At 45.0% G+C, this 57,671-nt stretch carries 54 protein-coding genes and 4 pseudogenes (1 of these 58 running past the window's edge); 36 read left to right on the top strand and 22 right to left on the bottom strand.

Annotated features, from left to right (window positions below; all coding sequences use genetic code 11):
* From TY10_RS21595 to TY10_RS21570, 6 genes are all read left to right on the top strand, one after another.
* A protein-coding gene (locus TY10_RS21595; RefSeq protein ID WP_052350697.1) for a PaaI family thioesterase crosses the window boundary here: on the top strand, nucleotides 1–5 show its 3' portion. 445 nt of this gene lie to the left of the window's left edge; only the last 5 of its 450 coding nucleotides appear in the window; its start codon lies beyond the left edge, outside the window; its stop codon occupies nucleotides 3–5.
* Between the two features lie 151 nt (nucleotides 6–156).
* Nucleotides 157–357 carry a hypothetical protein gene (locus TY10_RS21590; RefSeq protein WP_042168111.1) on the top strand — a complete coding sequence of 67 codons (201 nt, stop codon included), beginning with the start codon at nucleotides 157–159 and terminating at the stop codon, nucleotides 355–357.
* 204 nt (nucleotides 358–561) lie between these two features.
* Nucleotides 562–750, top strand: coding sequence for a hypothetical protein (locus TY10_RS21585; RefSeq protein ID WP_042168109.1), 189 nt, complete (start codon nucleotides 562–564; stop codon nucleotides 748–750).
* A gap of 142 nt (nucleotides 751–892) precedes the next feature.
* Nucleotides 893–1,645, top strand: coding sequence for a type I methionyl aminopeptidase (gene map / locus TY10_RS21580; RefSeq protein ID WP_202903213.1), 753 nt, complete (start codon nucleotides 893–895; stop codon nucleotides 1,643–1,645).
* 233 nt (nucleotides 1,646–1,878) lie between these two features.
* Complete coding sequence (locus tag TY10_RS21575) at nucleotides 1,879–3,147, top strand: molybdopterin-dependent oxidoreductase (RefSeq protein WP_042168108.1); 1,269 nt, start codon at nucleotides 1,879–1,881, stop codon at nucleotides 3,145–3,147.
* A 37-nt stretch (nucleotides 3,148–3,184) separates the two neighbouring features.
* Nucleotides 3,185–4,036, top strand: coding sequence for a sulfurtransferase (locus tag TY10_RS21570; RefSeq protein WP_042168106.1), 852 nt, complete (start codon nucleotides 3,185–3,187; stop codon nucleotides 4,034–4,036).
* A 325-nt stretch (nucleotides 4,037–4,361) separates the two neighbouring features.
* On the opposite strand, the gene TY10_RS21565 is transcribed toward TY10_RS21570, so the two are convergent.
* Entirely contained in the window at nucleotides 4,362–6,143 is a 1,782-nt protein-coding gene (locus tag TY10_RS21565) for a hypothetical protein (protein ID WP_042168103.1), read from the bottom strand.
* 478 nt (nucleotides 6,144–6,621) lie between these two features.
* Between TY10_RS21565 and TY10_RS21560 the strand changes: the two genes are divergently transcribed.
* Both TY10_RS21560 and TY10_RS21555 read left to right on the top strand, forming a co-directional pair.
* Complete coding sequence (locus TY10_RS21560; protein ID WP_042168101.1) at nucleotides 6,622–8,352, top strand: ATP-dependent nuclease; 1,731 nt, start codon at nucleotides 6,622–6,624, stop codon at nucleotides 8,350–8,352.
* Between the two features lie 62 nt (nucleotides 8,353–8,414).
* Entirely contained in the window at nucleotides 8,415–8,750 is a 336-nt protein-coding gene (locus TY10_RS21555) for a hypothetical protein (protein WP_042168099.1), read from the top strand.
* Between the two features lie 182 nt (nucleotides 8,751–8,932).
* Here the strand turns inward: TY10_RS21555 and TY10_RS21550 are convergent, their stop codons facing one another.
* Nucleotides 8,933–9,628 (bottom strand): MerR family DNA-binding transcriptional regulator, encoded by a 696-nt coding sequence (locus tag TY10_RS21550; RefSeq protein WP_042168140.1) that lies wholly within the window; start codon nucleotides 9,626–9,628, stop codon nucleotides 8,933–8,935.
* 162 nt (nucleotides 9,629–9,790) lie between these two features.
* Between TY10_RS21550 and TY10_RS21545 the strand changes: the two genes are divergently transcribed.
* A complete protein-coding gene (locus TY10_RS21545) occupies nucleotides 9,791–10,285 on the top strand; it encodes a DUF6022 family protein (protein ID WP_042168097.1) in 495 nt (164 codons plus the stop codon).
* A gap of 247 nt (nucleotides 10,286–10,532) precedes the next feature.
* Complete coding sequence (locus TY10_RS21540; RefSeq protein ID WP_042168095.1) at nucleotides 10,533–11,207, top strand: stalk domain-containing protein; 675 nt, start codon at nucleotides 10,533–10,535, stop codon at nucleotides 11,205–11,207.
* A 56-nt stretch (nucleotides 11,208–11,263) separates the two neighbouring features.
* On the opposite strand, the gene TY10_RS21535 is transcribed toward TY10_RS21540, so the two are convergent.
* The 4 genes from TY10_RS21535 to TY10_RS21520 all read right to left on the bottom strand — a co-directional run bounded on the left by TY10_RS21535 (nucleotide 11,264) and on the right by TY10_RS21520 (nucleotide 17,190).
* Nucleotides 11,264–13,573 (bottom strand): AraC family transcriptional regulator, encoded by a 2,310-nt coding sequence (locus TY10_RS21535; protein ID WP_042168091.1) that lies wholly within the window; start codon nucleotides 13,571–13,573, stop codon nucleotides 11,264–11,266.
* 144 nt (nucleotides 13,574–13,717) lie between these two features.
* Nucleotides 13,718–15,289, bottom strand: coding sequence for a DUF3502 domain-containing protein (locus tag TY10_RS21530; RefSeq protein ID WP_042168088.1), 1,572 nt, complete (start codon nucleotides 15,287–15,289; stop codon nucleotides 13,718–13,720).
* Between the two features lie 127 nt (nucleotides 15,290–15,416).
* The gene (locus TY10_RS21525) at nucleotides 15,417–16,301 is read right to left on the bottom strand and encodes a carbohydrate ABC transporter permease (protein WP_042168085.1); all 885 of its coding nucleotides are present in this window, start codon (nucleotides 16,299–16,301) and stop codon (nucleotides 15,417–15,419) included.
* Between the two features lie 31 nt (nucleotides 16,302–16,332).
* Complete coding sequence (locus TY10_RS21520; RefSeq protein ID WP_238327868.1) at nucleotides 16,333–17,190, bottom strand: ABC transporter permease; 858 nt, start codon at nucleotides 17,188–17,190, stop codon at nucleotides 16,333–16,335.
* Nucleotides 17,191–17,601: 411 nt separating this feature from the next.
* On the opposite strand from TY10_RS21520, the gene TY10_RS21515 reads away from it, so the two are divergent.
* The 10 genes and pseudogenes from TY10_RS21515 (at nucleotide 17,602) to TY10_RS21475 (ending at nucleotide 25,406) form a co-directional block, all read left to right on the top strand.
* Nucleotides 17,602–18,021 (top strand): MarR family winged helix-turn-helix transcriptional regulator, encoded by a 420-nt coding sequence (locus tag TY10_RS21515; RefSeq protein ID WP_238327865.1) that lies wholly within the window; start codon nucleotides 17,602–17,604, stop codon nucleotides 18,019–18,021.
* Nucleotides 18,022–18,041: 20 nt separating this feature from the next.
* Entirely contained in the window at nucleotides 18,042–18,410 is a 369-nt protein-coding gene (locus tag TY10_RS21510) for a VOC family protein (RefSeq protein ID WP_042168080.1), read from the top strand.
* 151 nt (nucleotides 18,411–18,561) lie between these two features.
* Nucleotides 18,562–19,137, top strand: a complete 576-nt coding sequence (locus TY10_RS21505) for a VanZ family protein (protein ID WP_052350696.1) — start codon at nucleotides 18,562–18,564, stop codon at nucleotides 19,135–19,137.
* 56 nt (nucleotides 19,138–19,193) lie between these two features.
* Nucleotides 19,194–19,899 (top strand): annotated as a pseudogene (locus TY10_RS21500) (response regulator transcription factor).
* Nucleotides 19,892–20,985 (top strand): annotated as a pseudogene (locus TY10_RS21495) (sensor histidine kinase). Before TY10_RS21500 ends, TY10_RS21495 begins: the two co-directional pseudogenes overlap by 8 nt.
* Nucleotides 20,986–21,083: 98 nt before the next feature.
* Complete coding sequence (locus TY10_RS21490) at nucleotides 21,084–21,986, top strand: carbohydrate ABC transporter permease (RefSeq protein WP_042168078.1); 903 nt, start codon at nucleotides 21,084–21,086, stop codon at nucleotides 21,984–21,986.
* A gap of 57 nt (nucleotides 21,987–22,043) precedes the next feature.
* Nucleotides 22,044–22,874 carry a carbohydrate ABC transporter permease gene (locus TY10_RS21485; protein WP_042168133.1) on the top strand — a complete coding sequence of 277 codons (831 nt, stop codon included), beginning with the start codon at nucleotides 22,044–22,046 and terminating at the stop codon, nucleotides 22,872–22,874.
* Between the two features lie 17 nt (nucleotides 22,875–22,891).
* Nucleotides 22,892–24,049: an efflux RND transporter periplasmic adaptor subunit gene (locus tag TY10_RS21480; RefSeq protein WP_042168075.1), complete on the top strand. Its 1,158-nt coding sequence runs from the start codon at nucleotides 22,892–22,894 to the stop codon at nucleotides 24,047–24,049.
* A 30-nt stretch (nucleotides 24,050–24,079) separates the two neighbouring features.
* On the top strand, nucleotides 24,080–24,283 hold the full coding sequence (locus TY10_RS31765; RefSeq protein WP_052350695.1) for a hypothetical protein: 204 nt from the start codon (nucleotides 24,080–24,082) through the stop codon (nucleotides 24,281–24,283).
* Complete coding sequence (locus TY10_RS21475; RefSeq protein WP_052350694.1) at nucleotides 24,243–25,406, top strand: ABC transporter substrate-binding protein; 1,164 nt, start codon at nucleotides 24,243–24,245, stop codon at nucleotides 25,404–25,406. The genes TY10_RS31765 and TY10_RS21475 overlap by 41 nt, the downstream gene beginning before the upstream one ends.
* Before the next feature lie 137 nt (nucleotides 25,407–25,543).
* On the opposite strand, the gene TY10_RS21470 is transcribed toward TY10_RS21475, so the two are convergent.
* The 3 genes from TY10_RS21470 to TY10_RS21460 form a co-directional block, all read right to left on the bottom strand.
* Nucleotides 25,544–27,532, bottom strand: a complete 1,989-nt coding sequence (locus TY10_RS21470) for an alpha/beta hydrolase fold domain-containing protein (RefSeq protein ID WP_081735411.1) — start codon at nucleotides 27,530–27,532, stop codon at nucleotides 25,544–25,546.
* Between the two features lie 252 nt (nucleotides 27,533–27,784).
* A complete protein-coding gene (locus TY10_RS21465; RefSeq protein WP_337588378.1) occupies nucleotides 27,785–28,672 on the bottom strand; it encodes an AraC family transcriptional regulator in 888 nt (295 codons plus the stop codon).
* A 261-nt stretch (nucleotides 28,673–28,933) separates the two neighbouring features.
* Nucleotides 28,934–29,989, bottom strand: a complete 1,056-nt coding sequence (locus TY10_RS21460) for an aldo/keto reductase (protein WP_042168067.1) — start codon at nucleotides 29,987–29,989, stop codon at nucleotides 28,934–28,936.
* Nucleotides 29,990–30,302: 313 nt separating this feature from the next.
* Between TY10_RS21460 and TY10_RS21455 the strand changes: the two genes are divergently transcribed.
* Nucleotides 30,303–31,211: an AraC family transcriptional regulator gene (locus tag TY10_RS21455; protein ID WP_042168063.1), complete on the top strand. Its 909-nt coding sequence runs from the start codon at nucleotides 30,303–30,305 to the stop codon at nucleotides 31,209–31,211.
* Nucleotides 31,212–31,329: 118 nt separating this feature from the next.
* Here the strand turns inward: TY10_RS21455 and TY10_RS31085 are convergent, their stop codons facing one another.
* Both TY10_RS31085 and TY10_RS21445 read right to left on the bottom strand, forming a co-directional pair.
* Nucleotides 31,330–31,872 carry a winged helix-turn-helix transcriptional regulator gene (locus tag TY10_RS31085; protein ID WP_052350693.1) on the bottom strand — a complete coding sequence of 181 codons (543 nt, stop codon included), beginning with the start codon at nucleotides 31,870–31,872 and terminating at the stop codon, nucleotides 31,330–31,332.
* A gap of 17 nt (nucleotides 31,873–31,889) precedes the next feature.
* The gene (locus TY10_RS21445; protein WP_042168061.1) at nucleotides 31,890–32,252 is read right to left on the bottom strand and encodes a VOC family protein; all 363 of its coding nucleotides are present in this window, start codon (nucleotides 32,250–32,252) and stop codon (nucleotides 31,890–31,892) included.
* Between the two features lie 193 nt (nucleotides 32,253–32,445).
* On the opposite strand from TY10_RS21445, the gene TY10_RS21440 reads away from it, so the two are divergent.
* The 3 genes from TY10_RS21440 (at nucleotide 32,446) to TY10_RS21430 (ending at nucleotide 34,502) form a co-directional block, all read left to right on the top strand.
* A complete protein-coding gene (locus TY10_RS21440) occupies nucleotides 32,446–32,955 on the top strand; it encodes a DinB family protein (RefSeq protein ID WP_042168059.1) in 510 nt (169 codons plus the stop codon).
* 22 nt (nucleotides 32,956–32,977) lie between these two features.
* Nucleotides 32,978–33,916 (top strand): helix-turn-helix transcriptional regulator, encoded by a 939-nt coding sequence (locus tag TY10_RS21435; RefSeq protein ID WP_042168055.1) that lies wholly within the window; start codon nucleotides 32,978–32,980, stop codon nucleotides 33,914–33,916.
* Between the two features lie 73 nt (nucleotides 33,917–33,989).
* Nucleotides 33,990–34,502: a GyrI-like domain-containing protein gene (locus TY10_RS21430; RefSeq protein WP_042168053.1), complete on the top strand. Its 513-nt coding sequence runs from the start codon at nucleotides 33,990–33,992 to the stop codon at nucleotides 34,500–34,502.
* A 13-nt stretch (nucleotides 34,503–34,515) separates the two neighbouring features.
* Here the strand turns inward: TY10_RS21430 and TY10_RS21425 are convergent, their stop codons facing one another.
* The 6 genes from TY10_RS21425 to TY10_RS21400 all read right to left on the bottom strand — a co-directional run bounded on the left by TY10_RS21425 (nucleotide 34,516) and on the right by TY10_RS21400 (nucleotide 42,266).
* Nucleotides 34,516–35,031: a GNAT family N-acetyltransferase gene (locus tag TY10_RS21425; RefSeq protein WP_042168127.1), complete on the bottom strand. Its 516-nt coding sequence runs from the start codon at nucleotides 35,029–35,031 to the stop codon at nucleotides 34,516–34,518.
* Between the two features lie 817 nt (nucleotides 35,032–35,848).
* Nucleotides 35,849–36,910: a hypothetical protein gene (locus TY10_RS21420; protein WP_042168049.1), complete on the bottom strand. Its 1,062-nt coding sequence runs from the start codon at nucleotides 36,908–36,910 to the stop codon at nucleotides 35,849–35,851.
* Nucleotides 36,911–37,469: 559 nt separating this feature from the next.
* Complete coding sequence (locus TY10_RS21415; RefSeq protein ID WP_042168047.1) at nucleotides 37,470–39,083, bottom strand: glycoside hydrolase family 13 protein; 1,614 nt, start codon at nucleotides 39,081–39,083, stop codon at nucleotides 37,470–37,472.
* 103 nt (nucleotides 39,084–39,186) lie between these two features.
* Nucleotides 39,187–40,023, bottom strand: coding sequence for a carbohydrate ABC transporter permease (locus tag TY10_RS21410; RefSeq protein WP_042168045.1), 837 nt, complete (start codon nucleotides 40,021–40,023; stop codon nucleotides 39,187–39,189).
* A complete protein-coding gene (locus TY10_RS21405) occupies nucleotides 40,023–40,898 on the bottom strand; it encodes a carbohydrate ABC transporter permease (protein WP_042168042.1) in 876 nt (291 codons plus the stop codon). The genes TY10_RS21410 and TY10_RS21405 overlap by 1 nt, the downstream gene beginning before the upstream one ends.
* Nucleotides 40,899–41,006: 108 nt before the next feature.
* The gene (locus TY10_RS21400) at nucleotides 41,007–42,266 is read right to left on the bottom strand and encodes an ABC transporter substrate-binding protein (RefSeq protein ID WP_042168038.1); all 1,260 of its coding nucleotides are present in this window, start codon (nucleotides 42,264–42,266) and stop codon (nucleotides 41,007–41,009) included.
* A gap of 307 nt (nucleotides 42,267–42,573) precedes the next feature.
* Here TY10_RS21400 and TY10_RS31760 point away from each other — a divergent pair, with 307 nt between their 5' ends.
* The 3 genes from TY10_RS31760 (at nucleotide 42,574) to TY10_RS29115 (ending at nucleotide 44,741) form a co-directional block, all read left to right on the top strand.
* Nucleotides 42,574–42,747: a LacI family DNA-binding transcriptional regulator gene (locus TY10_RS31760; protein WP_238327864.1), complete on the top strand. Its 174-nt coding sequence runs from the start codon at nucleotides 42,574–42,576 to the stop codon at nucleotides 42,745–42,747.
* Nucleotides 42,713–43,546 (top strand): LacI family DNA-binding transcriptional regulator, encoded by an 834-nt coding sequence (locus tag TY10_RS21395; RefSeq protein ID WP_238327863.1) that lies wholly within the window; start codon nucleotides 42,713–42,715, stop codon nucleotides 43,544–43,546. Before TY10_RS31760 ends, TY10_RS21395 begins: the two co-directional genes overlap by 35 nt.
* A 247-nt stretch (nucleotides 43,547–43,793) precedes the next feature.
* Nucleotides 43,794–44,741, top strand: a complete 948-nt coding sequence (locus TY10_RS29115; RefSeq protein WP_052350692.1) for an S-layer homology domain-containing protein — start codon at nucleotides 43,794–43,796, stop codon at nucleotides 44,739–44,741.
* A gap of 148 nt (nucleotides 44,742–44,889) precedes the next feature.
* On the opposite strand, the gene TY10_RS21385 is transcribed toward TY10_RS29115, so the two are convergent.
* On the bottom strand, nucleotides 44,890–45,522 hold the full coding sequence (locus TY10_RS21385; protein ID WP_042168035.1) for a cysteine hydrolase family protein: 633 nt from the start codon (nucleotides 45,520–45,522) through the stop codon (nucleotides 44,890–44,892).
* A 222-nt stretch (nucleotides 45,523–45,744) separates the two neighbouring features.
* Between TY10_RS21385 and TY10_RS21380 the strand changes: the two genes are divergently transcribed.
* Genes TY10_RS21380 through TY10_RS21370 form a run of 3 tightly spaced genes read left to right on the top strand, consistent with a single transcriptional unit; the run spans nucleotide 45,745 to nucleotide 48,090 of the window.
* Nucleotides 45,745–46,002 (top strand): glutaredoxin family protein, encoded by a 258-nt coding sequence (locus tag TY10_RS21380; protein ID WP_162160660.1) that lies wholly within the window; start codon nucleotides 45,745–45,747, stop codon nucleotides 46,000–46,002.
* Entirely contained in the window at nucleotides 45,999–46,700 is a 702-nt protein-coding gene (locus TY10_RS21375) for a Crp/Fnr family transcriptional regulator (RefSeq protein WP_042168030.1), read from the top strand. Before TY10_RS21380 ends, TY10_RS21375 begins: the two co-directional genes overlap by 4 nt.
* A gap of 22 nt (nucleotides 46,701–46,722) precedes the next feature.
* Nucleotides 46,723–48,090, top strand: coding sequence for an FAD-dependent oxidoreductase (locus TY10_RS21370; RefSeq protein ID WP_042168026.1), 1,368 nt, complete (start codon nucleotides 46,723–46,725; stop codon nucleotides 48,088–48,090).
* Nucleotides 48,091–48,240: 150 nt separating this feature from the next.
* Here TY10_RS21370 and TY10_RS21365 read toward each other — a convergent pair whose 3' ends face one another.
* From TY10_RS21365 to TY10_RS21350, 4 genes and pseudogenes are all read right to left on the bottom strand, one after another.
* Nucleotides 48,241–49,734 (bottom strand): DUF3502 domain-containing protein, encoded by a 1,494-nt coding sequence (locus TY10_RS21365; protein ID WP_042168023.1) that lies wholly within the window; start codon nucleotides 49,732–49,734, stop codon nucleotides 48,241–48,243.
* 160 nt (nucleotides 49,735–49,894) lie between these two features.
* Nucleotides 49,895–50,293, bottom strand: coding sequence for a hypothetical protein (locus TY10_RS21360; protein WP_042168020.1), 399 nt, complete (start codon nucleotides 50,291–50,293; stop codon nucleotides 49,895–49,897).
* Between the two features lie 257 nt (nucleotides 50,294–50,550).
* The gene (locus TY10_RS21355) at nucleotides 50,551–50,949 is read right to left on the bottom strand and encodes a hypothetical protein (protein ID WP_042168018.1); all 399 of its coding nucleotides are present in this window, start codon (nucleotides 50,947–50,949) and stop codon (nucleotides 50,551–50,553) included.
* 203 nt (nucleotides 50,950–51,152) lie between these two features.
* Nucleotides 51,153–51,896 (bottom strand): annotated as a pseudogene (locus TY10_RS21350) (AraC family transcriptional regulator); the annotation flags it as partial.
* A 154-nt stretch (nucleotides 51,897–52,050) separates the two neighbouring features.
* Between TY10_RS21350 and TY10_RS21345 the strand changes: the two are divergent.
* From TY10_RS21345 to TY10_RS21325, 6 genes and pseudogenes are all read left to right on the top strand, one after another.
* Entirely contained in the window at nucleotides 52,051–53,298 is a 1,248-nt protein-coding gene (locus TY10_RS21345; protein WP_042168013.1) for an MFS transporter, read from the top strand.
* Nucleotides 53,299–53,491: 193 nt separating this feature from the next.
* Nucleotides 53,492–54,637, top strand: coding sequence for a serine hydrolase domain-containing protein (locus TY10_RS21340; protein ID WP_042168010.1), 1,146 nt, complete (start codon nucleotides 53,492–53,494; stop codon nucleotides 54,635–54,637).
* A 132-nt stretch (nucleotides 54,638–54,769) separates the two neighbouring features.
* Nucleotides 54,770–54,892, top strand: a complete 123-nt coding sequence (locus tag TY10_RS32150) for a hypothetical protein (protein WP_272945318.1) — start codon at nucleotides 54,770–54,772, stop codon at nucleotides 54,890–54,892.
* Between the two features lie 359 nt (nucleotides 54,893–55,251).
* Nucleotides 55,252–55,620 carry an IS3 family transposase gene (locus TY10_RS30600; protein WP_155986005.1) on the top strand — a complete coding sequence of 123 codons (369 nt, stop codon included), beginning with the start codon at nucleotides 55,252–55,254 and terminating at the stop codon, nucleotides 55,618–55,620.
* A 112-nt stretch (nucleotides 55,621–55,732) separates the two neighbouring features.
* A pseudogene (locus TY10_RS32615) lies at nucleotides 55,733–55,948 on the top strand (IS3 family transposase); the annotation flags it as partial.
* A gap of 338 nt (nucleotides 55,949–56,286) precedes the next feature.
* The coding region (locus TY10_RS21325; RefSeq protein WP_042168008.1) for a hypothetical protein at nucleotides 56,287–57,671 on the top strand (1,385 nt) is incomplete at its 3' end.

The raw sequence follows: 57,671 nt of genomic DNA, 5'->3' as shown, positions 1-57,671 counted from the left end.
AATAATTTGTCCAATAAATGATACGAACGTACGGTTGCCCATTTATATCCAATTAGGATATAATCTAACCTATATATGGAAGCGTGACAATTTTTCGAACGACTGAAATCTAATGCAGTAAAAGCCGATAAACATGGTAGGAAAGGAGGCGGAGATATGGTTAACAGCTGGGTAACGATCATTATGCTAGCATTTGGAATTCTGGTTGCTGTTATTGGTGTTTTTGCATATTTGCGGATGTTCTACAAGGAGAAGAGCTTGTCCTCATCCCCTACTGCGATTGATATCCCGCCTCCGATAACCGCACGCGTTGCACCGCAGGAGGACAAGGTTTCTGGCGACGAGCTAAAGCAATGATCTTGCTGCTCTGGACAGGACTTACAATTGAATGCTTTCGCATTCGGTTCTGAAATGTTATAATAGTAAGAAAAATGCAAACATTGTGACTCATTCACCATGGAGTTGCCTGCACCGATCGGGGGTTTTGCGGTGTGAGAGCCGCATCCGTTCTCGGATTTTGTTATTTAGGACGACCATCCAACGTATAGGGGAGGAGATTTCATGGCGAAGCATAGCCAGAATGAGGTCAAGGAAAGCCTGAAGGAACTCACGAGAATCTTTCAACCGAAGGATCCGCGTAAATTTGTACGCGATTATATTCGCAAGTACCGAATTACCGGCGGATATGAGGATGAACTGACGATGTTGGTTGAGGATGAGATGGACAAATTGAATTCCTCGGTCGGATAGCAGCAGGATAATAACGGTCTTACATCTGTGGCAATATAGATGTAGGACCTTTTTGTTTTTCTTATTTTCACAAAATAGATATCACTCCGTGTTATGTTCCGTCCCCTTCCCGAATAGGGTGATCATAGGGGGGATGCCTCACATGGCGATGGAATTGAAGTCCAAGGACGAGATCCGGTCCATTCGAAAAGCAGGGCAAATATTAGCCGCCTGCCACAAAGCGATTGCCAAACGAATCGCTCCCGGAGTTACGACGCTTGAGCTCGACCGTTTTGCTGAACGTTTCTTGCTGGAGCGGGGAGCTGTTCCTGCGCAAAAAGGGTATAAAGGCTATCCCTACGCGATTTGCGCCTCGGTTAACGAGGTGGTATGCCATGGCTTTCCCGACATGGTGCCGCTGTCACAGGGAGACATCGTCACCATCGATATGGTAGCGGAAGTGAATGGCTGGAAGGCGGATTCGGCGTGGACGTATGCAATCGGCACACCCTCACGGGATACGGCAAGGCTGCTGCGAGTGGCGAAGCTGGCGCTTAGCCGCGGCATATCGGAAGCGGTTCCGGGCAAAAGGCTCGGCGACATCGGTCATGCGATTCAACAATGCGCCGAACAATCCGGCTATAAAGTCATTACGAGCTTTGTCGGCCATGGCATCGGAAGGCTGCTGCATGAGCCGGAGCCGTCGCAGGCGAAGTCTGCCGGACGCGCCGGGCGGGGCGAACGGCTTCGGGAGGGTATGGTCATTACGATCGAGCCGATTGTGACAATCGGCGATGCAAGCGTATATATCGGAATGGACGGCTGGACGGCGAGAACGCTCGACGGCAGTCTGTCGGCGCAGTTTGAACATACTGTGGCGATTACTGAGGCGGGGCCTGTTGTTTTGACCCGGTAGAAGCGGTTAGGTGTTTTACTGGCGGCTTGATAAGGGTTAGTGCGGCTAGCGGTTAGGTTTATGTGCAGCAAGGATGGGGAGTTGGCTGTAAAAGTAAGGGCAGGCTTTGGATATGCGGTCTGCGGTCGGTAACCCTGCCTTGTGGCAGGGTTGTTCGCCGTTAAGCGGGATTGCTATAATAAGGCTAAGAACAGCAGGTCACCGCCAAGGAGGCGGAGAGGGGCGAACATACGATGAATTGGCTGGCTAAATTGCGTAAAGGGTATGGGAAAAAGCTCGTAAGACTGCACACATGGAACGGTTGGATTGTTGTGATTTTGGCGATATCTGGCTTGATACTGCTCGGAGGCTTCTGGCGAGGCATTCTCGGCGAAGGCCGCGTATGGCTGAAAGGACTGCATATCGTCGTCGGGATCGCATCGATTATGCCGGTCATCTACTATCTGCTGCTGGCGGGCAAGCATTGGAAGCAGCTGAGGGAGAAGCCTTGGCAGCGGTTCAATGTACTGGTGGTGCTAGGGCTGCTGCTTGGCTGGTTTATTTCCGGGATACTGCTCTGGCAGTTCCGTGCGGTTGGCCCCGCATGGGCTAATGCCGCTCTCGTCGTGCACGACCTGCTGACATGGATCGGACTGCCTTATATCATTTACCACTCTATCACCCGCGCAAAATGGCTCAAGGAGCCGCAGCGGAGGACGATCCGCGACGAATCGACGGCTTCTGGTGAAGAAGTTGTGGGTGTAGGCGGGCGTGGCATTCATCCTGCGGCTGGACCGCAAGCGGTGTATAGCCGGCGTACCGTTATTAAATGGTCGATTGGCGCAGGGCTTGCCGTCGTAGTGGGGCCATCGTTTCTTCAATGGCTGGGGAAATCGCTTGGACCGGGTCTAGGAGGGGGCGGTTCCATTGACGAGATCTTAGCGAGAGACGGCAATCATCTTGCGCCGCCGCCAGAGCCGCTGCCTGCATCGCTGCCGCCAAGCGGTGGAGGGGCACGGGGTAATTTTCGAATATACACGGTTACGCCAATCCCGACTTTCAATAATGATAATTGGTCTTTTACCATCGATGGTCTTGTAGACAAGCCCATGAAGTGGAACTGGGAGAAGTTCGTGGCGCTTAAGCGCAAGGTGCAGGTGAGCGATTTCCACTGCGTGACGGGCTGGTCGGTTTACAGCAATACGTGGGAAGGCATTTCTTTGAAGGATTTCCTGCGTGAAGCAGGTGTTCAGGCAACTGCCAAGACGGTGAAGTTCTATTCCGGAGACGGTGTTTATACAGATACGCTGACGCTGGAGCAGGCAGGGCTGGATGATGTGATGGTCGCCGTTATGCATGACGGAAAGCCGATCCCGAGCGATCTCGGCGGACCGGTGCGCCTGATCGTGCCGAAGATGTACGCGTACAAATCGGTCAAGTGGCTCAACCGGATTGAGCTGATCGAAGGCGAGCATGTCGGCTATTGGGAAGAACGCGGTTATGCGAATGACGCTTGGGTGTAAATGTACATAAATAATGGTGTAGAGGAGACGGATAACTATGGTGCAATATATTTCAGTGCAAGAATTAGCGGCGAAAACAAAAGAGGACAATGGAATCGTCATTGCAGATTGCCGCTTTCTATTGAATGATCCATCGGCAGGCGAAACGGCTTATGAAGCGGGTCATATTTCAGGAGCGTTCTATCTTCACTTGGAGCGGGATCTGTCGGGGCCAAAACAGCCCGGCGGACGTGGCGGACGCCATCCATTGCCTGAAGCAGGCCAGTTGGCGGACAAGCTAGGCGCTATTGGTGTCGGCAACAATACGACGGTCGTTGCCTATGACGATCAGGGCGGGGCAATGGCATCGCGCTTGCTGTGGCTGCTGAAATGGTTAGGTCATGATGGGGAAAAGGCTATTCTAGTTGGTGGTTTTGCCGCTTGGCAAGCGGCAGGAGAAGCAGTGTCGACAGAGCCTCCAGTGGGCGTTGCGGGTCAGCAGTTCAAGCCTCAGGTGCAAGAAGGAATTGTGGTGGATGCTGCATATGTTCGTGAACGGATTGGCCGTGATGATGTGACTATCATCGATTCCCGCGAGGCTCCACGCTATCGCGGCGAGGTCGAGCCGATCGACCCCGTTGCTGGACATATTCCAAGCGCGGTGAACCGCTTCTGGAAGGACGGCTTTGAGGAAGCCGGCGCTTTGAAGCCTGTTGAGGCGCAGCTTGAACGTTTTGCGGGATTGCAGCCGGACGATGAGATCATCGTCTACTGCGGGTCGGGTGTGACTGCGACGCCGAACGTGATCGCGCTGGAAAGCGCGGGGTTTAAGAACGTGAAGCTTTATGCGGGGAGTTGGAGTGATTGGAGCAGCAACCGGGAGAATCCGGTTGCGGTGGGGGACGAGTAAGACATAGCAGTATGAAGTTTGTAAATACATCGCCAAGTGGTCTACAGGGCCTGGCGATGTATTTTTTATGTTTCAAAGTCAACACGGAGTCAACAATTGGCTTCAGAATATGTATACATTGTGACCGCGCAGAATGTATTCTCATACTTCTATAATTAGTTCAATGTTCCTCGAACGAAGATATGCATTGAATCAACAAATGAAGATTATTTTGGGAAATCAACGAAGAATCAACATTTAAAGTTGAAGATTAATCTCGCTGAACCGTATCATAAGTAAAGCGAAATTTTTGTAACTGCAATAATTACTTAGGATACTCAATTTTTCAAGGTTTGCAGGTTATGTGAGCTTGGAAACCTAACTCTTTACACGTAGAAATAAAGGATGATAGTAGCCAAAATAGTTGTATAGTTTGTGCCGATGTGTTGCCTCCATGTCTTAGCTCATTGAGTTCAGATATAACTCTACTTTTTGAAATATAATTTACTACGATGTAGATATGACTTGTTGCATTAGGATGATTCAGCGTTTTTGTAAAGCTTGCAATTCCATTCTCAATGCTGTCTCCTTTTCGCATCATTGCAATACTAGATCCAGAGTAAAGAGAGTTCCAACGAGTTCTTTTTTGTTCAAGTTGAGCAGTGGATGGGGTCATGTTTCCTATATTTTTTAATGCTTGACCAATCACAACTTGGAAATCGCTAGCTGAAAATTGGGATGATGCATGCTTTGCATGATAAAAACAAACGCTATTTTGATTTTTTATAGAAATAAAATCAGCGAATTCATTTCCAAAATCGTCACAAAATAGATAGTCTGAGTTAAGTGCTAGGACGGAATCAACAAAATCAAAGAGAGTATTTCTTTCAAATCGAGTCATATGTGATTCAACGTTTCCTTTTTCTGAGAGAGTACTTTCTAGAGCGGGGTACTCTTCAAAAACATCTATAAAAGTTTCTAAATTAGCAAGTAGTTTATTGTCCTTGAACAACCTTTTGTTTGTATATACAACATCAAATTCTGAAAATGTTACTATAAAGCTTTGTGTGTTATTTATGTAATCAATAAGTCTTACCTCGGATGCAGCATAAACAATGTAGATGTTTTTTAGCTTGGACGACGAGTTGATTTTCATAGAAGTTTTAAGTTTTTTCAATTCCAGTCTTTTGTCAATAGGATTTTTCACCCAGTTTATAGCTCGTTCGGTTCCTTCAATGTTAGTAACATTAACTTCGCAAAAAGTATTAAAAGAGTTTATGAAATGTTGAAAATTAATGGTCCGTATTTTTTGTTCATCGGCTCGATACTCTATACGTTCAACATCTCCCCTATCCAATTGATCTAACAGTTCTCCAAAGTGGAATAGAACACTTGTGGGGACAAGTCGACCCAACGTCTCTTGAACCTTTATAGGGGTCGAAAAGTTATCTAAGTAACTTTCCTGCGGTTGGAAATTTTCGATTTTATCCACAACCTCAATGACCCACCGTAGGTAATCATCGAAGGAACCCTTCTTACCAAGCCTATTAATTTTTGATGTATTTAAAGCAAGTGTAATTCTATTACTATCTTGGTCTTTAATTCTAATTGAGTTTAAAATGTACTTGCTAGCATATATAGGAGAAAACGAACTTTTAAGATCCATAGCTTCAATATTTCTTCTTCGTACCGCAGTGTCACTAACGTCCATGTTTGACATTGAAAACTTCTCGAAGAAAGCTCTATCATTAAGAAACAGCCGGGAGATGGTGACATAATCAATTTCATTAATGTATTCCGAAAGGAACTTCTCAACACCACTAACATTTTTCTTGCTAACAATTAGCATATTTGAGTATTGTATCAGTAATACATATGAATATCTTTGCTCTTCCTCGGAACCTGCTGAATCGAGAAAACTAGGCTTTCCTTTCGTTCTAAATATACACAGTGAATAATTGATAACCTTATCATCATAATTTTTGGTTTCATTAACTAGTTTAGATACCAAGCGCCCAGTTTTGCTTCTGGAAACTAGTTGAAAAGTTGAATTGATGAGAGTTGAGGTGAGCCTGCCCGTACTACGATAAAAATAAGCGGCATCATTCAATATCAAGCGTTCTATCATAGTACATACCTCCTACAAACTTTTATTACTATAGTACCATGATATGGATGAAAATGTCGATTCACCCAATTAGTTTGACTTATGGTGGATTTTCAGTCGATGTTGAAAAGGAGGTGCCTTAATTACTACCAAGCTTCAAAAGCGTGGATTGTTGAAATTGCACCAAAATTTGCTCTATAGATGTTACGGTTGAACCGTATCACAAATAGTGGTAAAGCAAAGAATGGAACTAAAGGTAGATGCTGCGATGCTAAATCTAGAGAGGGAAGCAAGAACAATTGTCACATATTGATTGCTACCTACTAATTGAAAGCGAAACTAATTGTGGTGAGATATATTGGCGTAACTAAAGAGAGGTATTGCCTCTCTTTTTGCATTCTGTGAGGAATTAGCGACGAAATGCGACAACTTTTGAGATATATGACTAAAGAACCAACATATGGTATGATTGACCTAAATTATGAAAGGGGTGTATTAGGTGAGGCTATTGAGTTTTAGTGTGACAAATTACAAGGTGTTTAAGGATACTTTTACAATAGACTTTTCTAATGATTCTATTGTTATTTTAACAGGAAGAAATAATACGGGAAAGTCTACTATATTAGAGTCAATTAATTGTTTTTTTCAGAGAGAAGCTAAAGCAAAGACTATCCCGAACGATTGTTTTTCAGATAGAGATAAGGAAATAGTCCTGAAAGCCGTGTTTGGTTCCGATAATGAAAAGATTACTATCGTGAAAAAATACAAGGTTGAGTCCGCCCCTGCTTTTTATGATGAAACTGGTGTTGAAATTAAAGCTAGACATGAATTGAAGGAAAAACTAGACAAAATCCTGAGTAATCAGCCTTTCTACATAACTCCATCTATGTTACCTGATGACATCAATGCATTGATTCAAAATATATACTCCGAGATACTAAAAGGTGACTTACAAAAACTTGAAAGATTTGAGGGTGATACAGAAAAGGAGAGAGAACTTTACTTACTAGCTCAGGAATATTCTCGACTAAGAGAATCTTATCCACAATTTCTGAGAAAAATTAAAATAAATACAGACAAGATACTTCAAAATGTCAGTAGCGATGTTTCACAAAATTTACAAATGCTTTTCTCAAACGAACATTTATCATTAAATGTTACTGGTGGGGAAAGTGTAGGTTTTTCAGCATCAGATATACTAAAATCAACTAGCTCAAGCGTTCATATAGATAGTAGTAAGCAAACAGGGATGCCACTATCTAATCAAGGTACGGGATTACAAAGAATGAGTTTAATATATCTCATTCAGAATATGATTGAGAAAAAACTTATGGGTGAAGACGAAAACAAATTGTTATTGATAGATGAACCAGAGGCTTTTCTTCATCCCGAAGCTGTACGAGCATTAAGTCGCTCACTATACAAAATAGGTCGAAAAATGCCATTAATGATTTCGACTCATTCTCCAATACTAATAGACTTATCTGAAAAACATACGTCTATACAGGTGTTTCGGATTGGTGAAAAAGAAGCTATTCAATTATTCAAATCAGTCAGTGAGCAGTTTGATAAGAATGATATTAAAAACATGAAGGTATTAAATTATGTTGATTCATACGTGAATGAATTTTTCTTTGCCAATAAAGTCGTCATAGTTGAAGGAGATACTGAGTATATTGCCTTTAAACATTTTGCTAAGCAAAAAAATTATAACGTTCATATAATACGTGCCAGAGGGAAAGCAACAATTGCAACGTTAATGAAAGTTCTTAATCAGTTTAATTCTCATTATGATGTATTACACGATGTAGATAACCATGATAAGCACTCCTCAACTACATTAAAAGCACAACTAACAAACTGCAAAAACATATTTGCTCTTAAAGCAAATGAAAATATAAGGGTTTTTGGTTCCATATCGAATTTTGAAAATGCTATCGGTATTGGCGATATATCAAATGATAAAAAAACAAAAGTTATATACGAGCTATTACGTGAAAATGACGGTGAAGACTCTGGTTCGGATGAGTATACTGAAGCATATAGAAAAGTAGAAAATTTGTTTGAAAAAATAATTAATCGTGAAGAACAGGCTACACTCGATGTTGGGTTTCTTCAGTTAAGTAAAGTGGAAGAATATGACGAATTGTTTTCGGAACTAATTTCAAAGAAAAACGCTGCTGAGGAAGTGGAAAAACGTATGAAAGATGAAGGCGCTCTTATCAGCTAATTGATATTGAAGTATTGCATTTTGCAATCAACCGTATAAAAGAAAGGTGGAACCAGTGTGGATTGGGAGAAGTTAAAAAAGATGCAGATCGCAAAGCATCACTAATTGATCAAATTAACGAAATGAGAAAAGAATATGATACCCTTTCATTGGATTACTTTAAAAAGTGTGCAGAGTTTGAAAACGAAACCACTGAATTGGAACTAGTGTTAGAAACAAGAGCATTTGAAGACTTTAAAAGATTTTTTAGCGACAAGGGCTTTTCTGTCAATGATGAAAAGTCTTCTATAAAGGCTGTTTATAATGAGGTTAAATTTGAATTTAGTTATACAGATAATTTTTATTATTCAATTCATTACTATGTCAATGGTAGAATAAAGACGCCAAATTGTTCATAAGTTGCACAGGCAACGGTTTGTTACTCCTTTTTATGTGCACATAGAACTGAGGCTGGAAGCTCTCTCTAGGAGGAGCATCCAGCCTTTTCACATTCTCTACTCCTTCTTCGCAAACGCAAACGCCGAAGGCGTCTTCCTGACGAGGTCGTTCACATTCAGCTTCAGAAAGCACTTGAATGCCCCTAAGCTTTTGTAAACTGAATTAACTCATATAAATTCGAAATCCCAAGCATTTGAGATTCCAGTATTCTATCTAAATACCCCCTGATATTCTCAGCCACATTCACTATGCCTTCCAGGTCAGTATGTTTAGTCGCGGCGATAGATTGCCTGAAATTCACGGTATCTTCTGAATACACGGAGCTTTGCAGCATTTGAATCAGCCTGATTTTTAGCAAATGAGATCCGCTGTAGCGACGATAACGGTTGGTAGGGTCCCGATCCGCCATTACATATCCTGCTTGATCCCAGTAGCGAATCGCCGACTTGGGAATCTGCGTCAGTTCGGATGCTTCGTTAATGGTGAAAAGCTCCTCGGCACACGAAGCTTTATTTTCGATAGAGTAAGATCTAATATCCTCGATTAGCCGCTCTAATTTTTCTTTTTCCTCGTACAAAGCGATTTCTTTTTTCCTGATGATCCACATTGCATATTGAGGTTTGTCTTGATGGAGACAACGAAGAACCTCGGCAGTCACTTCCATTCCGAACGGCTGGGCCATAGCTTGGATGCACGAAAGATAGGCTGCGTGCAGTTCCGTATAAATACGAAAACCATTTGGTGACCGCTCAGCTGGAGGGATCAGGCCTTTGGCTTCGTAATTCCTTATCGTACTGGCGCTGATCCTAAACTTCTCCGCCAGTTTTTTGGGACGCATCGTCAACTTGTCATCTCTCCCCGCCACATCTTTAAAGATTAAACTTCCTTACAAGGTTTTCAATGAAAACAGCTGATATTCCTTCTCTTATTGTGCATAACCTTCTAATTTGCTTGCGAGTAGTACAATGGATTTGAAATGAAGAGAAGGAGGTTTTTGAATATGGTGAACGGATCCTCGATTTTCCGGGAAGACATGACGATCGAAGAAATAAGTGAGGTGGCGAACGGTTATATCGAGTCTAAGTGGAGGTCTATATACGAATCGATGCATGAGCAATTGACGGCTGCTTTTGCTGAAATTGAAGATGCGGCCTATGGCCTTTATTTGGATCAGCTTATGCCGTTCATATTCGAACAGCTGGAGGATTCCGGCTTCAGCACGATGGAGAAGCTCAATGAGAATGATTTCGTTATTGGCAAGTGCTTGGTTTTCCGCAACTCTCTTGAAAAATGGGGTACGGAGGACAACAGATCGAGAATATTTTGGAACGTAATTTATGATAAACAAGGCTGCTCAGTCGGCACCATACTGACAGAAATCCCCCATTCTCATCTGAAATTCGACATACCTTCGGCACCTGTCATTTACTCGCTGCGGGAGAGCGTCAAGGAGGAAGTCTTGCAAGGCATCTGGCGAATAAAGGAATCAGGCTGAAAGCCGTATTGTCAGCAGATTTGCCCAATGGATTGAAAAAGGGAGATAAGATTCGGCTTCAGGGGAAGTCTGTATTTGAAATCCAAGAAGGCAAAATATCGGTCATTGAAGATTATAGTTAAGTAGCTTCGATATTGGGCGGCCCTTTCGTTGTAATTAGTGCTTTTCTAACTTGTATATTAATTTTTTCCAAAGTATAGTATACATATATTTTCATCTATTTTCATATATTAGGGAGAGATGAAGTTTGAAGAAAAAAACGATGGCCGCAATTTTAGGAGTAACGATTTTGGCAAGTATGAGCACTGGAGCATATGCAGCGACAAAGCTGCAAGAAATTAAAGCATACTTGAATCCCGGTGTGAAAGTTAAAGTAAATGGGACACTCGTGCAGCTAAAGGATGCTAAAGGAAGTGCAATCGTACCTATCGAGTATAAAAATAGCAACTACGTTCCAGCCAGAGCAATAGCGGATGCACTAGGTGTAGCCGTCGATTATGACCAAGCCACACAAACGATTATTTTTGGAGAGAAAGTCGAAGGCACAGCTTTGTCTGTTGGCTTCGATGATATGTATTACACGAAAGACCCGGCCTTCACTTCCTATAAGGGCAAGGATTACAAAGAGGCCTATTTCAATAATGGTACTGGAGACCGCAGCGTCAACTTTATGCTGCATCCTAATAAACAGTATCAAACGCTTCAACTGCAAATTGCAGCTATCGGCTCCGACCTTAAGAATATTACCGTTAAAGATACTAAAAAAGATATTATCTTAAAAGAAGTAAAGCTTATTAAAGCAGAGGATGGCTTGACAACGATTGAGGTTAACATTGGCGGAGTTGAAGAATTGTTTGTTGAAGGCAGTATTTCTAGCGGGGGCACCGTGTTTGTTCCGCTAACAACTTCGCATTATAAATAACACAAAAAAGGCTGGAAGCTCCTTCTTAAGAGGAGCCTTCAGCCTTTTTACTTTCCCTATTCCTTCTCCGCCAGCGCAAACTCCCGATACGCCGAAGGCGTCATGCCGACAACCTTCTTGAAGGCGGAGTAAAAGTGGCTGCTGTTGACGTAGCCGCATATTTCCGCCACGTCGCTTACTTTATGCTCATCGTTCTTCAGCAGTTCCTTCGCTTTACCAATACGGACTTTACGGATGTATTCACCGGAATTGATGCCGGTCATCTCCTTGAACAGTTTGGAGAAGTAGTTAGGCGTATAACCGGCGACTTCGGCGAGCATCTCGACGCTTAGATTGCTGTCGGAGTAGTTGTTCTGGATGTATTGGATCGTTTCCTCGATTTTCCGGTAAAATTTATTTTCTTTGAGATGCTGAATGCTCTCCAGGCTTTTCCGGTACTCATCGAACTGAGTCAGCAGCCAATGCTTCGCTTGGCCAAGCGTCTCCATCTCCGTGAAGATCAGGTTCAGCTCTCCGAATCGCATCCCCAGCTTTTTATTCTCGTCATTCAGCATCTGATTCATCTGCGTAATGCAGACGAGCAGCACGTGAAATAGCGCCTGCGTGGCATCTGCATGGACGTATCCCCGCAGCAGAGCAGCCATATTTTCCAAGCCTTCTATAAAACGTTCCCGGTCGTTGCGCTTGATCGCGGCCGTCAGGCTTTGTTCAATCTCAGTAGGGAGGTCGAAGCTGTGCGCGAGCATCTCCTCCACGTATTGCGGATAGATGATTCGGTTTAACCCCAGAACGAATCGCTGCTTCACCATCTCCTGAGCTTGAAGGTAAGCTTGAGGACAATCTCCCCAGGCGTCAATCGGGCTGCTGATGCCTATCGTAACGGTTATATCTAACGTAACCGCAATGGAATCTTTGACACTCCCCAGCTTATCTAGTAAATGCTGAAAGCCGTCCTCGACGTTTTCCGACTCATTGATAAGCAGCACAATTTCGCCCTTAGGCATCTGCAGCGCCTCATAGCGGAATTCATCATTCAACAGCTCGGTCACGCTTTGGAGCAGGACAGATTCCATCACCATTGCACTTTGTCCATCGAGCTGCGAATACCCGTCAATCTTAATGACGCTCAGAAAAAGCCGATCCATGTCGATACGAAGCTTAAAGTCGTCTACATTCTGGTTTACTATGGACTCGGATTCATCTGCAACTAGCTTCTTGCGGAGAAAATTGTTTTTCATCAGTTGCTGGCTGTCGCGGTTTTTGTTCTCAAGTGATTGCATATGCTGCAGCGTTTCCGCGTAAACCTGGCTGATCAAAGAAATATCGCTTGAGGCAGTGCTGCCGACATTGAACTGAGAACCTTTGAACAACTCCGTAAGCCGTTGTACGGGATTGTATAGCTTTTTCGAAATAAGAAAGATCAGCGCCAGGCATAACAACAAAATAGACAGACATACGCCAAGCAATTCATTCCGTTTGTCTTGAATCGGCTGTATCAGGCTCTGATAGGGCGTAGACCCGAGAACGTACCAGCCGGTCGTCCGGTTAATGACGAACGTAGTCAACGTGCGGTCATTTCCCTGTTTATTAATGACATCGCCCGATTCCGCGATTGAATTCCTAGCCGCTTGGAATGAAGGGGTATCCTTAATGTTTTGGCCAATCTCATCAATATTGCTGTGCGCGATCATATTGCCGTCCACATCGACGAGCATCAGCAGATCGCCGCTCTTGGACAAGTAATCACGGACAAGCAAATCGTCGTTCAAGTTAATGATAACGGTCTGCTGCTCGCCGTTCACGCTGCGGTTCGTATATTCCATGCTAATGATGTATTTTGCTTTTTTATCAGTAAGGAAGGACGGAGTCACTTCCGATTCTTTCAAACGGGTTAAATAAATAGTACGCGAGCCGTTCACGCTTTTTTGGAATGAAGCGTCGCGTTTCAAGTAGCTGTCCACATCAAAGCCAGGCTCGCCTTCGACAATATACTCGTCAAGGACAGAGTTGTAGACGAAGATGGACTGGATATAGGGATTGATCTGACGTATGTTGGATATTTGAAGCCGGGCTTTATTAGTTCCCAAAGCATCATGGGATCGGGAAGACAAGAAAAGCTCGATGTCTATGTTGATCTCAAGATTCAAGTAGATCTGGTCCATCTCTTTAAACAGATTGTCGATATTTTCGCTTAACATCTCCAGACCCTTCACCTGCTCGCGGGAGATCTGGTTGTACAGCGTTGTGGAATATAGGTTGGAAAAGATTAATGTAATGGTCACGATGACGATCATGACCAGAATCGTGAAAGATAAGAGAGTGCGAACGAATAAGGAATTATTCTTGAGTCTGAGCCATTGAAACATCGATATGCCTCCCTCCCTAGCCATATAAGCGCTGCCAATTTACGTTTACTAGTATAGACAAAAACGATCGCGAATGGCTAGTAAAAAGCTGCCATTCGCGATCGCTGCAAGTTTTCGGGAACGCTTGGAGCGATTCAGTTGCGTTTACTTCGCCAAGTAAGCGTCCAGTTGTTTTTGGACTTCGGCTACGATTTTATCCGTACCCGCATCTTTCTCTTTCGTAATGAAATTAAGGACATCCTTGTCGACGTCTTTAATGTTGATACCTGTCATCAAGAGCAGGCCAAGCTCGCTCAGTATTTGCTCGCGCTTCGCGCTCTCCGTCTTGATGCTTGCTTGGTCCGGAACGAAGTAGTTAATCGTCGAGACGATGTTGTTCGGACGGTTGATGAATGCATCGTATTGCTTGAAGTAGTTCGCTGTACGCGAGGAATCTTCCTTCTGGAATTCTGTGCGCCAGAAGCCCCATTGGCCCGCCCAGTCGAGATAGTTCGTAGGCTGACCATTGCCTTGGCCATCCATGTAGGATACTTTGCGTCCGTCAGCTTTGTACGTTTTGTCAATAATACCATACATAACAGCATCATACAGTTTCTCGTTCGTTGTCAGCTGCTCGAGGAACATGATTGCTCTTTCTGGGTTCAATGCATTTTTATTGATTGCAACAGCGTTGCCGAGAGGCGATTCAAGCACCCATTTGCTGTCCGGGTAGAACTCGGACCATGTTTTGACCGCGCCTTGCTCAGCGATTTGCGGTTTGAACGTGTTCGGATTTTCGAGAATACCGCCATCGATTTGGTTGATCGCTGCGCCCATCGTACCTGCACTGAAGTCGCCTTCTGTTCCTTTTGTTGCCAGCAGGTTTTTAGGGATGATGCCGTTTTCGTTCCACTTTTTCATGTACGTAACGTATTCTTTGAATGCTTCTGTTTGCTCCCAAGGGATTACCGTATGTTTTGGATCATCGATTTTGACAACGAGTCCATGGAAGTTCAGATCTTCATAGCCGTATTTCTCTTGGAATACCCGGCTAATATCGCCGAACCAGTTGTCCGGACGGAAGGAGATCGGAAGAATCGCAGGATCTGCCTTTTTCATCGCATGAAGCATAGCGTCCAGATCTTCTACAGTTTCGACTTTATCTTTTGCATAGCCGCCTTTAGCTGCCAGATCACCACGGTACCATACGATCGGTTTGCTTGTTTTCTTGACTGTCCATGGAGCCGCATAGACGCGGTCATTGACTTTAATTGGATCAAGCAGGTTGTTGTCGGTGTATTGTTTGTACAGTGTTGGCGCATATTCCGGAAGCAGGTCAGTGATGTCCAGGTAACCGCCGCGGTTCATCGCATTCGGGAAGTCGAGCCAGTTGCCGTCAAAGTTGAGATCATAGTTGTCGCCGGAAGATTGAAGCAGCTTCATTTTGTTCTTGAAGTCATTCCAGTTGACATAGTTGATTTCGAACTTGGCGTTCAGCGTGTCCTTCGTCAATTCGGATACATACTGCCATACTTCATCCGTAGCTTGCGGTTTATCGCCCGGGAAGTAGAAGCGGAGTGTTACTGGCTTCAATTGTCCGTCTTTCGAAGCGCTTTCATTTTTGTTGCTCGTTCCTTTGGTACCGGATTCGTTGTTGCTGCTGCCGCAAGCGGCCAGTGACACAGCTAAGACGATTGCAAGTAAGCCGGCTGCGATGCGTTTCGTGTTGATCTTCATGTGAAATCCCCCTGTTCATTCTTATTTATTATGTGCTTCACGGCTGCTGCCGATCAAGCCGAAAGTTGGGGATGGGCATTGCATCAGATTTTAATGTCTGGTAATACCCATCCGGCGGGGCGGCTGTTTAACCTTTAACCGCGCCCATCATAAGACCTTTGACAAAGTAACGCTGCAAGAATGGATAGAGGAAGATGATCGGCCCGATCGTCACGATTGTAGCCGCCATCTTAACGCTCTCGCGGGGAACCATCTGATCGGTACCCGTCGATAGTACGCTAGAATTCGCGAGGTAATCGACATTGGAGACGATTGTTCGCAGCATCAATTGCAGCGGTTGAAGATCGGTTTTGTCAATCAGCATGAGACCAAGCCACCAATCATTCCAGTAGGCAAGACCGATGAATAGGCCGACCGATGCAAATACGGGAACCGACAGCGGTAAAATAATGGACAGGAGCGTACGGACTTCGCTGGCTCCGTCGATTTTGGCCGATTCATGCATCTCTTCAGGTATCGATGAGAAGTAGTTGCGCATTAGGAATATGTTGAAGCCATTCACCAGGGATGGAAGAATGAGCGCCCACAAGTTGTTGTGAAGATGCAAATATTTGACGTTAATGATGTACCAAGGCACCATGCCGCCGTTGAACAAGAGCGTTAGCAGCACGTAGCCGGAAATAAAGCGGCGGTATTTCAGCCGGCGCAGCGAGATCGGATACGCAATCATGGCGCTGATAATCAAGCTGGCAACTGTGCCGATGATGGTGACGAGGCTGGTAACCTTGTAGCCGGTCAGCACGACGTCCATCCGCTGGAACAGGAAACGATAAGCATTAAAGTCGAAGTTTTTCGGGAAAATGTTGTAGCCATGCATCAGAATGTCTGTCTCACGCGTCATCGAGCTTGATAAAATGATGATGAACGGAATGATGCACAACAATGAAACAATAGCCATGAATGCATATAAAATGATTTCTCCCGCTGGAACAGTTGAGCGACGGGTGTTCATAGTAGCACCTCCATAAGGGCAAGTTTATCTTTTAGAATAGGGTGGAGTCGCTTTCGTATTTGCGGGCAACACGGTTGCTGACATATACAAGCACGAATGCCAGTACGGACTGATAGAAGCTGGCAGCGGCCGCCATGCCCATGTCTCCGGAGCCCTTCAAGCTGCGGAATACGAAGGTGTCGATAACGTCTACCGTCGAGTATAGCTGCGCGCTGTCGCCAACGAGCGAGTAGAACATGCCGAAGTCGGAGTTCATAATGTGACCGATCGCAAGCAGTGTTAAGACAATGATGGTTGGACGAAGCAGCGGGATTGTGATGAACCAAATCTGCTGCATTTTCGTAGCACCGTCGATACGGGCGGATTCGTACAGCGTATGGTCGATACCAGTCAGCGTCGCGAGATAAATAATGCTGTTGTAGCCGACGCCTTTCCAGATGAAAATAATCAGAATGATGAACGGCCATGCATTCGGGTTCGAATACCAGTCAATCTTGTCGAAGCCGAACTTGACGAGCAGCTCGCTCAGCATGCCATGCTCATAGCTCAGGAAGTTGTAGGCAAACACGCCGACCACGATCCAAGAGATGAAATACGGCAGCAGCGTAAGTGATTGTGCTGTCCGTTTGAACCAGGTCGATCGAATTTCATTGAATAGAATAGCGATACCGACGTTCACGACTGTACCGACGAAGATGAACATCAGGTTCAACAGAATGGTATTGCGTGTGACGCTTAACCAGTTATCCGAAGTGAAGAAAAACCGGAAGTTCTCATAAATGGGATGCATCCACGGGCTGGCGAATATGCCGTTGCTCAAGTTAAAGTCTTTGAATGCGATGATGATACCGGCCATTGGAAAATAGTTGAATAGTAATAGAAGGATCATGGCTGGAATGCTCATTAGGTAAAGTGCTCTGTGTTTGGATAGTTCACGCAACAATGAATCTTCACTCTCCGTTCATAGGTGGCCTGTTGTGCCGGTTTGAATCCGTTTACATATCCAACGGTATCATGCAGGGGAGCGGATATATACTTCATGTTTCGATGATTTTATTGGATTTTCTAAGATTCGGGAGCATTCAATTGCTACGATTTTGTTGGTTTATTACTCTTAAAATGCCTGAAAACCGCGGTTTGTAAGCGTTTTTACGAGAAAGAGCCGATGTGCTTGGAAGTCCTATGAAATACCACGCATAGCTGTTAATGACGCCTGAAAAATTAGTTGCAATAACATCCTATTCGGCGTATATTGAAATTAGTTGCAATAACATCCTATTTGGAAAGGGGAGAGTTTATCGTGGAATCAGAATCGCATGGACATTACATCTCGGCGATTTATCGCCATATGCAGGTGTTCATCTCAGCAGAGCTGGTACCGTATCGAATCGGGAGCGGCCAGTATATTTTTTTAATGGCGATTGCGAATCAGCAGCCAACGACACAGAAGAAGTTAAGCGAGAAGCTGCTCATCGATAAGACGACTACTGCGAAGGCGATTGGGAAGCTGGAGGCAGAGGGCTATGTGAGAAGGGAAGCCGATCCGGCAGATAACCGCTACCAGCTGCTTTTTTTGACAGAATCGGGCCATGAGGTCGTACCTAAGGTTCAAGAAGCGCTGAATCGCGTGAAGGGCAAGTCGAAGGGCGGAATGAGCGAACAGGAGTATGAGCTGCTGCTGGGCCTGCTGAAAAATGTGCTTCGCAATATAACCGAATAATACTTGGGAGGGTGTTAGGGATGATTGCACAACCTTTTATCGCCGTAGATAATTGCAAGGATGAACTCAAGTATTATCAAAGCGTCTTTGGCGGCGAGATCGCGATTCTCCGTATGCAAGGGGAAGAGGTGCTGAACGCGGATCTGCTTGTTGACGGAGCAAGCCTCAAGTTTGCAGATACGAAGGCAGCCAAGCCGGTACAGAAGGGCGACTATGTAAGAGTTTTTCTGAAAATCGATACAGAGGAAGCGTTCCGGAGACTTTATGGCGAGTTTGCAGCAAGCGGAACGGTTCAGACGGAAGTGTACGAAGCTCCGTTCAACGGACTGCTCGGCATCGTGACCGACCGGAACGGTGTGTGCTGGGTGTTGTCTTACTACCGAGTGTAATATGAAGATGGCCGGGGCTCTCAGGCAGGACTCCGGCTTTCCATTTTAATGTTATTTAAATTAAGAAAAATTTTAGGTTTGACCCCCCTTTCGTTTTTTATTAGTTTTCTTTATCCTTCATTAATACGCAAGGGTATGAGGAGGATGGAGCATGATGCATACAAAAATAGGGACGATGGCAGCACCCGGGTTAAAAAGGAAGGAAAACGTCAAGACAGATGAAAGGACCGGGAAGAGAATTCGTTTAAGCCCTCTAAGTCTCCGGGCTCTGCTCGTCCTTAACATATATATGTTGGTCAAAATTATCTTATTGAAGTTTCATTCCGTAGATTTTATTTTCCTTTGGAGGCGTCTGCTGTCTGGTTTAAAGCAGCCGAGCTTGCTCTCCGAGCGGTTGGATACAGGCAATTTGGTGCCATTCCACGAAATCTCCAGATCGTTGCATACATTAAGCGACCACGCCATGACTAATCTGCTTGGCAACGTGATCATTTTTATGCCGCTCGGTATTTTGTTGGGACTGCTGCTCAACCATAAAGGTATGTCTGTGCTGAAAATAGGGGTTTGCGCATTTTTCCTAAGCCTTGGTCTTGAGACCGCTCAGCTTTTGTTCATGATCGGTCAATTTGACGTCGATGACATCATTCTCAACACCTTGGGAGGGTTGCTTGGCTTCATCATATATCGAATATGGCTCCTTCCTTTTTTTATGTATCGAGTTGAATAAGTGTTTGAAATGGCAGACCGGATTCAGTATGCTTGTTCTACAAAGGAGCGAATGACATGAAGTCGATTACGATTTTAATAGCGGATGACGAGACTGAAATTGCTGATCTGATTGAACTGCATTTGGTCAAAGAGGGCTACAATTGCCTGAAAGCCGCCGACGGACAAGAGGCACTCGGCCTGAATTTTTACGCACTCCGTGGATTTGGCGATATTAGATATTATGATGCCCAAGATCGACGGCTACGAACTGACTCGGATTATACGCGAGAAGTTCCATCTGCCGATTATTTTCCTTAGTGCCAAGGCGACCGATCTGGATAAAATCACAGGTCTGGTCCGAGGGGCTGATGATTATATGACTAAGCCATTTAACCCGATGGAACTGGTGGCTAGAGTGAATGCTCAATTACGTCGCTTCATGCAGTTCAATCCTTCGGCGGCTGCTCCCGCTTCGGATACGTCCATTCTAGAGGCCGGGGGGCTTGTGATCTATCCTGAGCAGCGCAATGTGTATCTGTACGGCAACGCGGTTGAGCTTACGCCCAAGGAGTTCGACATATTGGTGCTGCTGGCCAGCCATCCGAAGAAGGTATTCAGCTCGGAGCATATTTTCCAGCGGGTATGGGGCGAGGCGTATTATGAAAGCAGGAATACCGTGATGGTTCATATCCGGACGTTGCGCAAGAAGCTTGGGGAGGATCAGGACAAGAACAAGCTGATTCGGACGGTTTGGGGAGTAGGTTATTCGTTCAATGGCTAGACATACATTCCGCAGTTTCCGTTTCCAAATGATTCTTCTCTTTGGGCTCAGCATGCTGTTATCCGCAGGTACCACCTTTCTGATCTATTTGGCGCTGCAGCAATATTACTATACGCTCCCTCGTGAAAACCCGATGTTCCAAGTCAGAGAGATGATGAGACATATCGGCGATATTAATGCTTTTCTAATCTTTTTTTCCCGATTTCGTTTTTCTACTTCTATTTGCTTACCCGGCGTTATGTTGCTTATTTCCGGGAGATTTCCCGAGGGATCAATCACTTGGCAGGCGGGGACTTCTCCCACCGGGTCAATGTTCCCTCCAAAGATGAAATCGGAGATATTGCCAGGGACATCAACCTGGCCAGCGAAGGATTAAAGCAGGCAGTGGAACGGACGGACATTGCGGAGAACAGCAAGGAGCAGCTTGTTCTCAACCTTGCCCATGATTTGCGGACCCCGTTGACCTCGGTCATCGGGTATTTGGACTTTATTCTTCAGGGCAAAGAACTGACTGCTGAACAAATGATGCATTACACGACGATTGCCTATACGAAATCACAGCGGCTGGAGAAGCTGATCGACGAGCTGTTCGAAATTACCCGACTGAATTATGGCAAGCTGAATATACATCGAGGCCCGCTCGATCTGAGTGAGCTTCTGACACAATTAACGGAAGAGATGTACCCGGTGTTCGAGAAGAATGAGCTGGCTATACGACTTGAGATTGAACCGGAGCTGATGATTTCCGGTGACGGAGACCTGCTCGCGCGAGTGTTCGAGAATCTGCTGTCCAATGCTCTGCGTTACGGTAAAGACGGTGGATACATTGATGTTCGCGGGAGACAGGAGGAGGGACAGGCGGTCATTCAAGTCGTCAATTATGGCAGACTAATTCCTCCTGACGAGCTTCCTCATGTATTTGATATGTTTTTTACTGGGGATCGTTCGCGAACCCATCAGGAAGGGAGCACGGGACTTGGTTTGTTTATCGCTAAGAACATCGTAGAGCAGCATGAAGGTACCATATCGGTGCAAAGCGATATCATCCGCACCGAATTTGAAGTGCGTTTCCCCTATTTGTCATAAATAATAACAAATCTATTTAGAAATAGTTAAGATTTACCCCACTTCTTATTTTAACAGTTTCCCCTATGCTAAGAGCATTAACGGCAGGAGGACTGATAATGAGGAAGTGGGTTTTTTTGCGTACTCCGTTCAGCTGGGCCCGGTGGATACGCCGGGACGCTACTGCGGCATGGATGTTTCTCGCACCAAGCGCAGCGGGGTTTGCCGTTTTTTATCTGATTCCTTTTGTTATGGGATTGATGTATTCATTCATGAGCAGCACTTCGGGGGGACAGTTCACGGGCTTGGCAAATTACCGGGAGCTGCTGTCCAGTGAATCCTTCCGAAAGGCGGCCTATAACACCTTTTATTTCAGTGCGGTAAGCGTTCCGCTCATGCTGGCGTTGTCCCTGGGACTGGCGCTATTGCTGAACCGGCAAATTTATTTTCGGAAATGGCTGCGCACTTCTTATGTCATGCCGCTAGTTGTTCCAGTTGCATCTGTCATTATCATCTGGCAGATGATGTTTGACTGGAACGGGGTTGTGAATTACATACTCAGTTGGTTCGGCATCCAGCGAGTGGACTGGATGAAGACGGATTCGGCCCGGAATGTGATTATCGCATTATATCTATGGAAAAACGTCGGGTACAACGTCATTTTGTTTCTCGCTGGTCTCCAGCAGATCCCGAAGGATTATTACGAAACCGCTCAAATTGAGGGTGCCGGGCGTTTCCGCCAATTTGTTGGAATTACACTGGTATATTTGACAACAACTACGTTTTTCGTAGTCATCATGTCGATCATCAACTCCTTTAAAGTGTTCCGGGAGACGTATTTAATGGCGGGTGATTACCCGCACGACAGCATTTACATGCTGCAGCATTACATGAACAACATGTTCGTATCGCTGGATATACAGAAGCTTACTGCAGCTGCTGCTTTGATGGTATGCGGTATTATGGCGATTGTCCTCGGGCTGTTCGGACTGGAACGCCGGTACCGCAATTTTATGGAGTAGGGGGTAGGTTTTTTGCTAGTCATCCGAACGATACAAAAAGTCTTGCTAACGGCGTTGATGGGGGCCTTTGGATTGCTGCTGCTGTTTCCAATTATCATTACCTCCACCAACTCGCTGATGACCGAACAAGAATTGAAAATTAACTACGGGGTAATTGGAAAGCTCACGGAGGTGACATCATCGGGTGCTGACACGTTTGTTAATTTGAAATTGCTGCCCGATAAGGTGACCCTAAAGCAATATAGTGAGCTGCTGGTGCATTCCCCCCAGTATTTGCTGCTGTTTTGGAACTCCGTAGGTCTGGTGGTGCCAATCATCATCGGACAAACGGTGGTCGCGGCGTTGGCGGCCTATGCGTTTGCAAAGCTGAATTTTCGAGGTCGTGATTCTCTATTCATGGTGTACCTGCTGACCATGCTGATGCCTTTCCAAGTCACGCTGGTTCCTAACTATATCATAGCGGATAAGCTCGGGTTGCTGCATAGTACGGGGGCTGTTATCCTTCCGGGTGTCTTTGCTGCTTTCGGTGTATTTATGCTGCGTCAATTCATGCTGCATATTCCATACGCCTATATCGAAGCGGCCAAAATGGACGGCGCCGGTCATCTTAGAATCTTCTTGACGCTTATTCTCCCGATGGTCAAGTCGGGGCTTGCGGCACTCGTCATTTTATTATTCGTCGATTATTGGAATATGGTCGAGCAGCCGCTTATTTTTATAAACGATCCATTCAAGCAGCCATTATCGGTATTTCTATCGAGGTTAAGCGGCGAATGGGATAAAGTTTTTGCAGCATCAATGCTATATATGGCTCCGATGGTGCTGTTGTTTCTATACGCCGAGACATATTTCATCGAAGGCATTCAATTGTCCGGGATCAAAGGGTAGAGGAGAAGGCAAAGCATATGGAGCTGTCACAGGAGCAGGTTGATCGTAAACGAAAAAAATGGATATCGGTGCTGTTGCTTTTGCTGCTGGGAGCACTGCTGTTTTTTACTTTATTCAGCAATACGCTGCAGTCGGTTACTTTGCCGAAGGTAAGTACGAAGCAGGCGGAGAGCGGAGGAGTCAGTTATAAGCTGGAAAGCAGTGGTGTATTACAGCCGGTTAATCAGGTGGAGCTGTCCAACCCGGCAGGCTGGAGGGTTCGGCAAGTTCTTGTTAAGAAAGGGCAGGCAGTCAAGAAAGGACAGAAGCTTGTCCTATATGACAGTTCTTCAGCCGAAAGGGAACTGGAGGACGAGATTGCTCAATTGAAGAAGCAATCTATCGCGCTGGAGAACGTGCAGGATCAATTTAAACTATCGGTTGTCAACGGAGATGAATCTGCTGTTCGGGAGGCTAGACGCGATTTGGAAACGCGCAATATTGATATATTGGTGCAACAGCGTAAAATCGATGAGCTGCGGGACCAGTTGAACCGGCAAAAAGAACTGACCGCCCCGTTTAACGGAATTGTGATGAAATTAAACGCAGTAGAAGGCCTTGCTGCCACCGGCCAGCCAGACCTAGTGGTCTCCAACCTTGACTTAGGTTATGGGCTGAATATTATTGCTGATGGGAAGCTCCTTGATCGCTTCAGTCTTGCGGTCAAACAATCGATTGATATGAAAATCGCGGCTGAGGGGGAGCAGCCGGCCCGTTCACTGAAGGGCATAATTGTTGAGATAAGCGATGCGAGTTCTCAAACTGACGAATCGTCGAATGGCGGCTCCGGAGCAGGCGTAGTCAGGCAGAAGCAGTTGCGCATTCATGTGGCTGATACTGATCTGAAAGGGGGTGAGCAGGTTACGGTCAAGCTGGAGCGGGTATCGTCCGGAAAGGGATGGCTTGTGCCAAATGAGGCGATTCATCGGGAAGGGGAAAGTCGCTTTATTCTCAAGGTGGAACAGCAACGGGGGGCTTTGGGCAATGTGTTTGTAGCCCGAAAAGTTCCGATTGAGACTAGTGAGGAAACGGAACAGGAGACGATGATTTCTAAGGATCGCCTGTATGAAGGGGAGATGATCATCTTGGAAAGCAGCGAGCCGCTGCAGGACGGGAACCGAATTCGTCTAGAATAAATAACATTACAAAGCGGAGAGGTACAAACGATGAACAAAAGATTCAGTATAACAATGATATTGGCAGTTCTCATGTTAATGATTATGTCTGCTTGCAGCAGTGGCGGCGGAGCGGCCAAGAAAGAAGAAAAAATAGTAACACAAGACGGAAAAACCGTTCTTACGCTGTCTGTTATGCAGACTACGCCCTATTATGAAGCGTTGGAGAAAAAAGTTCGAGGCAAAATATCCTGACATCGATCTGCAGATACAGGCTAAAAAGCAGGCCGGAGAAGAAATAAAAAGTGAGGATTTTGAGGAATACAGGAAGTCGATAAATACGGCATTATTATCCGGGAAAGGCCCGGATGTTATGGATAATTCAGAACTGCCCGAGGATCAGTATATCGAGAAGGGGCTTCTTCTTAACTTGGATACTTTGCTCAGCCAAGATGATACTCTGAAGCAAGACAATATACAGATGAATGTATTGAAGGGCAACAATCAACAAGGTGGAACCTATTCGATTCCGTCCGGATTTTACTTAAGGACGTTCATTGGGGATGGCAAGCTGCTCAAGGACGCCGCCATTAATGAGCAAACCTGGACATGGCAGAACTTTGCAAATGTGGTCAAGCCGTTGATTCAAGGAAAGGATGGCCTGCATGCAATGTCTGATTATACGCCGGATATGCTGATGCAGGAAATGACGGTGGACAATTACAGCTTATATGTGGATAAGGCGGCGAAAAAAGCCAAGTTCGATTCTCCCGAGTTTGTGGCCCTGATGAAACAGGTGAAGAGCATGTTCGACGACGGCCTGATGACTACAGAGTCGGCAGAGAACGATAAACAATTATTTTATTCAGTTGTATTGCGTGATCCAGTCGACGTCATAAACGAGACACATAGTGTATTTGACAATCCTCGATTTATGCAAAAACCGCACAGCACAGAGCAGTCGGGAGCAATGCGGATCATCACGACCTCTAGGTTTGCCGTTCGGGCGAACACGCCCTCGCAGGAGGAGGCAGGGAAGCTGCTCAGCTTTATGCTATCTGAAGAGGGACAGTCAATGCCGGAACGCGGCGGGTTCTCGCTGCTCAAATCGGTGAATAAACAGAAGCTGGAAGAGATTAAGGAGAAAGTTAAAACGGGCTCCTACCAGCTGCCTGACGGCCAAACCGTTCGGGCAGAGGACGAAGAGTTTGATCGGTTTATTCAACTTCTGGACCATGCAGATCAAGACTCGACTCTTGACGGAAAAGTAATTGCTATCGTGGGGGAGGAATCTCTCGCTTATTTCAGCGGTCAGAAGTCTCCGGAGGAAGCAGCTAAGCTTATCCAAAATCGGGCCACCACCTATTTGAACGAATAAAAGACCTGCGGGTGATCTCCCCTACATTGATGTGAGTATAAAAAAGGCTGGAAGCCCTCTTTTATGAGAGGCCTCCTGTCTTTTTTTGATTATTCTTTCTCTGCGAGAGCAAATTCGCCGAATGCAGCACCTTCCCCTTAGCGGCTGCTGACCAAAAACAAGTCGCCGAATGCATCGGCATCCTTGTAGCCTATTCCGCTGTTATATTCGATCCAACCCATACGGCCCTGGCCATCATTGTTGTTGACCAGCAGGGAGAATTTCAACTGTTGTCCCTCTAAAGGTTCGGTAACACCTAGTTCCTCCCAAGGCAGCGCCAGCTCATAGGTGGTTGTTCCATCCTTGTGGCGGATGCCTGTCTTTAAATCGTCAATCTCCCCAACCTTGAAGGACGGCGGGCTCAGCCAGCGGAAAGTCATGGGGGAGCCGTTATCGTGGAGCGCAGCTCCAAATTCATGAACGCCTAGGAAGCTCCCTGACTCGTTGGTAACTCGAAAAGAAAACTGCAAGCTGTCACCCAAATAGATGTTAAACGGTGCTTCGCGCTGTACGTGGTGCTCGTCTTTCATTTGTACAGCAAGGTATACATGATCCTTGTCCCACGAAATCCAGCCTTGCCCGCCAAAATTGTCCGGGCTGCTATAATCCTGTATACGCAGCTGAGACTGACGATTGAGCGGAAACGGATGGGATAGATTCCACTCTTCGAGTGAACCGTCAATGGTGAGCGGCTGTTTCTGTTTTTCCGCAACATAGGTGTAGGTGATAAGGGAGGTTTCCTGCAATACAGCTCCTGTACCATCTGTAACTACGGCCGCTTCCGGTTCATCCGAATAGAAGGGCAGTGTCGTGCTGATCTTTTGATTGGGCTGGATGGCATCCAGCGAATAGGAACTGTGATGATTTTCCTTAGATTCGAGGCTGTGTAAGCTCCATTTGCCCTGCAGCGAGCGGGGGGACAGATTAACTATGTCTATACGAGTGTGTACCTGCCCGCTCACTTGATCGAAGAAAGGCGTTCGTGTAAAGCCGAGTGGTTCACGGACATGAACATATGCAGCTAACGGCGCAGAAGCAGCATTCGTACGCAGCAGTATCGGATAAAGCCCTGCTTTTGTATTTGCAGGGATTTCAATCTGGACCTCGGATTGCTTATCAGAGGATTCCGGCTTTGCGAGCTTCCAGCCCCTCGGCAAGGTGGTCTTTAGTTTGAGGTTTGTATGGGATTGCTGCCCTTGCTTGACCAGTGATACATTGGCAACATCGCCAGCGAAAGCTTGAATCTCAATCTGTGCAGGCAGGAGAGATTGTTTGGAGGCCGTAATGGCGTTATGCAAGAAGCTGACGGTCGATTGCACAACCTGATCCCAGTATTTAGAGTCCTGATAGTTATGTCCGCCACCCTCCAGTGTAATCATCTGCTGATTAATACCCGCCTTGCTTAAACGCTCGGACAGGAGCAAGCTTTGGTTATAAGGGACCGTCGTATCGGCTGTTCCATGAATAATAATCGATGCGGGAAATTGTTCATGAATGGTACTAATCAATGCGGGGCCATAAATATCAACTACCGCGAACAACTGAGCAGCATCCTGGGGCGTTGTCCCATGCTGGTTAGCGAACTCTACGGCCAGTACGCCTCCTGCCGAATCTCCGCCAATTGCCGTGGTGCGGGTGTCGATACGGTAGGTATCCTGCTGCTGATTAAGCCAGCCGACGGCATCACCAACGTCCTCGAGTGCATCTGCTATCGTTCCTTCCATATCAGACTGAAGATTTGGCCGAAGCCGATAATTGACGGAGGCTACGACATATCCGCGGCTTGCCCATTCTTCAGATATGGCCTTTGCGTCCCGCTTATCCCCCGAATTAAAGCCTCCGCCATGAATAAACACAATGAGGGGACGAGCTGTGGTTCCTTTCTGGATAGGCTCGTACAGATCGAGTGCCAGCGCTTCTTCTTTGCCTTGATAATTTGATTTGTTAGCATAGACAAGTTCTCTGTGAAGTTTAACCTCGAACTTTGGTTCCAGCAGCCAGCCTGCTTTACTCTCTCTGCTGCCTAAATTCTGAAAGTCAGGAAATCGCCATAGCAGTAAAATGACAGCGGCCAATGCTACAAACAATACGATGAATCGTTTTTTTCCTCCCCAAATGGATCCCTCCCTTTACTTGCATTATTTCAATTTTTCCTAAAATATGTAAGGTACTGCATTGCGGAAATGATGTTCAATATTACGCATATAAGTATGAGCCATGGCAATGGTTCCATAATGGTCTTCAAATCAAACAACCCGCAAAGAGACACTTCTTGGAAATGTCTCCTTGCGGGTTGTTTGGTCGTCAAGTATCAAGCGTGGATGATTCTCACAGCATTATTATTCGGTCTTAATCGTTACAGAATCACCGCCAAGAATTTGGCGCAGCTTAGCGAGATCGCTGATCGGGGGCAATCCGAACATGCGGGCGTACTCTCTGCTGAACTGCGAGGGACTCTCATATCCAACGGTATATGCGACATCGGCGGCCTCAGGGGCACCGGAGAGCAGGAGGCGGCGAGCTTCCTGCAGCCGAAGCTTTTTCTGATATTGAAGCGGGCTCATCGCCGTAAATTCTTTGAAGTAGTAATGAAGAGAGGACACACTCATATTTACTTGTTTGGCCAATTGAGCAATATTCAGCGGTTGATCGTAGTTTTGCTTGATATACTCAATGACATCGGCAACCCGCTGTGCTTGGCTGCCGGAGATGACAAACTGTTTTACAATCGATCCTTGCTCATCCTTAAGGACTCGGTAGAGAAGCTCCCTGATGATTAAAGGAGCAAGGATCGGAATATCTTCAGGTGTATCCAAGAGACGAACGAGACGCAGAACTGCATCCAGCAGCAAGGTATTCGTCCGGTTTACCGCCATGCCATACCTTGACTGTTTGCTTGGCTCATTATGGACAGGGTCAAAGTCCTGAATGATATCTAGAATTTGCGCGAAGTTAAAGCTAAGCTGCACACTTAAATAAGGCAATTCAGAGGAAGCCTCTAGAATCTGGCCTACTATGGGCAGTTGAAGGGACGCTACCAGGTATGAGGCCGGATCATAGCGATAATTGACCTGCTCCAGACTAATCAGCTTTGCGCCCTGGGCGATGATGCAAAGTGCAGGCTCGAATAAAGTATACACGGGCTCCGACAAAGAGGCGGCGCGGATCAGGAACAAGGACGGAATGGCTGTGCGATGCGTTCCGTCTGTCTGGGTATGCTTGGAAATGATCTCTGCCAGCTCTTGTTGCTGCTGGGCAATCTTTTTATCGAGAGAAGATATAGATATGGGAGAGACCTCCGATCATTCAGCATTATGCCTTATTCTTCAACAATCCACGGACACTTATTAAGGCTGTTTCGAAAAGGACGGGAAAAGCAGGAGAAACGATAAACGTTCTCCTGCATATTGGTTTCTTGAGAGGGAAAACTACAGCTTTCCGTAAATGAATCCTCGAAGTAATATCTTTCTTCTGAAATAGTTAAACCCTTAATTGCCAGTAACGTTCTCCCATAGATCGATCGGCTGGAGTCGATCTGCTCCCTGGGTATCCAGCATCCAACCCGGATATTCTCGTGGCAAGGTGCTGACTTCATCAAGCTGTCGAATTTCATCTGGATAAAGCACCAGTTCAGCAGCAGCCAGATTGTCGTTCAACTGATCCAAACGTTTTGCTCCAATAATAACTGAGGTCACGACCGGCTTGGAGAGCAGCCAAGCAAGAGCGATTCGCGCGGGGCTGACTCCGTGGGCTTCGGCAATTGGTTGTAGTACATCAACAATATTCCATACCCTTGCTTTATCTACAATCGGAAAATCGAAATCAGTACGGCGCGAGCCGGAAGGATTCTGATTCTCGCGTGTGAAGCGTCCAGACAAGATACCGCCAGCCAGTGGACTCCATACCAGCAGGCCCATCTTTTCGGCCTCCAGTAATGGAACTAATTCACGCTCCAGATCACGGCCTGCCAGCGAATAATAAGCTTGCAGCGATGCGAAACGGTTCAAGTTTTTGTTGTCAGATACACCAAGCGCTTTAGCGATTTTCCATGCTTGCCAGTTGGAGACTCCGATGTAACGGACCTTGCCTTGGGTCACCAGATCATGTAGTGCACGCATCGTTTCTTCTACAGGTGTAACGGAATCGTTGGCATGAATTTGATACAAATCGAGATAGTCCGTGTTCAGCCGCTTCAAGCTGGCTTCAACTCCGTCCATAATATGCTTGCGGGAAGCGCCGACATCGTTTCTTCCTGGCCCCATGCGGGTGTAGACTTTACTAGCCAGCACGATATCCTTGCGAGGAATTCCCAGATTGCGGAATGATTGTCCCAACGTACTTTCACTTTCTCCATCGGAGTAGACATCTGCCGTATCGAAGAAATTGATGCCGGCATCGAAGCTTGCTTTTACCAGTTCATCGGCTCCAGCTTGTCCCACATTGCCTATATGCTTATAAACCCCTTGTCCGCTGCTGAATGTCATGGTGCCTAGTGCGAGTTCTGATACCAGCAGCCCCGTATTTCCAAGTGTATGATATTTCATAGAAACGATACCTCCGATAAGTTTAATGTGAAGACCAGACCATATTGCTTGTTCTATGTTGGCTGGCTATGAATTCATTATGAAGGAAATGCTCTGTACACCTGTAGTTCATTTGTACAGATTCCTTGCCTATTTGTCCAAACTATCTTTAAGCCTTTAAGTTTTGTGAGGTGGCGTTGCTGGAAAGCTTCCGATTCGATATATTATTGTAAATGCCGCTTTCAGGAAGTTTGACAGCTGTCTTTTTATTGCATGGATTGTCAGGCCTTTGTAACTCCAGAATGATAAGCTCCTAATGAAAGGAGGGAACGCAATGGATTGGCTTCAACGCATGAACCTTGCTATCGACTATATCGAAGACAACTTGGATCAGGATATTGATTACGAACAGATTGCCAGAATTGCTGTCTGCTCGGTCTATCAGTTTCAGCGTATGTTTTCGTTTGTTATCGAATTGCCTTTATCCGAATATATTAGGCGCAGACGGCTGACGCTGGCAGCCTTCGACTTGCAGGACCGGAATAACAGAGTGACAGATATAGCGTTGAAATATCGCTACGAAACGCCCGAATCCTTCTCACGGGCTTTCCAGAACCTGCACGGAATGACTCCAACTTCTGCCCGCCGGGCAGGCAGTCAGTTGAAAGCCTATCCTCGGCTCTCCTTTCAAATTACATTAAAGGGAGTTGCCGAGATGATCTATCGTATTGAGGAACGGGAAGCTTTTCAAGTATTTGGTCTAGAGGATGTATATGGGATGGACAGTATTGCGAACCAAGAGGGGATATCGATCCCGGAGGTTTGGCAGAATATAAGCCAGAATGGCGAGTTGGACAGATTGAGCCAGTCGCTGCGCGGAGATTGGCGGGCTGAGGGCAATTTCGGCAAGGAGCTTGGAGCGGTATTTGCGTTCGATTCTTACAAAGTGACAAGCCATACTACATTTCCTTATCTGATCGGCTGCTATAAGTCGGCGGAAAGCAAGGTCGAGGGGTATACCGTTGTAGATGTTCCAGCCTCTTCTTGGGCGGTGTTCTCCACACTGAATGATGGAAATGGCAGCGGCAGGTATGATTTGAGTGCTTTGCGCAATCGGATCTTTTCCGAATGGGTGCAAACTTCCAAGTATAATGTATTGGACGGCGGTCATTTTGAGATGTACTGTACCAATCAAGATGGCTACGAGTATTGCGAGTTATGGTACCGTATCGAGGAAAAGTAATCAGAATATACATGTTAAGCACATCGCTACAGGGCATTCTGTCCTGGGCGATGTGTTTTTTTGAGGGTCGGATGAGGTATGAATCGGAGAAGGGGCTATATAGCCCCTTATGATTTTCTCAAACCAAGGAAGTCAAGTCATGTGAAAGCTGCTTCACCGGCTGCTTTACTTCCTTTTCCAGCCGGTACAGGAATGAAGGACGAGGTTCTTCAAGAACCTGTTTGCTGATCAGGCCATCATCATGAAAGTTTTGCAAACGCACAGATAGTATACGCGGTGTAATGCCGTCAAGCGATTGGCGGATTTCCTGAAACCTGCCGTGCTCGAAGTTAAGTGTAAGCAGAATTGGCATACCCCAAAGCTTGTCTGAAAGTCTTCCGTGTCCAATCTGCTCTTCACTGAGTTCGACTGCTCTGGCAGCTTCGCGATGAAGTCTTCCTTTTTCCGTGAGGACATATTCAGGCAAGAGCGGATGCCGCCTTTCTTGTGGAGAAAGATGGAGAAGCAGGCCATCGGCCACCATTTTTTTCAGATTCGCGCTGAGTCTTGAAGGGACAATGTCGAGTTTCTTCTGGAGGGGAGTGAACCGGCCCCCATTCTCGTCGAGCGATAACAAGATGGGCAGTGTCCATTGTCCGGTCAGTTCCTGACTCAACCTCAAAATCCGTTCTTCTTTGCTCAAACTTCGGCTAGTGATTCTGCCAGCATCAGATTATGCCCGTCTGGATCCACAAATGTAGCCAGCTTGACCAATTCAGGAATCTGCTCCACTTCGCCGATAAATGACACACCGTTCCCCGCGAGGGAATTCATTGCTTCTTCGATATTTATTACTTCGAATACCGTTGAAGAAGTTGCCGGTTCCACTGTCTCTGCTTCTGAAAATCCGATGACGCAATCCTTGGTGTTGGTGTTCACCATCGCCATACCGGTTGAAGGATCATGGAAGACCACCTCAAAACCAAGCTTGCCTGTATAAAACTCCAATGTTTGTTCCAAGTTGGACACACTGTACCATACGGTAACACCTGATTTGTACATGGAATAACCTCCTGAGTCTATCATTATTTTAACTTACTACCGATAATATACTACGTATACTATCGGTAGTAAAGAGTCGAGTGGGAAATTATTCATATTCTCGAAATTGTAGTAGCCAGCCCATTAAGTCCTTATTGCGACGGGAACGCGCGTTTGGTAAAATTAACTAAAATCCATGATAAGAGGTGAGGGAATGGATATTGCAATCGAGTTAATCGACAGCATGCTGGTCAAATTTAAGTCTGAGAGGAAATGGACGCTTCAAGCCATTGCTCAATTGTCTGAAGAAGATATTTGTTGGTCGCCGAATACGGACAGTAATAGCATTGCTAATCTAGTGGCTCATATCTATGGCTGTGTGCACTCGCGAATCGAAACCATTTTCTTCAATATTCCCGATTCCAGAAACAGAGATAAAGAGTTTGAACGCGGACTTGCGATGTCGGTAGAGGAAGCATATGAGCAGACAAAGAAAGCATTCGATACGATCATTGACTATCTCGAACATCTCCATTCCAATCCGGATTTATTATTGTCCCAGCCCTTTCTCGATCGTCCCCCCCTTACCTATAGCCAAGTCAATAATGAGACCACGGTGCTGAACCTCATGATCGCGATGGTTAGAGAGGTGCATTATCATACCGGACAAATCATATATGCAGCCAAAATCAGAAAGGGACAGCTAGAATGGCAATACGATTAACAAGCGTTAGAGGATACGTATTATGAAGCTCGAAAGGCTTTTATCGATCATTATTTTGCTGCTGAACCGTCGAATGGTGCAGGCGAAGGAGCTGGCAGAACGGTTCGAGGTGTCTATACGAACAATTTACCGGGATATCGATGCCATTAATAGAGCCGGAATACCCGTCGTTACCTATCAGGGAATGAATGGCGGGATCGGGCTGGCGGAAGGGTATCGCTTGGACCGCAACTTACTGACCAATGATGAGCTTGCGGCCATCGTCTCAGCCCTTCAGAGCATCTCTACGTCATACGGCAACGAGCAGAACCTGCTATTAATGGAGAAAATTAATAGCGTTGTTCCCTCCTCCTCTTCCGAAGATTTCCGGCATAAGGCCAATCGCGTGCTGATCGACCATTCGCCTTGGGATGGGAATGAAAGACTGCGGCCCAAGCTGCTTCTTTTAAAAGAGGCAATAGACATATGTCTGGTGGTCGAATTCACTTATTCCAATGCTAACGGTGAATTATCGCACCGGACGGTGGAGCCGCATCGACTCGTTATGAAAGGAAGACAATGGTATCTGCAAGCCTATTGTCTGGAGAAGAGCGAGTTTCGGCTGTTTAAGCTGAAGAGAATGAAGGAATTGGCGATTGACAGGGAGCGGGCCTTCACGCGCCGGGAGCTCCCGCCGCAGGAAAGCTTTGCAGGAGCGAACGAACCCTCCAGAGCAATAGAGTTCGTCTTGCGCTTTCAAGCAGACTCTCGTCATCTGGCAGAGGAATACTTCGGTATTGAAGAGCTATTGCTGGCGGAGGATGGCAGTTGGCTGGCAAGGAAGGCTTACCCGGAGGATGAATGGTTGTACAGCTTCATACTTGGGTTTGGTCATCATGCTGAGGTGCTTGAGCCTCCTCATTTGCGGGAGACTGTTGCTGGTCGTGCAGAACAAATTGTGAAAATATATCGAAATGAATAAGCAACCTGACAGTCAGTTGTCAGGTTGCTTGTTTTATACTGGGCTCATTCAGACGAAGAGGAGAAGGATAACGATGGAATCAAACATTCAACACATTGAACCTGCCCGGATTGAGGAGCGCCCCTCCTTCAAGCTTGCTGGAATTAGCGCCGTCACGACAAATGCAGTCGAACTTAGCGGCAATGGCAAGATTGGCAAGCTGTTCGAGCAATTCTACGCGCATAATATTGGAGGCCAATTGGGTGATCATATCGAGCAGACCGGCCTCTATAGCTGCTACTTCAACTATGAACAGGGCGATGCCGGACAATATGAAGTCATGGTCAGCATGCAGGTTGAGGGAAACGAGCAAGAGCAATATCCAGAGCAGGTTAAGACCTTCACCGTTCCAACTGCGACCTATGCCGTATTCGTCACAGAGCGGGGACCCGTCATCGAGATGGTCCAGCAAGCTTGGGCCGGTATTTGGCAATGGTCGCAGCAACCCGGCAATGAACGGACTTTTACAGGCGACTTTGAGTTTTATGGGCCGGATATCGATCTCAATGACGGGCAAGTGGAAATTTATATTGCGATAAATCGGTAGTTTATTGAGCTTGTCATGCCGGTGTTAGCGGGGGCATATAGGTCCAATAGCAATATTCGGCATCTTCCCTATCCAGTTGAAATCCTAGTTTCGTCAGCACGCCGGCACTTCCTATATTGCCCGGCTCGCATCTGGCGACGATGCCTTGAACGTGCTCCTGATTCAGTGCCCAATTGATCAGGGCGTGTGCAGCTTCGAAAGCATAACCTTTGCGGCGGTGACTTTCATTTGTTGCAAAGCCGATCTCGATGATGCCGTTCGCATCAGGACCGCCTAGAAAACCGGTGCCTCCGACAATTTCCAGTGTGTTTTTTTCAGCGATGATCCAGGAATCGAAGCCTCTCGTTCCGTTATTCCGAATGAGAAGCTCCCGAAAGTAAGGGATGGCATCGTGAAAATCCGGAGCGGGCCATTCGCCATTTGTCTTAAACCCCAGAGCTTCCATGGCGTGCGTATCCCGCTCGGCGGCGGCTTCTAGGAGCGGGAGATCAATAGTTTGCACAACTAACCGTGTCGTTTCTAATTTCATAGGAGCATTCACCTTTCCTTTTTGTAAATTTTGTACGATCACCAGTAACTTATAGACGCTATTCATCATTCCTTTCCTATACAAGCAGCAACTAAAAAACGGCAAATGAACATGAGTTCATTTGCCGTCATTCGTTAGAATATGACCCTAAATGCGCCTTGAAATAAATAAACCGTGCTGAAAATTCAGCACGGATCTTGGCGCAACAGGGATATACTAACCCAGGCGTTACATGATCTCCGCTGTTCTTAACTAATCATCTGGCGGAGAAACCAAGCTTAATCAGACATAGCCAATTGGGCTATGCGCTTCTCACAACCAGTTATGTGATTACTTCGTTAAGAACAACAAATCTCTCCTTAGGGTTAGATGAGGTTATTATATTCAGAAGCTTAGAAGGTGTCAACCGCTCTGCAGCCTCATGCTTATTTACCGTGCCGTACGATTGCTAAAGGCAACAAAGTGCTAAAAACGACTTGAAGTAGCAGAGAGGGTCAATTCTCTAAGTGTTGTATTCTGATATGACTCTTTAGCATCGGTGACTTCAACTGAATTTCGAAGAGTTCGCATGTATAACCGATTGTGAAAGCCTCTGCATCCCACTAAGTAGTCTTGAATGGATGAACTCTCCTAATCAATTGATTATCGAACACAGGCAAGTTAACGACGAACAAAATAAGTTGTATCGAGTAAAACCGATTATAACGAATCTATCTGGCTAGCAATGCAATCTCTTTCAATTGGAAATTTGCTAGTATAAGTTAAACATTATGTTATCTTTATATAAAAGGATATCAATAGAATATCTCTCGATTATTCATTTTGTAGTTAACATTTGGAATATATAATTACCGATTACTCCACAGGAAACACTTATAAGAAAAGATGTTATAAATTTAATCACATTATTCCTGGAGCTTCTTCTACTTTTCTCTTTAAATTTCTTTGTTTGATCATTTAAACAAATAAAGGATTCATTAAGAGAAACCTTATCTAATATAGAGTCAAATAGAATACCCGCCATGATTGAAAGGAATACTCCAGCAATTAAAATAACAGTAACGATTAAGTTAAATTGCAACCAATCTCCACTTGCAATATACTCGGAAATTTTGTCTAACTTAACATGTAAGTCACTTGAAGAACCTATAATATTTTTTATTTTTTTAATGGAATAAACTGAATACCTATTAGCCGTACTAATGCATCCTATTAATATAATAACAAACAGAAAAATTGAACATAAGAAGGTTATAGGGCTTTGATACTTTCTTAAAAAAGCATAGAACTTGTTCTCTTCTTCCAGTAATGGCTTAATTTGATTAGATAATAAGTTTTGAATATCGGAACCCCAAGTTCGATCTGTATACCTAATTATGTATTGAATTTTCCCAACATTTTTAAAAGTAAGGAAATTATTAGGTCTCTCTTTAGGTATAATATAATCAGAAACAAAGACGATCTCTATTTCTTGTTTTTCTGGACTCTCTTTGTCTGCAAAATGGATTAAGTATGACCAGTATAAATTTAGACGTGTTATTACTAATGGACGGATTCCATTATAAGTTCTTAATTCTTCAATTGAACCTAAAGTTACTGAAGAGTCATCTTCATATGTAATAATAGTTTTAAAATCTAGTTGTTGGGCTGGATTTTGTCTGACCCTTTGCTCGAGAGAGTGGTATAGATTTAGTATATTATTTATTTCTAAAGTGAATGGATTTTTGAATAATTGTTCGACAGTTTGAGGACGACCTAATAAACTTGAAACAAATCCCCTTAATGCTTCGTGGTGTATTGGTAGCTTTACAAATCCTTGATCGATTGTAACTTCTGGGGAAATTTCGATTACAGGGGTTACTTTCGTCGTTTGCGCCATGCTTTCACTCTTTCTAAGTTTGATTATTTAGCATTACACTACTTTCATATTGAAAGTAAGTGATTTAACAGAAAAGAAATAAGTATAGTTGCAAATTTAACAAATATTACTTAATAAAATTCCAATCACATCAAATTGAATATACCATGCCTTTTGAACTATGTATAGAAATTATTGTAACAACTTAGGTTCTACAAGTTATCTTTATTGGCATTTAATCTGATGTGTAATGCTGAAACCTCGCCTTTAGAGCGCTTAAATAATAACTTTAAATAGAAATGTTATGTATTCAATTTGAATTGCTGACAAGATATATTTCGAACTATTATTTAGCACTGCAGTTTCAAATGCTAAACTGTACTTGCAACTGGAGGCACGCACGACATTCCATCGCGCACTGAAAGATTGAGAAAGAGACGTATGGATATATATAGCAGTTATACTGGTTAGGCTCCAGAATTAGGTATTGCGAGTCAACAAAGGATTTAAGCTAGATTGCTTTCAATTATAAAAACCCGCAAGTAGCCACTCCGTAGAGTCAGCCTTGCGGGTTATTCTTCTACACGCGATACACAACAGCCTCATATGGCTGCAACTCCATCACTTTCTCTTGATTGTTTCTTCCAGCGTAGTTGCTGATAACGATCTCGCCCAGCTTCTCAACGCCGCAGTCAGCAACACTGATAGTCGCGTGCTGCTCCGAAATGTTCAGCAGCACGAGCCAGGATTCGTCGCCGAGCGTTCTTGTATAGGCGTAAATCTGATCGTGCTCATCCAGATACGTAGTGAAGCTGCCGTATACCGTCACTTCATTGCGCTTGCGCAGCTCGATGAGCTTCTTATAATAGTAGAAAATAGAATTCGGATCGCTCAAAGCCTGCTCTACGTTAATATTCGCATAATTCGGATTAACGGCGATCCATGGCTTGCCTTCCGTGAAACCGCCTTGCGGCGAGTCATTCCACTGCATCGGTGTACGCGAGTTGTCGCGTGACAAATGCTGCAGCTCCTTCAGTACTTCCTCGGGATCACGGCCTTTGCCGACTTCTTCCGCGTATTTATTCTTCATCGAAATATCATTGTACTCGTCGATGGAGGAGAAGCGGATACCCGTCATGCCAATCTCCTCGCCTTGATACACATATGGCATACCCGGCAAAGTATGAATGAGGGTGGCAAAGCAGGTAGCGGATTGCTCCCGGTATTCGGCATCGTTGCCGAAGCGCGTCACGACTCGTGTATGGTCATGATTGTTCAGGAACTGCGAGTTCCAGCCCTTGCCCCACAAGCCTTCATACCATCGTGCTTGAATTTGCTTGAAGCGCTGCATATCCCAATGAGCCATATAATCGCATACTTCGAAATGGAACATCGTATTCAATTCGTCGCGGCCCTCTCCAACATAGAGCAGGCCGTCCTCCGGACTTACGAATGGAATCTCGCCGACGGTGAACGCATCGTAATGCTTGAGCACCTTGTCATGCATTTCCTGCAAATACTCGTGAATGCCCGGATTATTGCCGAGATAGGAGATATCAGTAGGGTTCTCAGCGTTCGGGAAGCCCGGAAGCTTGGCAAGCAGATTGATAACATCCATCCGGAAGCCATCGATGCCTTTGTCGAGCCAGAACCGCATCATGGCATAGATTTCTTGGCGAACCTTCTCGTTTTCCCAGTTTAGATCAGGCTGCTCTTTGGAGAAGGAGTGGAAGTAATATTCACCCGTCGTATCGTCATAAGTCCAAGTAGACGGAGCGAAGTAAGAACGCCAGTTGTTCGTCTCTTTGCGCCAGATGTAATAATCGCGCTTCGGATTGTCGATGGCGGAACGTGACTCCTTGAACCAGCTATGCTGATCCGAAGTATGATTCACGACAAGGTCCATAATGAGCTTCATCCCGCGATCATGTACAGCGGACAACAGTTTGTCGAAGGTGGCCATCGTTCCGGCTTTTGGCATAATCGAGCGGTAGTCTGAGATGTCATAGCCATTGTCCACATCTGGTGAATCATAGCAGGGATTGAGCCACAGGACATCTACGCCCAAGCTTTGAATGTAATCGAGCTTCTGATAGACGCCTTCCAGATCGCCGTATCCATCGCCGTTGCTGTCATAATAGCTGCGCCAATAGACTTGATAAACCACAGCTTCTTTCCACCAGGTTTTGTTCATGTTGTTATCTTCCCTTTCTCGCTTTAACCGCATAGCCCATCGCCTTACAGACACTAATCCATGCAGTCGTATATCTTCGTTAAACGTTATCTTGTTATTTTCCTTACTTCACTGCGCCTTCGGCTACCCCTTTGATAATGTGCTTCTGAGCTGTGAAATAGAAGATGACAACCGGAATGATAGATAGCGTCAGTCCTGCCATCGCCAGGTTCCATACGATCGTAAATTCTCCAAAGAAGTAGAACGTAGAGAGCGGGATCGTCCGCAGTCCTTTATCCGATAGTGTCAAGGATGGCAGCAGGTAGTCATTCCACATCATAATGACGTCCAGAATCGCCACAGTAATGGTGATTGTCTTCAGCATCGGAAATACGATCCGCCAGAATACGCCGAATTTGGTGCAGCCGTCCAATGTAGCGGCTTCTTCAAGCGCAATCGGTACGGATTTGATAAAGCCATGATACAGGAACACGGCCATGCTGGCGTGGAAGCCAACGTTCATGACGATCAGGCCGCCGTGCGTATTAAGCATCGGAATATGCAGCGTCGTGCCGATCCAGCCCATGACCTGCATTAACGGCATCATTAGCGTCTGGAACGGAATAAGCATCGTCGATACGAGCACCATGAAAATAATCTGGCTCAGTCTATTGTTGGTGCGTACGAGCATCCATGCGGTCATAGACGCCAGCAGGACAATGAACAGAAGGGAGACAAGTGTGACGAATAGCGAGTTGCCGAACGCCGTCATGAAATTCATCTTCTGCATCGCCTGCGCATAATACTCAAAGCTGAAGGACGAAGGCAGTGCCAGAGCATTCTCGTACAGCTCGGAACGGGTCTTGAACGAGTTCACGATCATAATGTAGATCGGCGACAAGAAGAGGAGCGCTATAACGACAAGCAAAGCTTCCAGAATCCATTTGCCTGTTTTTTTCATTACATCTGCACCTCTCTTTTCTTCGTGATGTACACCTGAACGAGTGTAACTGCGGCTACGAGCACGAAGAATAGAATCGCTTTCGCTTGACCGATACCATAACGGCTATAGCCGAAGATTTCGTTGAAAATGTTCATCGCGAACATTTCAGTGGAGTTGATCGGACCGCCGCCAGTGAGCGACAGGTTGACATCGAATATTTTGAATGCGCCGGAAAGCGTCAAGAATAGGCAAATCGTAAAGGATGGCATCAGCAGCGGGAAAATAATCTTGGTCAGCTTATGCCAGGCATTGGCACCGTCGACCTTCGCCGCCTCCATCAAGTCATCGGGAATCCCTTGAATTCCCGCAATGTAAATGATCATGGTATAACCCGCCATCTGCCATGCGAAAACAATCGCGATCGCATACAGCGCATAATCGGGATTGAGCAGCCAGTTGAAAAAGATGCTGCCAAAGCCGGTATTTTCGCCGATGTAATTGAACACATCAGTAAAGATAAACTTCCAGATATAACCGAGAATAAGACCGCCGATAAGATTCGGCATGAAAAACAGTGTTCTTGCAATGTTGCTCGTACGCAGCTTGGACGTCACGAGCAGAGAGAGGGCCAGACCCATAATGTTAACAATAATAAGCGCTAGAAAAGTAAATTTAATCGTCAGCCAAGCTGACTTCATAAATCGGTCGTCCTGAAAGACATGGGCATAGTTGTCGAAGCCCACGAATACTTTTGGATTCGCCGGAATGCCGTCCCAGCTAATGAAGGAATAATAGATGCCTATGGCAAAAGGCACGAGGACGACGATGGAAAAGATAAGAAGCAAAGGTGCTGTAAATAGAGCGTACCAGGCTCTATTCTTGATCGCTTTCATGTGCATTCACTCATTTCGGAGTAATTTCGATCGATTCGTACGGAAGTTCAAAGAGAGAAAACTAACCTGACAGCCAGGTTAGTTTTCCATTTATCGATCATACTGCGCTTATTGCTTAGGAGCCTTCGCCCATACTTCATCAAGCTTCTTCAAGAGCTGGTCCCCAGTCATGGATGGAGTCAGGAAAAACTCTTGGGCAACTGGTGCCAGATCGTTCTGGATGATGCCTTGCGGGAAGTAAGTTAACGCCCAAGGAATCGTATTACCGCTAACTGTAGCTTCGGATACCGCCTTGGAAAGCGGGTCCAGATTTTTGGCTTCGATATTGGTCATCGCCGGAATGAATTTGAATTCGTTTACAATGATGTTTTTGCCAGTCTCGCTGTTGTACAGCCATTCGAAGAATGCATTAGCGGCTTTAATCTGATCAGCCGACGCTTTGTTGTTAATTACCCAGATGGCCGGAATGCCTACAGCCAGCTTCGTGTTGCCTGCAAGCGGCATTGCCATCATGCCGGCATCGATGTCCTTGTAGTCTTGCAGCATGCCGTAGCTCCAGTTGCCTTGGTGAACAATGGCAGTTTTGCCGGTTGCGAAGTCGCCCATTTGCTTGTCGTACGTTACTTCAAGCGGATTCTTAGCCAGCTCGCGAATCGCTTCCATGTATTGGCCGAATTCTTGGAATTCCTTCGTGTCGGCCATCTTCACTTCGCCTTTGTTCAGCTTGTCGATGAACGCAAGCGGATCCTGCTGAAGAGCGAATGGTGTATTAATGATGTGCCCGATTAGGAAGTAAGCCTCCTGGGACAGGCTGAAGCCGTTAATGCCTTTGGATTTGCTCTCTTCCAGGAACGCCTTGAAGGAAGCAAGGTCTGTAATTTTGGCAGGATCGACAAGGGCTTTGTTGTAGACGAAGCCGAAGCCTTCTACGCCTGTCGGTACGCCGACGATTTTGCCGTCAATTTTCACTTCCATGTTTGGCGCGATATTTTTGACGTAAGATTCATTGCTCATATCGTAGTAGTAGGACTGGAGCTTCGTTGTTTCAGCGCCTGTCTGAACGCCGAAGATCGTAGGACCTTCACCAGCGTTCAGCTTCGCTTGCAACTGAGTCAGGTAATTGTCACCAGCGGAGCCCCATACGTCAATCTCATTGCCGGTTTCTTCTTTATATTTCTTGGCCATCGCTTCCAGCTGGTCTGCGATTTCAACTTTGGATTGGAAAAGCGAGATTTTCGGCAGCTTCTCAGCCCCATTGCCGCCGCCCGAACCACCTTTATCCGTATTGTTCCCGCCGCATGCACTGAGGATCGTAAGCAGCATTACAGAGGTGATCGTGATGGAAATAAAGCGCTTTATTTTTGTCATTTACAAAAGCCTCCCCTTTTGATGGATGTACCCTTGATTATAAACAGACAGGTAAAGAAGTCAATAAAAAACTTGTAAAAAATATATATTTTACTTAAATGAAAACGGTTATTTTAAGTAAAACGTAGAATAAAATAATAGGTAAAACGGATTTTGTTTTACTAACTGTAAGGTGGTGCTACTTTAAGTAATTCCTTTTGTTGCAGCAGGTATAACGATTTTTTTGTCTATGAAATGTGTAGGTAAAATGTTTGTAAAGTGTTATAATAGATTTTACTTACGCAAAAACGATGAGGAGGTTTACGGGATGAGCAGTTTGAAAGAGATTGCCCAGCTGACGGGCGTATCTATTTCGACCGTATCCAACGTATTGAATGGACGGAAAAATGTATCGCAAGAAACGAGAGATCGCATATTGCGATGCTGCGAGGAGCAAGGATACGTGCATGACGCCTCGCCCAAAAAAATCCAAATCGGATAAAGATAAACGCATCGTTTTTATTTTTAGCGATTTTGATCGCGAGTTTTATTTGAAAATCATTGAAGGGGTCAGCACCTGCCTGAATGAAAACGGGTATGATCTCATCATTTGTACGAATAAATCAAGTGATAATTTCCTGAAGAGCAGCTTCGCCAGAGGAACCATTAGTTTAGACGGCAGTCTGTCTGACGATTACTTTAAGACAGTTGCTAAGCCGGAATTTCCGGTAGTGCTGATGGACAGGGTGCTGGAAAATGACAATAAAAATACGAAAAGTGTTTTAGTCGACAATTACCCGGTAATGCGCCAGATGGTACAGTCATTAGTAGATCGCGGTTTTCAGCGCTTCGGCTACCTGGGAGGGAATAGCACCTCGCTTGATAACAAGGAAAGATTCGCTGGCTTTGCCGACACGCTTCAAGAGAATGGAATTGCCTTTGATCAGTCGTACTACTACCACGGCAATTACCGGGAGAAAAGTGGCTATCAAGCGGCTAAGCTTATGATTCTGAGCAATGACTATCCCGAAGTGCTTGTATGCGCTAACGACAATATGGCAATCGGAGCGATGAAGGCGTTCGAAGAGCATCAAATTTCGGTGCCGGAGAATATCTCGATTACCGGCTTCGACGATTCGGATGCGGCAGCACTGGCGGGACTGACTACGATCAAAATTCCTCGGTACGAAAGCGGGTTTCTTGCTGCGAAGGAGCTGCTGGAATTGATTAAGGGCAATGTGGATCGGGAGACGGTCAAGATCGGCGCATCTATTATTTGGCGGCAATCTGTTCGCAGCTAAAGCTTTGAATTTTTTTATAATCTAGCGATTATTCCAACCAGCCTGAGCCAGCCCGCTCAGGCTGGTTTTTCTTTATAAATACCCATCTGAATGATTCGCAAAACGGCTTAAGGACATGAGAATCTACTAGCTAGTAATATCAGTTCATATGTCCTATATTTTTTTTGACAATATCTATGAAAATGCTAATTTTTAGCATATAATGACGAAGAAAGTCGAATTTTGATGAAACGGGGGAGACATGAGGATGAGACTGAAAGGTTGGATTGCAGCGCTGGCTATTTGCACAGCCATTAGCTTGACTGGTGCGATGACTGCGCTGGCGGCAAAGACTTCAGCTGATTTTTCCGATTTGAAGGATTTGGACGCTGCCACGAAGGCGAAGTTTGATGCGTTAATCGCAGCGGGCGTGTTCAATGGTGTCGATGAAGGGAAATTTGGTTTGAAGGAAGAAATGAACCGGGCGCAATTTGCTAAGGTTGCTTCATTAATTTTTGGACTTAAAATGGATGACGCTCCACAGACATCATCGTTTAAGGACGTGCCAAGCGATTCTTTCGCTCTGCCTTATATTGAAGCGGTTAAGGCTGCGGGGATTACGGACGGAGTAGGAGAAGGGAAGTTTGATCCGGCTGGGAAAGTAACGAAGGAGCAGCTTGCGACTTTCCTTGTTAGAGGACTTGGTCAATCTGCCGACGATAAGAAGAAGGTCGATGACACAACTGTCTCGGATTGGGCCAAAGGATATGTTGCCGCAGCTTTGGAATTGAAGCTTCTGAGCAACAATACGGACGGTACGTTCGGCGGCAAGGGGAACGCTACGCGTGACCTGCTCGTAGTGACTTCATATGAAGCGGCAAAGCAAGCAGACAAAATTGATCTGCCGTCTCCGTCTCCGTCGCCAACAGTGACGCCGTCACCTGCAGCGACTCCAGCACCAGCCCGGACGTCATCGCCAACAGCGACGCCAGTGCCAACTGAGACGCCAGAACCAACAGCGACACCGGAACCAACAGCGACACCGGGAGAGACGGAACCGCCAGTCGAGACTCCGCCGCCGGTGGAAACACCAGAACAGACACCACCGGTCGAGACACCAGTAGAGACACCGCCACCAGTGCCTACGTTCCCTACATTCCCGTTCCCTACACCAACTTTCATGCCGCCAATGCCAACATTTTTACCGGTGCCTTGAGTTTTTGAAGGTTAACCTTGTGTTGAATGGGTGGAAGCAAAATCCCGTTTTATATGCATAAACAAAAGAAGCTGTTCTGCGTCGGCAGAGCAGCTTCTTTATTTGTATACTTCTGGTTCGGCCGTCGGTGAAATGCTTCAATCAAGGTTTACTTCATGTTGGTGATTGTCTCTGCAGTGCTCCAAGACGCGCTGCACAGCAAACTGAAGTTTACCATTGCGGCCTTATATGCCTCCATGCCGGGTGCAGCTGTGGCGTCATGAACAACAGCTACTTCAAAGCCTTGCTCAACCAAGGCCCGCATGTGTGATTCCACGCAAATATTGGAGTTCATACCAGCCAGAAGGACTTTGCTAATACCACGCTTGCGCAGCTGCAGAACCAAATCATTGGATTCCGGGCCAAACACTTTATGAGGTGAGGCGATGACGGTTTCGCCATCCTCCAAATAAGGCTTTAAAACCTCAACAAAGTCAGCGCCCGAGCCTGGAGCCGCACCTTCATTGGCATTGTTTTTGTAAAACATATTCATATTGTGCATCATTTCTTCACCGGTGCTCAGAATACTCCATTTGTGATCATGCGGGTAGTAATAGTGCGGCGATACAAAGACAGGGTACTGCATTTCTTTGGCAGCCTTTAATAGGGACTCCATATTTTCTAGCGTATTGTTGGCCTTAATGACTTCTTTAGTTAGTTCATATCCTGCACCGCCAGGAACCAGAAATTCATTTTGTGGATCAGTCAAGACTAAAGCGGTAGTTTGCGGGTTAAGTTGCATAAGAAAATTCCTCCTAGGGATGACTATAAAGTAAGCTGAGCAGTAAGCATTCACTGCATCGCTGCCTTGCCTCTGGTCCCTATTGTAAGATTCATAGTCCATCCTAGTATGTAAGATGGATTACAAAAGAAATTAATGATGTTGTGTAAGCCAGCTTACAGAAGGGCTCTAGGGTACATGATATAGTGTAGGCAGGAGCGGCAAGGAGGCATGCAATTCAAGATGAATTTCAATAAATTAAACGATAGTAATGAAATAACGTTATATACAAGCCCATATTGTCAATTTTGCCGGGAAGCTGTTCAGTTTTTTCGCAAGGAGCAGCTGGCTTTTAAAGAAGTGGATATTACCGGAAGCAAGGAAGGTCAGGAAGAGATGATGGCGCTTGGGGGGATCGCCACACCGTTCATCATCGTGAGTGGCAGGAGCTTTCATTCGTTTGACAGAGGGCAGATTGAGGAGGCATTAAAACAATCATGAAAGATAAGCTGTGGTACATGTCAAGAATAAGTATTTTCGAGGCTCTGCCGCAGGAGGACTTGCTAGAACTGGATCATATGGCCCCGATGGTTCATTTTAATGCAATTGCCAAAGGGCAAGTTATCCAAACCCCCGATATGGTACGGGACAGCCTCTTTTTCATTAAGGAAGGGAAGCTGCGCTTGTACAAGCTTGATGGGGAGGGCCGGCAGTTTACAGCAGGTATTCTGGGCAAAGGAAATATGTTTGGTGAGATTGCGAGCTTTTCCTTCGGAACAAATGGCTTATATATTGAAACCATGGAGGAGACAGTGCTCTGTTCGGTTCCAAAAGATAATTTCGAGAACTTTCTAACAAAACGCCCCCATCTCGCAATGAAATTTTTAACGGAATTCAGCAAAATGCTCAAGGAGCGGGATGAGATGCTAGAGCAAATGGCTATTGGCGATCTCCGGTCCCGGGTGCTCCATTTGCTGTTGAAATTATCCGAACGCTTCGGGAGTGAACAAAAGGGCGCTTTTACCGTTATTGAACTAGATTTAACTCATCAGGAGATTGCCAATATGATTGGCGCCACAAGGGAAGGCGTTACGGTCGTATTACAGGATTTAAAGAAATGCGGTGCTGTAGAGACAGGAAGAAGAACGGCTGCCGTCAATCAATCACAAGCCCGTTTCATATTGGGTATTTCAGGCTGACAGATAAGAAGGAGTTGAGAAGATGAAGAAGTATGAAGCTATCATCATAGGGTTCGGCAAAGGCGGGAAGACATTGGCGGCTGCACTCGCGAATCAGGGCAAGCGGGTAGCTATAATTGAGCAATCTGAGGTCATGTACGGTGGTACTTGTGTTAACGTTGGCTGTATCCCGACCAAGGCTCTAGTACATCATGCCAAGCTTTCGGAGCTCATGCATTACCAGACTTTCGCTGAACAGGCGGCTGCTTATTCTATGGCGATTACGAAGAAAAACAAATTGACAGAGACGCTTCGCAACAAGTTTTTTGATAACCTGGATTCGCAAGAAACGGTGACCATCTATACAGGAAAAGCTTCGTTTGAAGATTCTCATACGGTTTCCATTCAAAGTGAGGAAGGCATAGAAACGATTTCTGGTGAGCGGATTTTTATCAACACCGGAGCGACACCCGTGATTCCTGGTATAGCAGGTTTGGAGAGTAGTCTGCATGTATACACCAGTGCAACCTTGATGGAGCAGACAGAGCTTCCGAAGCGGCTTTTAATTATTGGCGGAGGGTATATTGGACTTGAATTTGCCTCTATGTATGCGGGTTTTGGTGCAAAGGTAACAGTGCTGGACGGTAATCAATCTTTTCTTCCGAGGGAAGAGCGCGAGATTGCCGAAGCGGTGCGGCAAAGTCTACAGGAGCGAGGGGGTGAGATAAAACTAGGTGTAACCGTCCAGTCTGTGCAGGATCAAGAACACGGAGCGCTGGTTACCGTATCTGATGCCAAGAACCTTACGTATACTTTGGAAGGCGACGCTATTCTGATTGCAACAGGCCGTAAACCCAATACCGAAGGGCTCATGCTGCAACAAGCCGGAGTGAAGGTAAGTGATAGAGGCGCTATTGAAGTCAACGAAGTGCTTCAAACTAATATTTCACACATCTATGCCTTAGGTGATGTTAAAGGCGGTCCGCAATTTACCTATATTTCGCTGGATGACTTTCGTATTATTCTTGATCATTTGAAAGGCGGGAACCGAAGCCTGGTTCAGCGTAAGAATATCCCGTATGCTGTCTTTATTGACCCGCCGCTCTCACGAGTAGGATTAACAGAGTCAGAGGCTATTGCCCAAGGCTATGAAGTGAAGATATCTACACTATCTGCCGCAGCTATCCCTCGAGCCAAACTGACAGAAGAAACGAAGGGTTTACTGAAAGCGGTAATCGACGCTAAAACCGATGCCATTCTAGGTTGTACGCTATTCTGCGCATCATCTCAGGAGATGATTAATATCGTTCGGATGGCGATGGAGCTGGAGCAGCCTTATACCTTGCTTAGAGATTTTATTTTCACACATCCTACAATGAGTGAAGCGCTGAATGACCTGTTTCAACTATAAGCAGAACTGCACTTTATCATAAAAGGAGACATTGCTGGCAGCTTCCTGTCTACACAGTACGTTGCTATAAGCAATGTCTCCTTTGTATAAGGACGGACTTTGCATCCGTACCTTTTATTATCATCGATGCCGTAATGTACTTTGGATTGTTTATTTGGTATGCGTTGCCTTCCACCAGCTGTCGAGCTGTTTATTAACCTCGATAAGCACTTGATCAATATGAGCTGCTTTTAGCTCCTGGTTGGCCTTAACAAGTTCGGCACCGGCATCCTTACTCCCCGTCCATAACGCCTCATACTTTCGATTGATTTCTCCGATTGCTGCCAGATCAGCTTTGATTTTTGATTCATCTAGCGTGAAGCCTGCTGCAGGAGACATTGAGAAGCTGGCTGCATAGTCCCGATAGTCGTTCAGCTTGTTAGTTGTCTCCAAGCCGACTGGAGCCGTAATCAGATTATTGGATGGAGATGCGATTCCGCGCATCATCTCTTCCATATCTTTAAATTGCGGCTTGCCGTCAGCTTTCTTAAAGCCGTGCCGGAGCAGGTTGGAAAGTTCGCTGTTCGTGTTCACAAGCGTTAACAATTGAAAGGCTTCTTTTTTATGAGTAGACCATGAAGCCACTCCGTTAATGCCATTAACCGCTTGAAAATTCATCCCATCTTGCAGAAGATGCGCATTCACATCAAGAATAGGGTCTGTTATGCCCAACTGCAATTTGCCGTCATGATAGGTGGAGGGATAGGCGTAGGTAACGAAAGCAAAGAAATTCCCTTTCAAGACCTCTTCGAATGCTTGTCCTTCCTTCGTGTAATCTGCTTCCTTGTATGCAGACAACGTTTGAAGCAATTGTTGTACATTTGGTTCCGCGTAAGGATTAAAGGCGAGAGGGGCGCCGCTTTCTGTATGGCGTACCGCTATTCCGCTGCTGCCCAGAAAATCATACCCGCTCATTTCTTTCCCTGACCCTAGCCAGATGTACAGCGGTACAAATTTCTGATCCTGCTTGCTTTCTTCTGCCGCCAATGTCAAGGCAGATTGCAGTTCATCCAAGCCGGATATGTGCTCAGGCAGTGTGATCTTATATTTTTCCTGTATGCGTTTATTAGTAAATAGATATAGGTTAGCGGCAGCGGTGGGCATAGGGTGTATACCATAAATATGACGGTCTAATGTAACCATCTCCCACGAGCTGGGAAGGATATGATCATACAGCAGCTTTCCGTCCTTTGTCTGGAGGTATTCATCCAAAGGCTCCAGCAAACCATCCCGGACAGCCTCCGGATAGGTGCGAATGTTCACGTCATACGAGCCTGATCCGGTATTTAGCAAATCAACCTGCTTGCCCTCCTGCTTCAATCTCCGTATCAAATCATAATAGTCCTGAACACTGCTTGCTTTCGCATTTAAGAATTCTACAACGAAGTCGGCACCGTTAGCCAGCAGTGTATTATTGAATTCGGTTAGAACGTCCTTGGAAGAACTATAAAGCAATTCGCTATCAGAAAGCCAAATCAGCTTCTTCTTGCCGGGCCATAATGATTCGTAGTCTTCCGGCTTTAGTGCTTCCTGAACGGGTTCCGGGCTGTTTGTTAGAGCAGAGGTCTGCTCAGTCCCGTCTGTGCAGCCGCTAATAAAAAGCATAGTCAAGCTCAAAAAGAGCAGTAAGATTATCGATTGGCGGCGTATATCGCGCCAGGTGCCAGCTGTATAGGTTATCGCAGTACGCCTCCTTTCCAAAACATTTCCGTTTCGATCAATCATGAAGGACGGAGCAGGGTATCCTCTATGAGTTATCGGTTACTTAAATAGGCAAATGTGTGTTTACGATAGATGGCGTTCCAAGATTGATGAAATGCGAGCTGTATCCGCTGACGGGCTGCTGACTAATTCCATTCGGAACTTGTACCAGTGCATAGGCAACGGAAGTGCTGCTTGTATTGGTTACAGGACCTAGCGTTACGACAGTCATAGTGCTAAGGTTTTGGTACGTATAAGTCAGTTTGACTTCCTTAGGTGCGCTTTGATCGGAGAAATAAGTTTGTGCCCACGCGCCATTGCTGATATAGCCGTTAGTAAACTTGTAAGTATGGCCAAATTTAGTACCTGTATCCGAACCGGCAAATGCACCGGCTGGCCATGCCAACAAGAGTGTTGCACTTATAGACAACAATGCTAATCTTTTTTTAGCTGCACGAATCATTATTAATTCCTCCTTATTTTCCCTGCCCCTAATAACAAATAAATACATATAATTAAAAAATAAGTCAATTTACTTTTTTTGTTTTATCTTTTTTAGACGTATTAATCATGTGTTTTATAAGCAAAGCTTCCCCATTAATGAAGTCAGAACAGTAGTAATGTCTTTCCATCACAAAATGAGACATTGCTAACGGCGTCATGTTCTAAAACAGGGCGTTTCTCGTTAACAATGTCTCATTTGTATGCGTTATCGATTACTTAAATAGGCAAATGTGTGTTTTTCATTGGCGGAGATGTGAAGTCAATGAGATGCGAGCTGTATCCGCTGATTGCCTGAATACTAATCCCGCTGGTTATTAGAATTAGTGCATAAGCGGGGGCAGTGCTGTTGGTATTGGTTACAGGAGCTGCCGTTACCACAGTCATATTACTTAAATTCCTATACGTATAATTCAATGTGACTTCTTTAGGTGCACCTTGATAGGAGAAATTAGTTTGCGCCCATGCGCCATTGCTGATATAGCCGTTAGTAAACGTATAAGTATGGCCAAATCTGATACCTGTATCCGAGCCGGCGAATGCACCAGCTGGCCATGCCAACAAGAGAGCGGCGCTTAAAGACAGCAATGCCAATCTTTTTTTAGCTGCACGAATCATTATAAATTCCTCCCTTATAGTGTTTATTGATCGCAACAAGGCTATGTCATCGACTTCTTCATTTGTGGGACACTTAAAGTATACCTGTTCATTCCATTTCTGCTGATGGCTAATCTTATTGAAATGATGTGTGATATCATGACAAATAGGGATGGAGCTATCCTAACGGCTCTATCCCTTTGTTATTGTCCATCTTGTTAGTGTTATTTTACTTTATGAATGAGCTCTGCATATTGGGTGTCTCCATATCCTACTGCCGGGAAGAGCTCGAATAATTGATGGAGCAGCTCAGATTCTATAAGCTCTTTATTTTTGGCGATATAACGGGTTACTGCGTTATCCTCATTCAACATATCCAGATAGATCTCTATGGCCTGATACATAACGGGCAGAAGTTCATAGGATGGTCTGGTATGCATGACCAGTACCTCTTTGTAAACATCAAGATAGTGCCCCAATCTAATCTCGGTTTGACTTGTTCTGAACTCATCCTCCCTGAAGCTGCTCAAGATGACTTTCCCTTCATAGCCGGACTGTTCCAGATAGGCGAGTATAGTAAGCAGATTCATTTGACAGAACATGTCTTCGCCAAACCACAAGACGATACTCTCATATCTATGTTTATCTATAAGATTTTGCAGAGGCTCGATGACCTTCTTAATATAGGTTTCTTCGGTTTCATGATGACCCGACGCCCGAGTCCGTATAAAATCTTGCTCGAAAATGCGTTCTGTCGTGGCATTCACGCACATGGCTTCATTAAACGGGGCGGAATCCGATTCTCCCATTATGTTATTTTCTTTAAATTCCTCATACATAAACTGTCCATTTAATAGGTTAAGCACATGCGAATCAAATAGTTCCTTTTGTTCAATGTGCAGCCGCTCCATCTCCAGCTTTCTCGATATGTCCATGGTATACGTTTCGCCTCCTCTATATAAGGATACATGCTATTCATCGGCAACGCTTGATATTTCTTGTGGTGACAGGGATAAAAAACGGTCTAACATGCTGAAAGCAAAGCCTGATATATGGTAAATTAATAACGATGTTCAGTCTTTATTTTATGAAGAAATTATATATTCAAAAAGGGTGTGGAAAATGACAAATATCGTAGAAAAAAAGAATTGGAAAAGGGATATCATTCTCTTTCTAAGCAGTCAAACCATTTCATTATTCGGCTCTGCACTCGTGCAATACGCCATTATGTGGCATATCACGCTGACGACGAAATCAGGAGTCATGATGACTTTATTTATCGTGTGCGGATTCATTCCTACCTTTCTGTTGTCGCCGTTTGCCGGTGTGTGGGCAGACCGTTTCAACCGGAAATATCTGATTATGATAGCGGATGGCATGATTGCTGCGGTTACGCTGTTTCTGGCTGTTACTTTCTTATCCGGATATGATGCGCCGTGGCTGTTGTTCGTCATTGCAGCCGTTCGAGCACTGGGAGCGGGAATTCAGACCCCCGCAGTGGCCGCGATTTTACCGCAAATTGTACCGGAGGATAAGTTGACCAAGGTCAACGGAATTAATGGAACGCTTCAAGCGCTGATGATGTTCGTTGCGCCTATTGTCAGTGCGACACTGCTCTCTGTGGCAACCATTGAAATCATATTTTTCATTGATGTCGTTACGGCGGCGATTGCGATCTTTACCTTGTTCTTCTATCTTAAAATCCCTGCACACAAGAAAGCATTGGATCAACAAACGACCAGTTATATGGATGATTTCAAGATGGGTTTAGCCTACATTAAGAACCATAGCTTTCTGAAAACCCTTTTTATCTTTTTTGCCTTTTTCTTTGTGTTAATGGCACCGGCTGCCTTTCTAACGCCGCTTCAAGTGACGCGAAGCTTCGGAGAGGATTATTGGCGATTGACGGGCATTGAGATCGCTTTTTCAGTAGGTATGATGGCTGGCGGAGCCATCATCGCATCATGGGGCGGTTTCCGCAACAAGGTGTATACGATGACTGCTGCTAATCTGATCATGGCTATATGCACGTTAGTGCTGGGTATCGTGCCAATATTCTGGTTTTACTTAATGGTGATGGCTATATATGGCGTTGCCGTGCCGATGGTCAATACGCCGACAATGGTCTTGCTGCAGGAAAAGGTGGACCCGGACTATATGGGGCGTATTTTCGGAGTATTCGGTATGATATCGACTTCGATGATGCCAATAGGCATGCTGATATTCGGTCCGCTTGCGGATGTCTTTGCGATTGAATGGCTGCTTGTGGGGACCGGATTATTACTATTAATTCTGGCCCTATTCTTTGTCAGCAATAAACGACTGATTGAGGCTGGAAAGCCTGTGGTTAAGGAACTGGCAGCCGAGTAGAACGGGCAGATCGAATTCAGAGCTTGGCGTGGGAGCTGCCAGGCTCTTTATTTCTAGCAACAAGTTAAGGTCGTTAAATAAGGGATACATGTCGCATTATTGAAGTATCCAGCGGCTGTTCTGGAGTGATAAAATTAAATGGAGAATGCCTATTAGGATAGTCATAGTTCAGTGAAATGGCAGGTGGAGAACGATGAATTTTACGAAGCTAACTGCATATTTGGAAGCGTTTTATAACGAGAAAAACATTCCCGGCCTTGGTATTGCTATGTATCATAAACACCAGCCTGTTTATGAGCATTATACCGGTTTCTCAGATGTGGAGAATCAGGTGCCTTTTAGCGGGAACAGCATTTTCAGATTGTATTCTGCGACTAAGGTTATAACCGTCACGGCTTTGCTGCAGCTGCTGGAACAAGGGAAGTTTAAACTGAGCGATCCATTGTACGAGTACATTCCGGAGTTTAGAGATATGTCCGTTCGTCATACACTGCCAGATGGAACGGTGGAGCTGCGTCCTGCTCAACATCACATTACGATTGAGCATTTGTTTACGATGACGGCGGGTATCGAGAAGATCGATACAGACGCTGTTAATAAAGCGATTGCCGACAGCAATGGGGAAGGCCAAACGCTTTCCGTCATTAAGGCACTGGCACAGGAGCCGCTGCTTTTCGAGCCAGGCTCGCACTTCCAATACACCGTTTGCCATGATGTGCTGGCAGGATTGCTTGAGGCGGTAACGGGACAGACCTTCGGACAATACTTGCAGCAAAATATTTTTGATCCACTGGGCATGAAAGATACTTCGTTCCAGCTCAAAGATGAAAGCCGATTCTGCAAGCTGTACAACAGCTTTAATGCCAAGACTCACCGGGCGGCAAGCATTGGCGAAAACTTTAACCTTCAGCCGGGCAGAGCTTATGAAAGCGGCGGCGGCGGATTGTACGCCACGGTTCCCGACTATATTGTGTTTGCCGAAGCGTTATGCAACTATGGTCTAGCGCCTAACGGTGAGCGTATTCTGCGACCGGAGACGGTGAATGCGATGCGCAGGAATCGCTTGTCTCCTGTTGCACAGCAGGATTTTAACCGATTCGGTGGGGAAAGCAAGTATGGCTACGGCTATGGCCTCGGTGTCAGAACGATGATGAATCGCGAGGACAATAACTCTCTTAGCCACAATGGTGAATTTGGCTGGGACGGCGCTAGAGGCTGTTATGTCGTTATCGATCCTGAAGCGGAAGTGACGCTGTTTTATGCTCAACAGGAAAACGCTTCTCCGTGGTATCGCTATCACGGCACGATACGGAACTATGCTTATGCGAGTGTGTGGTAACAACAGAGATGATAACGTAAAAAACCGGGGCTGAATCTGCGCCTGGTATTATCCCCTTCAAGTAGACACTCAAAAAACCTTCATGTTATCATGGAGGCTTTTTTTGAGTGTAAATTGGAGGGGATATTTTTTATGGCTAAAAAGGGACAAACATTTCAAACATATACTGAAGACTTCAAATTGAAGGCAATAAAAGCGTATGTAGAAGGCTCAGCCAGCTACAAGGTCGTAGCCGAATGGGAAGGGGTTCCGTAACTGTTCCCAACTGAAGGATTGGGTAAAAAAATGGCAGAAGGGGGATTCATTCGAACGGAAAGGCAAGGAGCCGAATCCAATGAAGGGGCGTCCTCGCTCTATCTTTGCCAGTGTCGAGGAAGAACAGGATTATTTGAAGGCGTAGGTGGATTACCTAAAAAAGCGGTATCCAAATCTAGTAAAGGAGAGAAACTCACCTCATGTCAAAATTATGAAATAATGGAGGAATTGCGTCTCCAATACAGCATTTCAAGACTGTTGGCTATTGCAGGGATAAAACGAGCCAGCTATGACAAATGGCGAACAACACAGCCCCAGCGCGAAGCGAGACAAGACCGGAATCATGAGATCAGGAACACATGCTGGCCATTCATTTTATGCATCCAGAATTCGGCAACCCTCGCATGACGAACGCCTTATGGGAGGCAGGCTACAACGTAAATCACAAAAAGGTATGGCGAATGATGATGGAGTTATCCATTCAATCGATGATTCGAAAGAAGAAAAAGCAGTCCAGTTACACGCCTTCTGTCGTCTATCCTAATCGCTTAAAACGTCAATTTCATGCGACGGCACCCCAACAAAAAATGGTGACCAATATTACGTATATTTCGGACGGCACGGACTTTCATTACCTGTCCGTTATTCAGGATCTATTCAACAACGAGATTGTCGTGTGGCAGTTGTCAAAACGAAGCGACGTGCAACTCGTTGCTGGACACGATTGAACAGTGGACAAGAAAAAAAAACGTTTCGGAAGCCGTGCTCCATTAGGATCAAGGCCTCCAATACACGTCTCAAGCGTACAACAAACGATTAGAAGTATTCGGCGTTAAAGGCAGCCACTCTCACAAAGCAACCTGCCTGGATAACGCTTGCATAGAATCCTTCTTTTCGCATCTCAAAACAGAGAAGCTTTACCTCAACCATTTTAATTCAGGGGCAGAAATTCAGCAAGCGGTGGAGGAATATATTTATTACTACAACTACCACCGCTTTCAAGCCAAACTAAAACAACTCGCACTGGTTGAGTATCGATGCGCATTGGCAGCTTAGCTTTTTTTCATTTTTCTACTTGACAGGGGTATGACCAGCTCGAAAATATCTTTAATAAAGGTGTTTTAATCTACTGGTTCGTTCTGCGGCAATTGTTGTTCAACTCGTCGAAAAATCTACTAATCTATACAATGGTTATTTTGGAATGATATTATTGATTTGGGATTTCATATAATACAATGTCGCTTTGGTCAATATGTCTTAAACTAATTACGAAGTAAATTTTTTTATTCTCCTTAAAACTTAAATCATATTATAACGTTTTAGGGCGATACCTATATTACAGGGGATTTTAATAGTGTGGGCTTCGGTTATTAGTATACTTGGGAGTGATTCAGATGATAATAAGCAATCCTCAAAGTTTTAACATACATGAAATAGAAAAACATATGAAAAAGAGTACTAAAAAGTTTATTGCTTACCTTGATAATAAATATGAACTATATGGCATTAATGTTCTCCTTTCTTCAATAAGGTCTTCGGGCATTTACTTGAATTTATACAGCGAACAAAAAACAAACGAACTAATTAAACTTGTTACCGATCATTATGCAAATAAGTTAGGAAGAAATGAGTTTGCAAAATTAGAAGAACTAATTAAAGAATCTAAATTATTTTTAAAATTGGTCAGTAAATTCAATGAACAAAAAGATAAATATTTCAAAGATTATCCTGAATTGAATCGTAATAATACAGTTGTATCATATGTCTTAACATTGGAACGATATTTAAGTTCTATACATTCTGAAGTAAGTAATACTAAATCTTGGAGAGTAAGAGCTGGCCTTTTTGAATCAGCAGCTGAATCAACAGGTATGATATTAAAAAGTTTTATTTATAATAATTATGCTTTTAATCGCTATAAAAGTGATATTTCTGAAGCATTATTAGATGCGTCTAGTAAACATTTGGATTTCAGTATTTATTGGACTGAGCTAGATAACTTGATGAGCTTATGGAAATATTCGTATATAAAAATAGAAGAGTATCCAGCAATGGAAATGGTTAAGGTTGAGATTCTTGATAAGGATTTCGAGCTAAATAATCTAGTATCTAATATTAGACTTATTAATCTAAAAAACAGTTGGGAATTTTCCATTTTAGGAAAGGTTGCTTCTAATCATGATAATAAAGATGTGAAAAATAAAGAACGAGCATTAAATGCTGAAAAAGATAAGCTGAATCATCTAGTATCTACTTTAGTTTTTGGGACGTATACATTAGAAGAATTAGTTGATAACATTAAATTACATAGATGGTTATATGCTTATCAGTTATTAGTTGGAGAAAGTAAAAAGTTCTTAAAACTAAGAAATAAAAATAAGTATAATTTAAAGGATTATTGTTTAAGTAAGACTAAAAACCAATGGAAAATGTTTTTTGTTAGAAATGGTTTTAATAGAACTGAATTTGAAGTGATTTTTAATGGATTTGTCTTTAATAAACAATCACAAGATTTATTTGATTGTCCATTTATTCAACTCGATGATCTATATGTTATAGTTCCATCATTACTTGCGAATAGTGATATACCTCGTTCATTGGCTTCAAACTTTTTGAATAGAAGATTAGAATTATCTTTTAGAGGAAGTGGTTTTGAAGAAAGGACAAGAGTGGAATTAAATATGAAGAAAGTCCAGAATACATCTTTATATAAAAGAGACAATGAGACAGAGTATGAATGTGATATAGTTTTTAGGATAGATACAACATTATTTTTTGT

This window comes from Paenibacillus gorillae (genome assembly GCF_000513275.1).
In the GTDB taxonomy this organism is placed as follows: Bacteria; Bacillota; Bacilli; order Paenibacillales; family Paenibacillaceae; genus Pristimantibacillus; species Pristimantibacillus gorillae.
The sequence above is the reverse complement of the archived record's forward strand: the minus strand, read 5'-3'. Positions and strand labels throughout refer to the sequence as shown.

Coding starts and splice junctions, on each gene's coding strand:
- TY10_RS21590 (WP_042168111.1), top strand. CDS start 157: ATGGTTAACAGCTGGGTAACGATCATTATGCTAGCATTTGGAATTCTG.
- TY10_RS21585 (WP_042168109.1), top strand. CDS start 562: ATGGCGAAGCATAGCCAGAATGAGGTCAAGGAAAGCCTGAAGGAACTC.
- map (WP_202903213.1), top strand. CDS start 893: ATGGCGATGGAATTGAAGTCCAAGGACGAGATCCGGTCCATTCGAAAA.
- TY10_RS21575 (WP_042168108.1), top strand. CDS start 1,879: ATGAATTGGCTGGCTAAATTGCGTAAAGGGTATGGGAAAAAGCTCGTA.
- TY10_RS21570 (WP_042168106.1), top strand. CDS start 3,185: ATGGTGCAATATATTTCAGTGCAAGAATTAGCGGCGAAAACAAAAGAG.
- TY10_RS21565 (WP_042168103.1), bottom strand. CDS start 6,143: ATGATAGAACGCTTGATATTGAATGATGCCGCTTATTTTTATCGTAGT.
- TY10_RS21550 (WP_042168140.1), bottom strand. CDS start 9,628: ATGCGTCCCAAAAAACTGGCGGAGAAGTTTAGGATCAGCGCCAGTACG.
- TY10_RS21545 (WP_042168097.1), top strand. CDS start 9,791: ATGGTGAACGGATCCTCGATTTTCCGGGAAGACATGACGATCGAAGAA.
- TY10_RS21535 (WP_042168091.1), bottom strand. CDS start 13,573: ATGTTTCAATGGCTCAGACTCAAGAATAATTCCTTATTCGTTCGCACT.
- TY10_RS21530 (WP_042168088.1), bottom strand. CDS start 15,289: ATGAAGATCAACACGAAACGCATCGCAGCCGGCTTACTTGCAATCGTC.
- TY10_RS21525 (WP_042168085.1), bottom strand. CDS start 16,301: ATGAACACCCGTCGCTCAACTGTTCCAGCGGGAGAAATCATTTTATAT.
- TY10_RS21520 (WP_238327868.1), bottom strand. CDS start 17,190: ATGATCCTTCTATTACTATTCAACTATTTTCCAATGGCCGGTATCATC.
- TY10_RS21510 (WP_042168080.1), top strand. CDS start 18,042: ATGATTGCACAACCTTTTATCGCCGTAGATAATTGCAAGGATGAACTC.
- TY10_RS21505 (WP_052350696.1), top strand. CDS start 18,562: ATGATGCATACAAAAATAGGGACGATGGCAGCACCCGGGTTAAAAAGG.
- TY10_RS21490 (WP_042168078.1), top strand. CDS start 21,084: ATGAGGAAGTGGGTTTTTTTGCGTACTCCGTTCAGCTGGGCCCGGTGG.
- TY10_RS21485 (WP_042168133.1), top strand. CDS start 22,044: ATGGGGGCCTTTGGATTGCTGCTGCTGTTTCCAATTATCATTACCTCC.
- TY10_RS21480 (WP_042168075.1), top strand. CDS start 22,892: ATGGAGCTGTCACAGGAGCAGGTTGATCGTAAACGAAAAAAATGGATA.
- TY10_RS31765 (WP_052350695.1), top strand. CDS start 24,080: ATGAACAAAAGATTCAGTATAACAATGATATTGGCAGTTCTCATGTTA.
- TY10_RS21475 (WP_052350694.1), top strand. CDS start 24,243: ATGAAGCGTTGGAGAAAAAAGTTCGAGGCAAAATATCCTGACATCGAT.
- TY10_RS21460 (WP_042168067.1), bottom strand. CDS start 29,989: ATGAAATATCATACACTTGGAAATACGGGGCTGCTGGTATCAGAACTC.
- TY10_RS21455 (WP_042168063.1), top strand. CDS start 30,303: ATGGATTGGCTTCAACGCATGAACCTTGCTATCGACTATATCGAAGAC.
- TY10_RS21445 (WP_042168061.1), bottom strand. CDS start 32,252: ATGTACAAATCAGGTGTTACCGTATGGTACAGTGTGTCCAACTTGGAA.
- TY10_RS21440 (WP_042168059.1), top strand. CDS start 32,446: ATGGATATTGCAATCGAGTTAATCGACAGCATGCTGGTCAAATTTAAG.
- TY10_RS21435 (WP_042168055.1), top strand. CDS start 32,978: ATGAAGCTCGAAAGGCTTTTATCGATCATTATTTTGCTGCTGAACCGT.
- TY10_RS21430 (WP_042168053.1), top strand. CDS start 33,990: ATGGAATCAAACATTCAACACATTGAACCTGCCCGGATTGAGGAGCGC.
- TY10_RS21425 (WP_042168127.1), bottom strand. CDS start 35,031: ATGAAATTAGAAACGACACGGTTAGTTGTGCAAACTATTGATCTCCCG.
- TY10_RS21420 (WP_042168049.1), bottom strand. CDS start 36,910: ATGGCGCAAACGACGAAAGTAACCCCTGTAATCGAAATTTCCCCAGAA.
- TY10_RS21415 (WP_042168047.1), bottom strand. CDS start 39,083: ATGAACAAAACCTGGTGGAAAGAAGCTGTGGTTTATCAAGTCTATTGG.
- TY10_RS21410 (WP_042168045.1), bottom strand. CDS start 40,023: ATGAAAAAAACAGGCAAATGGATTCTGGAAGCTTTGCTTGTCGTTATA.
- TY10_RS21405 (WP_042168042.1), bottom strand. CDS start 40,898: ATGAAAGCGATCAAGAATAGAGCCTGGTACGCTCTATTTACAGCACCT.
- TY10_RS21400 (WP_042168038.1), bottom strand. CDS start 42,266: ATGACAAAAATAAAGCGCTTTATTTCCATCACGATCACCTCTGTAATG.
- TY10_RS31760 (WP_238327864.1), top strand. CDS start 42,574: ATGAGCAGTTTGAAAGAGATTGCCCAGCTGACGGGCGTATCTATTTCG.
- TY10_RS21395 (WP_238327863.1), top strand. CDS start 42,713: ATGACGCCTCGCCCAAAAAAATCCAAATCGGATAAAGATAAACGCATC.
- TY10_RS29115 (WP_052350692.1), top strand. CDS start 43,794: ATGAGACTGAAAGGTTGGATTGCAGCGCTGGCTATTTGCACAGCCATT.
- TY10_RS21385 (WP_042168035.1), bottom strand. CDS start 45,522: ATGCAACTTAACCCGCAAACTACCGCTTTAGTCTTGACTGATCCACAA.
- TY10_RS21380 (WP_162160660.1), top strand. CDS start 45,745: ATGAATTTCAATAAATTAAACGATAGTAATGAAATAACGTTATATACA.
- TY10_RS21375 (WP_042168030.1), top strand. CDS start 45,999: ATGAAAGATAAGCTGTGGTACATGTCAAGAATAAGTATTTTCGAGGCT.
- TY10_RS21370 (WP_042168026.1), top strand. CDS start 46,723: ATGAAGAAGTATGAAGCTATCATCATAGGGTTCGGCAAAGGCGGGAAG.
- TY10_RS21365 (WP_042168023.1), bottom strand. CDS start 49,734: ATGCTTTTTATTAGCGGCTGCACAGACGGGACTGAGCAGACCTCTGCT.
- TY10_RS21360 (WP_042168020.1), bottom strand. CDS start 50,293: ATGATTCGTGCAGCTAAAAAAAGATTAGCATTGTTGTCTATAAGTGCA.
- TY10_RS21355 (WP_042168018.1), bottom strand. CDS start 50,949: ATGATTCGTGCAGCTAAAAAAAGATTGGCATTGCTGTCTTTAAGCGCC.
- TY10_RS21345 (WP_042168013.1), top strand. CDS start 52,051: ATGACAAATATCGTAGAAAAAAAGAATTGGAAAAGGGATATCATTCTC.
- TY10_RS21340 (WP_042168010.1), top strand. CDS start 53,492: ATGAATTTTACGAAGCTAACTGCATATTTGGAAGCGTTTTATAACGAG.
- TY10_RS32150 (WP_272945318.1), top strand. CDS start 54,770: ATGGCTAAAAAGGGACAAACATTTCAAACATATACTGAAGACTTCAAA.
- TY10_RS30600 (WP_155986005.1), top strand. CDS start 55,252: ATGCTGGCCATTCATTTTATGCATCCAGAATTCGGCAACCCTCGCATG.